The sequence below is a fragment of the Candidatus Gracilibacteria bacterium genome (genome assembly GCA_041661045.1).
GTDB lineage: Bacteria > Patescibacteriota > Gracilibacteria > UBA1369 > 2-02-FULL-48-14 > 2-02-FULL-48-14.
Genome location: JBAZVE010000001.1, coordinates 634388 through 692058, shown reverse-complemented (window position 1 = coordinate 692058; position 57671 = coordinate 634388). Strand labels below are relative to the sequence as shown.

Here is a 57671-nt window from a genome sequence, read left to right as displayed (position 1 = left end):
TATGCAAACGAAAAAGAGGACCCACTCGTCACGCAAGGCAACAGAATATACATTGCTGAAGACGCTACTTACTACTACAACTACAGCCCATCAACTGAAGTAGATGGAATCAATGCAGAAATTCAGGAGATCATTGCCTCCTTTGAGTTACTGAGTAAATGAGTTTCGTCACAATAAAAACTTTTTTGGATCCTTACGAAGCAAACATCTGTAAAAACCACCTCGAATCAGAAGGCATTCCATGCTTCCTCAACAACGAAGGAATAATTGGAACGAACCCATTACTTTCAAATGCATTTGGTGGCTATCAACTGCAATGTAAAGAAGAAGATGCCGAAAAAGCATTAACAATCGTTGAGCAAAATTAATTTTTACCATTTAAGCAAGTTCACCAACACACGAACATCAGCTGACGGTTGCCCCATTTATTACTATCCATAGCATATACACATAATCAAAAAGATAATATCACCCCTGTTGTACGCAGCTTTTCTCATGCCTGTTCTTATCGGCACAATTTTTGTTGTGGCATCATTAGAGTCGACTATCGGTTTATCCAGTATAATACTAGTGGGAACACCCGAAGCGTTTCTCTCGATTGTTGTAATAGGTTCTCTATTATTTTGGCTGGCCAATAAACTGATGGCGGAGCTCGAAAAACTACGCAAGCCAAATAGCCTCGACCACTTTCGTCAATCAAGCTTCTATTATGTGGCATCAATTTACGCCTCAACATATTTAATTCAACATGGATACTATGGGGGTCTCAGCGAGGCTTATATGCTAATAGCATTAGCAATTTCAGTATGGGCGATTATTATTAACACTGTTTTCTTATATAAACGCCATAAGGAATAAAATCCATTATATTTAAAAAGATATGAAAAACGCAGCCTCTTTTTATTTAAGAGGTATGGACCAAATGCTATTTCTGGTTAAACTGTACACAACACCATGGATGAAATCACTTATTACACGGAATTGATAAAGCCGCTCTGGGCGCCACCAAGCTGGCTATTTGGGCCGGTGTGGACCGTTTTATATGTACTCATTTTCATTTCATTTGGATTTGTATTTTACAAAGCCTTTACCCGAAAAATCCCACGATGGGTTGCCCTCCCCTTTTTGCTCAATCTGATCTTCAATCTCAGCTTCACGCCCATTCAGTTTGGGCTGGAAAACAATATTCTGGCCTCCATAGATATTTTGTTGGTTTTGGGGACGCTTATTTGGGCGTTTGTAGCCGTGTGGCCTCGTTTTCGATGGGTTGTGTACGCCAATATCCCCTACCTGCTTTGGGGCAGTTTTGCCACGGTGCTTCAACTCACCATCACCTACCTGAACAGATAAGCTCAATTGACATCAGGAGTCATGAAAAAACTCAAACTAGACAGCACCCATTCAATAATCAAACTCTTGAGTTCGGTAAAGCTCAAGAATAAGGAGCTCGAGACCTTGGGTGTAGACCTACTGGAGCTTTGCGTGTTCAAAGAAAACAAACTGAAAGAAGGAGATTTGGATTTGGCGGCGAAATACAGAAGGATGGAAAAAGATAAAATTGAGGAAATCGTGAAAATACTCAAAACCATGGGGATACTTAAAAAAACTCAATAAATCCTCTTTAAAAAAAGACCAACCTTCGGTAGAATATCTGCAAGTTTCTGACGCCTCTTCCGCATGAATTCTTTTGAGATGAGACCCATCAAGACCTCCAAAGCCAAATCTTGGGTAAAGGAGCATTTGGCTTTAAGTGTGCTGGCCCTGATTTTGGGGGTTTTCACCTTAAAAGGCGTGATCGGAGCGCTGGCCATGGGAAATCCCTTTTCGGTGAAACAAATCCTCATCTCGGCGGTGGGCCGCACTCTGGAAACCGATGCTTATGGGCACAGCAACATCCTGCTGATTGGAGTGGGCGGTGAAGGTCATGACGGAGAAAACTTAACCGACACCATGATCGTGGCTTCCCTGGACCACAACCAAAAACTGGTTTCCATGATCTCGATTCCACGAGATCTCTATATCGAAAATGAAGAAGTGGGCTGGGGAACGCGCATCAACAGTGTGTATGAATATGTTTTGGATGAAACCGAGGACCCTGTTTACGCCATGTCCGAACTGCAAGGAGAGGTTGAAAAACTTTTTGATATCGACATTCATTACTATGCAAAAGTCGACTTTCAGGGCTTCACAGAAATGGTGGATGCACTGGGGGGAGTAACCGTGACGGTTGAGGAAGCCATCGTGGACGAATCCTACCCTGCCCCGGACGGATCCAATGCCATTTATGAGCCCTTTTATTTGGGGGCGGGCGTACAAGAACTGGACGGTGAAACCACGCTCAAATATGTGCGCAGCCGACACAACACCTCCGACTTCGACAGAGCTCGCCGTCAACAAGAGGTGCTCAGCGCCATGAAGGAAAAGGCCCTGAGCTTGGGTGTACTGGCCAACCCCAATCGAATCAAAGATCTTTACTCCAGCATTTCTTCGAATTTTGAGACCGACCTTTCCCTCAGCGAACTGGTCTCCCTGGTGGGCTTTGCGGAAGACCTCACCGGAGACTCCATCAACTCCGCGGTGCTGAGCGACGATGCCACCACCATGGGTGGATTTTTATACACCCCCCCTCGGGAAGAAAATGAACCCTACTACCTCATTCCTTTTGCGGGAGAAATGAATTTTGAAGAGCTCCAACTTTTTGCACAGCTGTTCTTGTACCATCCGGAGGTTTATGCCGAAAAAACACCACTCCAGGTGCTCAACGGGACAAAAGTGGAAAGCCTGGCCGGACTCACTAAAATGTATTTGGTTCGCTATGGATTCACTGTGGTGAATTATGGGAACGGATTGGATCGGGAGGTGAAGGACACTCAAATTTATTCAAGGATGGAGGGCAATGAAAATACGCTGGAGCTCCTCCCCTCACTCACTTTTGGTGAAATCAACAAAACACTTCCCACTCAATATTTGCCTGAAAACTGGCCGAGCAACGGTGAAATCATCATTGAACTGGGCGAAGACTTTGGAAACTTTTACGAAGACAACGACGAACTTTTCTACATCGGGATATACTGATATACTCTGCTCATGTTTCAAAGCCTTATTTCTCTTCTCTTCGCCAGCAGCCTCAGTCTTGGGGGTTCCGGAGTTGCTGTTCAAGACCAATGGGATGACAAAAGTCTCCTTTCTATTTCTTCCATGCCCACTCAGCGAGAAGAGTTCATTGCCCCAGGCTCCCTGAGCGGATCAGCTATTTTGGCGGTGGACCTGGAAACGCAAGCCATACTCTTTGAAGAAAATCCTTTGGCTAGAGTGCCTATCGCCAGCCTCACCAAATTGATGACCGCCACACTTATTTTAGAAGAGAACGATCCCAGCGCCGTGGTGACCGTGAGTGCAAATGCAGCAAGCACCGGGGGGTCACGCATGGGCCTGAGTGCAGGAGAACAAATCACCATTAGAAATTTACTCTACGGACTTTTGATTGAATCCGGAAACGACGCCGCCATGGCCCTGGCCGAATACAATGCCGGAAGCGAGCAGGCCTTCATCGAAAAAATGAACAGTATGGCAAAAAAACTCGGACTGGAAGACACCTATTATAAAAATGCAAACGGATTGGACAGCGCTGGCGCCTATTCCAGTGCAAGGGATCTCACCGCACTCAGCACGCACCTACTAAAGAACGAGAGTATACGGGAAATTGTAAGCCAAAAAGAAGTCTCGGTGAAGGGTGAGGGCGGACAAGAACACAAACTGCTCAACACCAATATTTTGCTTGGAGAAATGGGGATCAAAGGGTTCAAAACGGGAACCACCCCAATGGCCGGAGAATGCTTGATCAGTTTGGCTGAAAGTCCGGAGGGCCACGAAATCCTCACCATCGTGCTGGGAAGTAAAAACCGTTTCGGCGACACAAGAACTTTAGTCGATTGGATTTATAAAGCCTATGTTTGGTAATTATTTTCCCATTACGGAAACCGTGCGACAGCTCATTTTGATTGTGGGTTCCGGATTTCTAGCCTTTCTCATCGCCTTTGTTTTTGCGGAACCTCTCGTCCGACTCCTCACTCGCTTGAAGATGGGGAAGAACATTCGCACCGTGGCGAGTGATGGAGGCAACGCAGACCTTTACCACGCACTCCATCACAAAAAAGCAGGCACTCCAACCATGGGTGGAATTTTAATTTGGGGCAGCGCTCTCGTCACCATTTTACTTTCTCGCGGACTTTCTTATTTGGGTATATTTGAACACTCCCTGCTGAGTCGAAAGGAAACTTATTTGGCCATATTCACCATGGGCACGGTGGCCGTGCTGGGAATTTTGGATGACCTTTTCAACATCAAAGGTTGGGGAAAAAGCAAAGGGCTCAATATAAAACCAAAATTCTTTTGGCTCACCGTTTTGGCCCTTTTGGGCGGCCTTTGGTTTTACTACAAATTGGGCTACAACGAAATCCATATTCCGGGCGTGGGAGACTTTGTCTTGGGACTTTGGTACATTCCACTCTTTGTTTTCATCATCACCGCCACAGCCAATTCCGTGAACTTTACCGATGGTTTGGACGGCCTCGCAGGCGGACTCATCATCATTGCTTTTGGCGCTTACGCCGGGCTTTCTTACGCACACGGCCTCATGATCCTCTCGGCCTTTTGCGCCGTTATTGTAGGCGCTACTCTGGCCTTTTTGTGGTTCAATATTCCACCCGCAAGATTTTACATGGGAGACACCGGTTCTGCTGCGCTGGGGGCAACTTTGGGCGTCATCGCCATGCTCACCAATACGGTTTTAATCCTCCCCTTCATCGGCTTTATTTTTGTGATTGAAACTTTGTCCATTATTCTACAACTCAGCTCCAAAAAGCTGCTCAAAAAAAAGATCTTTCACATCGCGCCTTTGCACCATCACTTCGAACACCTCGGCTGGCCCGAGTCTCAAGTGGTGATGCGATTCTGGATTGTGGGAGGCCTTTTCGCAACCCTTGGATTACTCTTGGGCCTCGTCGGTATGGGGGACTAAAACTTCCTCAGAAGCAGGCTCAGGATCCGAAACCGACTCTTCAATTTCGATCACGGGAGACACCTCCCCATCGATGGAATTTTGAATTTCATTCTCCACCGTCTCAAATTGTTCGGTCAGTTTTTCATCGATTTCCGTGTCATTTTTAAGACGAGCATAAACACTGTATTGAACGCTCAAATCGTAGTCGGTATTTTCAAAGAAATTGGAAAGGTCGGAGAGTTGCTGCTCTTTAAGAGAGAGCACCATCATGCTGAGTTGCTCCACAAGTTGAGTGTCCAAATCCAAAGCTCCGGAAACCTCCGGCATACTCGCGATCACACGAAGCAATTTAATGTCCTCCAGTTTTTGATCCAAAAGTTTAGAGACAATTCCTTGTCGTTCTTCCATTGGAACTTGTTCAAGCTCCGTAAGAATGGAAAGAGAGCTGGTTTGGTACGCCAGGAGTTCATCCAAAGCTTGATCAAACTTTCCATTGGCAATGAGGTCGGGAACTCGCGCCAGTTTTTGAGAAGCCGAGAACATTTTGAGCTCTGTTTTTCCTTCCAAGCTAGAAGAAAGCAATGCGGAGGAAGACAGTAAATGATCCTCCAAAAGGGTGGAGGATGGATCCACTTGAGCCGCCGCGAGAGACTGTTTTTGAGTGAGTTCCACCTTGGCCAACAAAACGGTATTGTCTGAATTTTCCAAAGAATCTTGCACGGTATTGTGGTACTCATTGAGCGCCTCTTCAGCGGCCTCGGGCTCACCCTTGGCCATAAGAATTTGCGCTTCGGTGAGACGGGCCTCCGCCTGTTGAACCAAAAGCTCCTCGCGCGCACCGGAAGTGAGCGCCAAAGAAACTTGAAGATCTTCACGGAAAGTCTTTAAAAAGTAGAGCGGGTGCGTGGGGAGAATGGTGGCATGCAAGGAGGTTTCTTGTTTGTATTGATCATCTAAAACCTGAGCATAAGTTCTTCCGTAGGCGTCATTAAAATCCCACCACAGGTCTTCTTCTCGTTCTGCAGGGATGGACTGCGTCTCCACAAGCCCCTGCGCAAGCAAGATTTCGGCCCCCTGCCCCAAAGTTCCGGCGTAAGACATGCTCTCTCCCTCCACCCTGAGTTCCACGAGATTTCGTGCAATCGAAATGCGAGTATCTTGAGCAAGCTCCAAATCAAAACTGGCACGACTATCCACTTGAACAAAGCCATCCGGGAACGAAACCAAAAAGTAAGAATCCTGAGAAACCAAATTGAGAACTTGAACCCAAGCTCTTCCCTTTTCTTGTTGCACCGAAACCTGAGTGTCTGCACGATTCTCGGGGTTCACATGAGTGTCCACGATGTCCACTACCGTTTCGGGTGCCAAAGTCATACGGCTGTCGTCCACAAAATAGAGATGAGCCACCGCTCCCTCCAAAGTCTCGATGCGGTCTCCTTCTTCAAGAATTTGGCTTTCCATGGCCATCTCCCCATTCACAAGAACCTGCCCTTCCACCACTTCAAGTCGATTGTTGCTGTCGGCGGAAGCCACGGGAGGGCTCTGCAAAATGGGCATAAATAAAAACGAAAAGACCAAAAACAACGATCCAAGTCCCCACACTCGCTTGAACGCGAATCCGGAAGAAGCTCGATCTGGCAAAAGGTTCAACAGGTTTTCTTTACTCTGCACTCTTTTGAGCCGAGAGACCTGAGGAACAGCAATGGAACGAACATCCGAAAGCACCGATTGATAGAGCCCAAGCCCCCGATCAGGAAGTTTGGAGGACATTTGATTCCAAATTCGTTTTTTTGCGTTTTCTATTTGATTGGGATCCATAGGTTTGAGCGATTGTCGCCACATTAGTGCTTTGCATGGGTTTAGAACGGAGGAGAATCTAATTCATTACAAGGATTCTTGCTCCAAGCCCTTTTTATTGAGAATGCCTTTCAATTCCTTAAGGGCACGGAATTGAATCACGCGAATATTTCCCTCCCGTTCATTCATGATTTCGGCGATCTCGGGATTGGAAAGTCCAAGCAAAAACTTAAGTGTCACCACTTGTTTATAAGGCTCCTTAAGTTCATCCACCGCCAAACGAATGGTCTGAGAAAGCATATTCTTTTCGGTCAATTCCTTTGGGGCCGATTTATCGGACTCATCCGCAATTTCTTCCTTCACCTCAAAAAGAGGGCGATGCGAACGGCGATGATCAATCACCGCATTGTGAGCAATCTTGAAAAGCCATGCCGAAAAATTCACATCTCGCTTTTCGTATTTCTCCAAGTTCATCCATGCTTTTATAAAAACGATTTCCACCAAATCATCCACTTCGCTCGCCGCCACTCGAAAATAAACATACCTATAAATAGGCTCAAAGAAGCGGTCATAGAGCTGCGCGAAGGCATCTTTATCGCCCTCTTGAGCAGCAAGTACCGCGGCATCAATGTCAAAATTGGAAGATGCGGACAAGGACATAATGGGAATGGAAAGGCGCTAGGCGAAGTCTACACCACTCACAAAGCATTGGCCAGAGCCATTACGCACTTCTCTACCTCTGTTTGAGTCCCCAAAAAGACCGGGCTTCGCTGATGATAATCCCGAATTTCCGTATCCAGAATGGATCCCTTTCCATCACTGCTCGCCCCACCCGCCTGTTCCACAAGAAATGCCATGGGACCACATTCATAAAGAAGTCGAAGCTTGCCCTCGGGTGCACTGGGCATACCCGGATACATGAATATTCCGCTGCCTTTCTTGAAAATATGATTGAGATCCGGGACCATTCCTCCACTGTACCTAAGGGTGTATTGTTCCTGGATGTAGGTGTTCACCAATTCCAGGTAGTCTTTTCGCTCATGCGCGGCACGCAAATTGCCTGGTGCAAAGTATTTTTTAGTACCGCGGAGTTCCACCTGTTCCGTCGCCAGCTCCCAACCCTCTTCTGTCAGTAAAAATTCGTGCACCCCTTGCCCAACCGTAAGCATCATGGTGGTGCGGGGACCGTAAACCGTGTACAAGGCCGCAACCTGTCCTCTTGGCGTTCGTCCAAGCACCTCGGCTCCTTCATAAATTCCAATAATCGTTCCCACTGAAAAATTGGTGTCGAACAAACTGGACCCATCGAGCGGATCAAAAAACACACTGTAAAGCCCTTCCTCACTCGCCTGTTCGTATCCATCTATTTCCTCGCTGCAGTATCCCACCACAAAAGGATTGGTTTTTACCGTTCGTACCAAAATATCATTCGCCAAAATATCCATGGCAATTTGCTCCTCCCCCGAAGCATTGATGCTCCCCGCTTTTTTTGTGCTGGCATGAATGATGGAAGTGGAGATTTCTTCCGCAGCCCGGCTGAGTTCCACCAGCAACTCCACTAAAGAAGTGTGAAGATTCTTTTGATTGAGAAATTCAAGAAGGAACATAAAAGAGGGGTAAAAATTAAACCGTTTGCTCAAGTTCCAAGGAGTATTTTCCTTGCGCCGCGAGACCATTCATGCGAGCACGATGCAACAAAAGTTTTTGTGCTTCCGCGGTGCCCGCTCTATTTGCAGCCCATGCTTTGAGGGCCGGCTGCTGAATTCCTCTTCCGTAAGAAAAACTCAAGGGCCAAGGCAAAGTTTCCCCCAGCTGATGCATTAGATTGAGATGCACTGTGGATTTTGCATCGCTCTGTCCACCGGACAAAAAGACCACTCCAGCAATGTTCGCGGGCACATTTTCTTTGAGACATTTCACGGTTTGCATCGCCACTTCTTGCTCACTCGATTGCACTGCCGCATCTTTACCGGCGAGCACCATACTCACTTTCAACAGTGTTCCCTCCAACGCCACGCCTTGCTCGGCAAGTTCTTCAAACAAAACTCTTAAAACCTGCGCTGTGACTTCATACGCCCGCTCAATGCTGTGAGATCCCTCCATCATCATTTCGGGCTCCACCATGGGAACAATGTCCGCTTCTTGGCAAAGCGCCGCATAACGAGCCAGTGCATGAGCATTGGCCTTGATGCATGCACGGCTCGGCAAAGAATCACTGATATTGATCACCGCTCGCCACTTGGCAAACTGAGCCCCCAGCGCGTGGTATTCGGCCAACCTTTCCCGTAGGCCATCGAGACCCTCGGTGACTTGTTCGCCACTGTGCAGAGCCAAATCCTTGGCCCCCGTATCCACTTTAATCCCCGGAATCATCCCTTTCTCTTTCAAAACATCCACAAAACGGCGCCCATCCTTGGTGGATTGACGAAGCGTTTCATCATACAAAATCATTCCACTGATGGCCTGTTCAATCTCAGGCGCGGTCACCAAAAGCTCACGGTATTCTCTGCGTGTTTCCTCACTGCACTCCACCCCAAGCGCCTCAAAGCGCTTTTTACAAGTGCCGGTACTTTCATCAATGGCCAAAACTCCTTTACCGGGAGCGACCATGGCTTGAGCGGTTTGTTTGAGCAGTTCTAAATTCATAATGAAGGTTAAAAAGAAGGGTAAAATACACCACGACTATACATAAAACCTCCCATCACTGGAAGGCTTTATGGATTTCCCCTTAACCCCTTTAGGGTTTCATAGTTTATTGCCGAGCAGACCCTTCGGGTCCACCTGTTTGAGCCACGGTATTCATCGGCATGATGTAATCAATAACAGCAGGTTTCACCATATGGGTCACTTGCTCTTCCACGGTATTCATGCTGCGAGCACGAAGCGTGAGCATCTCGGTTATTTCTCCATCCGAAACCAATTCTTGTCGCTCATTCTCAAGTTTGTTGAGCAAATATCCTTTCATGGCTTTATCATTGAGCGAGGTCAAGGAAACGATTCCCATGGCCAGAAGCGAAAGTCCCACCACTCCTCCAAGCGAGATCATGCTGAGCTTTTCGTTGCGGAGGAATAGGCTGTGAAATGAAGAAATGAGTCGAGACATAGTTAAGATTTTTGTGCCGCTCGGAGCAAAGCGCTGCGAGCACGGGAATTAGATTTGACCTCCTCATCGGAAGGTCGGATCGGCTTTTTATTCAGGAGGGAAAGGCTCTTCGACCTTAGGACTCTACGGCCATAGATGTCATTCGGATCGCGGAGGTCTGTGGCGAGTTGCTTGAAGGTCTGCTTAACAAAGCGATCTTCAAGAGAGTGGTAACTGAGCACAACCACGCGTCCGTGAGGAGCTAAAAGCTCAATCGCTTGATTGAGACCAAGCTCCAGGGCCATAAGTTCCTCATTGACGGCAATGCGAAGCGCTTGAAAGATTTGAGTTGCTCGGTGATACCCGGGCTTCCCTCTTCCCAGCACGCGCTCTACAAAGGCCGCGAACTGCGTAGTTGAGTGGAAAGGTTCCTTTTTACGATCGAGGACCACGGCTTTGGCGAGCTTACGGGAGAACCGTTCTTCACCATAATGGTAGAAGATGTCGGCCAGCTCTTCTTCGGTTGAAGAGTTGAGCAGGTCAGCAGCGGTTTTACCGCTTGAAGCATCAAAGCGCATGTCGAGCGGTCCTTCCTTTAAGAAAGAAAAACCGCGGTCGGCGTCGTCCACATGTGGGGACGAGAGTCCAAGATCAAAGAGAATAGCATCTACGAGAGATACCCCTTCCCCCCTGAGCCGATCTTTCAAAGAACTGAACGAATCGTGAAAGATTTTAAAATTCTTTCCGATGGCTGAGAGCCGCTTTTCAGCAAGCTTCAAGTTTCTTTCATCTCGCTCGAAGGCGTAGAGAAATCCTTTTGGCCCAATGGCTTTTAAGATCTCGCTGGCGTGGCCTCCAAGTCCAAGCGTGCAATCCACGGCAACCTGCCCCGGTTTCAAGCTCAGATGCTCCAGCGTCTCTTTGAGGAGGACGGGCTGATGAGCGGTTTCTGTGCCTGAATAAGTTTTTTGCACGAATTAAGAAAGTGAGTCAACGCTAGGCCCCCTCAAAACAATCGTCAAGAATAATGTATAGAATGACAGTTTTGATGCACACAAAACTTATGCACAAGTCCTCGCAATTTACTAAAAAATAACCTGTTAAATGGGGGTCAGAGTTTTCAATAAGTTTTGCTTGCTAAACGGCGAAAGTGATTGCATAACAATTTTATACAGTGGGCCCGCTTTGTAGCCCAAAAAACCGCCAGACACAAGCAGTGGTGGTGAGCCTTTACTCAGCCTACTAGTGGTGCTCCAATTCAGAAATACGCCAGTCATCAACCCACAAAATAAAGAGCCCCAGCCCTATGGAGACGGCGTAACTCAAAAGAGAGTTATTGGGAAACAGGAATGCATCCGTAAGCCCCCAAATTCCCCTCCAAAAAAAGACCACTGCGGTAGCGGTGAGCACAATACTAAAGAAGTATGCAGACGGACTTTTCTTTTTTTTAGTGATCCTAGCCATTTGGTATTTATTTAATCCTAAAAGTATAGCATATTAGGCCCACCTTCGCCAAGCCCCTCATGCCTTTTTCTGAACTCATTCAAGTCATCCCGGACCCCATTATTGTGTTCTTTATGGCCATGCTCCCCATCACAGAGTTGCAAGGAGCTATCATATTTGGCGTAACGGTTTTGGACATGAACCCCTGGGTCGCCTTTGTGGCGGGCACGACCGGCTGCATCACCATGGCCTCGTTCTTGCTGGTGTTTTTAGAATCCATCGCCTTAGTCCTTCGAAAACACTTCAAAATCTTTGACCGTTTCTTCGACTGGCTCTTTAAAAGAACTCAACTTAAATATTCCAAAGGGATCAGTGAGCTTGGCCACCTAGCCCTCTTCACATACATTGCCATCCCCACCCCAGGAAGCGGCGGTTGGACCGGCGCCCTCATCGCCTTCGTCTTTGGCATCCCCCGCAAAAAAGCCGCGCTCATCATGACCGCAGGACTTATTGTAACCGGCCTCCTTGTAATGTTTGGAACGGAAGGAGTGCTGTTGTTGGTGAAAGCTAAATCTTAAGACCTCCCTGCCTCACCACTCGCACCTCATCCCCCATCACTTCCACAATGGTAGAAGGGGGATTTTCACCAATGCGCCCGCTGTCCAAAACAAAATCAGGCACGAGTCCTTGATCCAGCATTTCTTGAACGGAATAGGCCTGGGGCTGCCCATGAATATTGGCACTCGTTGTGGTGAGTGGGCCTCCAAAAGCCTCCAAAAGCTGACGGGTCTTTTTATTGGAACTCACGCGAAAACCCACGGTAGATTGACCGAAATTCACCAGCTTGGGCAAAGCAACCTTGCGCGGCACAATAATAGTGAGGGGTCCGGGCCAATACTTGAGCGCAAGCTCAATCGCCACGGCGGAAAATTCGCCATACCGCTCCGCCTCCTCCAAATCTCGCACCAAAACGCTCACCGGTTTATCCCGCGGCATCTTCTTTAAAGAGTAAAGCTTCTCAAGTGCCACCTTTTGAAAAATATCCGCCGCAAGGCCATAACAAGTTTCGGTGGCATGCGCCACCACCAAGCCTTGATGAAGCGCCTTAACCGCATCCAATAAAGTTTGATCTCTTTCTTTCATAGGCGAATTCTACACCAAAAGTTGCTCCTAGACAGAAAATCTCTTAAGCTAGGCTCACCACCACTCCATGCAAAAACAACTTTTTTCCGCATCCTTGAGCCTTGTCCTCCTAACCGTGCTTTTCTTTGGTACAAGTGTGAAGGGAAGTGGCCAAGAAGAGATTTCACCCTCCTTCCCCGCTTTCAACGAGGCCTTTGTGAGTCTTCTTTCCATAGAAGAGGAACACACCCCCATTCAAACAGAGGATTTGAAAAGCCAAGAATCACTCATTCAAGAACTACTCACCGAAGGCTTTCACATTAAAGTGGATGAAGCATCTTACGCCTTCCCCGCTCAGAGCAAAGACATCATCCTCACAAAAACAGAGCAAGGCACAGGGCTGAACTTTTCCACGGAGTTCATGGACTTTATGATCGATTCGCTCAACGCGCAGGTGGCGGAGCCCGCAGAAAACATGACGCTCCTGAGCGCTGATGAAACAAAGGTCAGCCGTGCGGAATTTGAGGGAAAAATCGTGGATGGACGAGAAGTAGTGCAGAACCTCACGGAACAAATGATTGAGGCCGCTCTCCAAAAAGGAGAAAATGAAAGCACCGCCGTGCTGAGAAAAGTGGAGGGAAAAATCATCAATCAAACGGGCAAAGACCTGGGTCCTCTGGAGCTTTTAGCACAGGGCCGTTCCAAATTCAGTGGCTCGTCACCGGATCGTGCTTTCAATGTTCGCAAAGCGCTGAACGAAAAATTCAACGCCATCCTTATCCCACCGGGAGCCGAATTTTCTTATGTTGAATGGCTCGGGCCCATTGAATATGGAGGATGGAAGCAGGCCTACACCATTTTTAAAGGCACCCAGTTGGAGCGAGCGCCCGCGGGTGGCGTCTGCCAAATCTCCACCACCATTTATCGTGCCGCGTTGGACGCGGGCCTGGAAATCACCGAGCAACGCAACCACAGTCTCTACATTATTTATTATGAGGATTATGGAGACGGGATTGACGCAACCGTGTTCCCCGGCGAACAAGACTTGAAGTTCGTGAACAACACGCCCAACACTATACTGATGGTGGCCCAAGAAGAAGGAGATGAAGACGCCGTTGTACGCTTTTTTGGAGAAGACGATGGACGCAGCACCGAGTTCATAGGCCCTTACACCGCCAGCAATCAAACGGAAGAAAGTCGGGCCGCTGTGGGAGAACTGGGAATCGGACAAATGGCGTGGAAAGTTAAGACCACGCTGCAAGACGGCTCCCAAGAAGAGAAGTGGTTGTTTTCCAACTACATGAGCATCGCTCAACAGCACCGTGAACCCCCGGAAGTTTTACGACTTCCCTAAGCCCTTCTCAGTCATTATACTGGGCGCGATCAACTAACCTCCTTCCCCAATGCGAGTTGCCATAAATGGTTTTGGCCGAATAGGACGCATGGTCTTTCGCGCCAATTTAATGGATCCCAAAATTGATATTGTCGCCGTAAACGATTTGGGCGACCCCGTGCAAACCGCACACTTGCTCAAATATGATTCTAGCTACGGGATTCTCCCCATGGAAGTAAAAGGAGAGCCCGGCAAACTCGTCATCACCCACCCCGATGGCAAAGTGCAAGAAGTAACGCTCGTCCAAAACCGTGACCCTGAACAACTCCCCTGGAAGGACCTCAATATCGATTTGGTGATTGAATGCACCGGAGCCTTCACCACAAAAGAAGGAGCAGGAAAACATTTAAAAGCAGGCGCAAAGCGCGTCATGATTTCCGCTCCGGCAAAAGATGAAATCGACCACACCCTGGTAATGGGCGTGAACCACACCGACTACGACCCTTCAAAAGATTTCATTATTTCCAACGCCAGCTGCACCACCAACTGTCTCGCGCCGGTTGCAAAGGTGCTCAGCAAAACATTTGGAGTGAAACGAGGCCTCATGACCACCATCCATTCGTACACCAACGACCAAAATCTGCTCGACAACGAACACAAAGATTTGCGCCGGGCCCGTTCCGCCAATCTCAGCATGATTCCCACTTCCACCGGAGCCGCAAAAGCCATCGGACTGGTGCTGCCGGAGCTCACGGGCAAATTCCATGGCATCGCGATTCGTGTTCCCACCCCCGTGGTTTCTTTGGTGGACCTCACCGCAGAACTCGACCGTGAAGTGACCGCCGAAGAAGTGAATGCCGCCATGAAAGCCGCATCCGAAGGAGAGATGAAAGGCATCCTAGGTTACTGCGAAGCTCCACTGGTTTCCGCCGACTTCAAAATGGATCCCCGTTCCAGCATCTTCGATTCGCTCGAAACTCAAGTGCTCGGCAAAAAAGGCAATCTCGTAAAAATCCTTGCTTGGTACGACAACGAATGGGGCTATTCCGTCCGCTGCCTAGACCTTGCCTCCTACATGGCGAGCCGAGAAGCTTAAAGATTCTTGTTACCTTTTGATGCGCCCACCGTATAATGCAGTGGAATTCCAAATTGAACATGCAAACATTTAGTGCGCACTACCAAGATCTCTTCCCTAAAATTTATTCGTTTATTTACTATCGAGTAAATGATCGACAAACAGCGGAAGATCTCACCAGTCAAACCTTCTTAAAAGGATTTGAGAACTTTGAGCATTTTGATCCCACAAAAGCCAGCGTTAAAACATGGCTCTACACCATTGCTCGAAACACACTTATCGACCATTTTAGAAAAACGCGAGCCTCGGTAGACTTGGAAGCGGCAGAAGAAGTCCCTTCCGAAGAAATGATTCTTGAAAGCATCATTGCCAACGAAGAAAATAAAGAGTTGAGGGCACTGTTGAGCACTCTACCCAAAGATGCGCGGAGCCTCATTCTTATGCGACTCTGGGACGAGCTCTCTTACCAAGAAATCGCAGAAATTACAGGTAAAAGTGAAGCGAGCCTCAAGATGACCTACTCAAGAGCCTTAACACAATTAAGAAACTATGAATAAAAATCCTCAGGAAAAATTGGAAGCGCTTCTAAAAGCCTCAAAACCAAAAGTGGCTTGGGACAAGTCTTTCCAAAAAAACCTCTATCAACGCATCAAATCCCCTTATTCTTTTTCACAATTATTTTTCATGAAACCCACTGTATTCGCAGGCTTTGCTCTGCTCCTAATACTCACACCCTTTGTTGCCATGCAACTAAGCAAAGAAGAAAATTCTACCGATATCGCCTTCGAGGACTTCGCAGTCAGCCTGGATCCCAATGCTTTTGGCCCTCTTTCATTCCAAATTTCAAATGGTTTTGGAGGCGGCGGTGAAGCCCAAACCATAAACTACAGCTTCAATTACACCGGGGGCGACCTTCCTTCTTTGTCCGAAACCATGCCGGTGTACGCCCCAATAGCCATGACAGCCGAAGAAACCAATACTTACCTTGAAAGCAAAGGCCTTGGAGATTGGAGAAGAAGCGAAGAAACCTTTGGATTTGGGAACATCACTCTAGAGAGCCCAAGCTATGTTCAAGCACTTGAATCCTGCACCGAAGAAAACTGCAGCCTTGCTGATCCGATTTCTGATGAAGAGGTCTTGAGTGAAGATGCTTTGAATATCATTTTGGATGAGTTTTTGAAAGAACACGACTTAGATTTGAATTTATCCGAGCAACGCAAATGGTATTACGAAGAAGGAAAAAAGGTAGTGACCATGAATTGCAACCAGATTGTAAACGAAGCCTTGGATCCTATGCTCTTCTTTGTATCCATAGACATGAGTCAAAAAGAAGTCTTGTCCTTTTGGCTCCATGCACCCGAATATCTAAGTTCAGAATATGCCACCGCACAAAATAACCAAGCCATTTTAGATGCGGCAAGCTTGGGAGGGAGCTTTCCTTTTGATTCCATGGAAGGCATAGAAACTATTGAAGTTTCCATTGGCACTCCAACGCTCGTGTACGGCAGTGTGACAGATTTCCAAAATGGAAAAACTTACTACATGCCTCAGTACATTTTCCCGATCATCGATGGCCCAGAAAGCCTCTTGCAAACCGAAGTGATAGTACCTGTAATTGAAAGCATGCTCACCTTGGATCAAAGGGCCTGACTCAGTTCTTAACGAGCTTTACCCTTAAGAGCGTGAACCATTCGAGCAAGCTGAGGCCCAATACCATCCTGGATTCCAAACCCCATTCTCACAGAAAGGGGTTTTGGAATATGAGCATGGGCACTCTGGAGACCAATACCTCGACTCCCCAAACTCTCCTCCAGATAAGCAAGGAAGGTATGAAAAGCTTTTTCTCTTGATACAGAATTCCCCCCTGTAAGGGCCATATGCAAAACCCCATCATCCTGTTTCAAAGGAGTCATTTCGACTTCATGTTCTATTCGACGGGATGCACGGAGCGCTTCAAACAAATCCAATCCCAAGCCAGCGGAATGCAAAGGATCTTTAAGGTCCACTCTTCCCTTTGCATGCAAGAGCACATGGTTATAAGGCTTCATCGGAAATTGTGGGGCCACCAAAGGACGCAAACGGTCATCAGCAGGATCTCCTTGTTCGTATCCTTCAGAAAAAACCTCAATAGGAAGAGGAAGCCCTGGCACTATTGGCTTAGAAACCCTCACTTCTTCGTCCGCATTCCTAAGAATGGAACTCAAGCGAGTGATTCCGGGCCCCATCACGGCACCATACCCCAATTGAACTCCCGTGCTTGGATCTTTGGGCCCAAAAAAAGACCCGACCACTACTGCTCTTTCATCAACATGAACAAGTGCCGCACGGACAGGAAGCGGAACGCCTGGAGAATCGATCTTCATGGTTCGCAAAGCTTCTACAAGGCCTTTCAACTGATTTTCTTTTTCTTCAGGCAAAAAATACAAGGCTGCATCTCCCGCCACCGGCTGAAGCATTCTCAAATCTCCTAACGCATTAAATCTCAGCGCTTCGCCATAAATGGCTCGCGCCAAGTCCACCTGCTGTTCTGGAGGCAAGGCCTCCAAAGCTTTGGTAAATCCCCGTACATCCCACGCCAACAAAAAACCGGGGGGTAAAGCTCGCAAGGCGTCTCGAGAGCACAAACCATCATCCAAATCCACACGATTACCGGCTCGTGCCAGGGTTTGCGCATGAACGGCAGCCCAGGGACAATCCTGAGCCAAATCATTGGAACTAATGTCTTCTACTGTTGTTTGCATGGTTGAGATATTATAGATCATTTTAAGAAAAGATCAAGAGCCTCACTTGAATCCTCCCCGGCCATGAGCTAAGTTAAAGGCAAGCAGCTCTTCTCACTAAGTTCATTCTAAACTAAGCCCCTATGTCTGAAGATCGAAAAAATCAAATCCTAAGCGCCATCATCGACCATTTTGTGCAAACGGCGGAACCGGTGGGGTCCAAAACCATCATTCTTTCGTACAATTTTAAAGTGAGTCCGGCCACCGTACGCAACGATATGGCCGAGCTTGAGGAACAGGGTCTCATCATGCAGCCCCACACTTCCGCCGGGCGCGTACCCACGGATAAAGGATATCGTTTTTATGTGGATGAACTGGCGGATTTTGACCGTGCCAAGGTTCTTGCCCACCAAACGCTCTCCGGCTTACGAGACCAAGCCAGGGCCGCCACGGCAAAACAACGGGTACACGATGCGGTGGGACTCCTCTCCCAGGCCACTCCCAACATGGTCTTTGCCACCATTCCGGACAGCAGCAAAACTTTCTTCATGGGCTTTTCAAAAATGCTCCGCCAACGGGAATTTTTAGAATCCCCGCTCAAGGCGAGCCAAGTGATGGAAGTGATTGAAGATCGTGATCATTTTCTATTGGGCATAAAAAGCTTAGGGGTGGAGCATGAGCCAAAAATCCTGATTGGTGAAGAAAATATTTTACCGGGAATTGACAGTTGCTCCCTCATTGTTGCAAGCTACGAATACGATGGCTATGTGGGCGCCATTGGGATCATTGGCCCCAAACGGATGCCCTATGCCTACAACACCGCCATCCTTACCGAAGTCCGTAACCTTTTAGAAAGCAATCAACTATGACAGACGACACCACTCAAAACGATCTCCTAAAATTACAGGAAGAACTTGCCAAAGTTCAGGCCGATTTGAACGAAATGACGGAGACCGCCAAACGAGCTTTAGCGGACTTGCAAAACTTCAAACGGCGCACCGAAGAAGAACGCAGTGAGCTCCAAGTCTTCGCCAACGCAAGACTCTTGGAAGCCATTTTTCCAGCTTTAGATAATTTTGCTCGCGCCTTTGAATTGGTGCCGGAAGATCTGGAAGAAGAGGAATGGATAAAAGGCATCCAAGGTATTGAAAGCAACCTCATGAGCGCCCTCGCTTCGCTCGGGCTCCAGGTGATTGACCAAGCCGGAATCCCCGCCAACCCACAAATCCACGAAGTCCTCATGGAAGAGGAAGGCCCCACCGGCACCGTTGTCCAAATCTTCGAAAAAGGCTATTCTTTCAAAGGAAAAACCATCCGCCCCGCCAAAGTAAGCGTGGGGAGAACGACGGAATCCACCACTAATCAATAAACCACAAAAAGATGGCATACAATCCACTTGAAGACCCGAATTTGGTAGATTTTAGAGAGCACTACAACCACGAATTGACTGAGGAAGACAGGAGTCGGCTGCACAGAGAAAATTTCGAAGGCATGGATTGCAGCAGATCGGAAGGTCCAAGGGTGGACTACGGTGAAGGTGGGCGCGTTAACCTTGATCCAGCCTTACGAGAAGTGCCAGGCGCAAGTGATGAAGTGAGAAGAAGCGTTAGAGGAACCCGCATTCTCCCCGAATAAAATTTCGCCCTTGACGCTAGACCATTAGCACACTAATATAGTGAGTGCTAATTTTAACACGCGCGCGGCGCACATTAATTCAAAAACCTATGTCAAAAATCATTGGAATCGACCTTGGAACCACCAACACCTGTTTTGCAGTAATGGAAGGTGGTGAACCCACCGTAATCGCCAATAGCGAGGGCAAGCAAACCACCCCTTCTATTGTGGCGATAAAGGACAAAGAAAGACTCGTGGGTGAACCTGCAAAACGCCAAATGGTGATGAATGAACGAAACACCATTTTCTCCGCAAAACGGCTCATCGGTCGCAAATACGACGAAGTGAAAAAAATCACCGACCGCTTCCCTTTTGAAGTGAAAAAAGGAAAAAATGGGGAGGCTGTGATTGTGCTCGACGGTGAAGAAAAACAACCTCAAGAAATCTCTGCCATGGTCTTGCAAAAAGTGAAGGCCGACGCAGAAAAATATCTGGGCGGAGAGGTCACTCGAGCGGTCATCACCGTGCCCGCTTACTTCAACGACTCTCAACGACAAGCCACAAAAGATGCGGGAGAAATTGCCGGTCTCAAAGTCGAAAGAATCATCAACGAACCCACCGCGGCCGCTCTGGCTTATGGTCTGGACAAACATGTGGGTGAAAAGAAGATTGCCGTATTCGACCTTGGAGGAGGAACTTTTGATATCTCCATTTTGGAATTGGGAGACGGCGTTTTCCAGGTGCTGTCCACCAATGGAGACACCTTTTTGGGAGGAGATGATTTTGATATGGTGCTCATGGATTACCTCGCTGATGAATTCAAAAAACAAGAAGGCATCGACCTCAAAAGCGACAATGTGGCACTGCAACGCCTCAAAGAAGCGGCCGAAAAAGCAAAGATCGAGCTTTCCTCTCAACACGAAACCGACATCAATTTACCCTTCATCACCGCGGACAAGAATGGTCCAAAACACTTGGTGATGAAACTCAGCCGAAGCAAGTTGGAAGACCTCACCGCGGAACTCGTGGAGCGCTGCACCAAACCGTGTAAGCAAGCCATTGAAGACTCAAAAGTTTTTGTGAGCGATATTGCGGAAGTGGTGCTCGTGGGAGGAATGACCCGCATGCCCGCCGTCCAAGCCAAAGCCAAAGAAATTTTTGGAAAAGAACCTCACCGTGGAATCAATCCTGACGAAGTGGTGGCCTTGGGTGCCGCCATTCAAGGGGGAGTTTTGCAGGGCGATGTGAAAGATATTTTGCTCTTGGATGTCATTCCACTTTCTCTCGGAATCGAAACGCTTGGAGGAGTGATGACCAAACTCATCGAAAAAAACACCACCATCCCCACCAGCAAGTCACAAGTGTTTTCCACTGCGGCAGACAGCCAACCATCCGTGGATGTTCGCGTCTTTCAAGGGGAACGCCCCATGGCCGCAGACAACAAATTGCTCGGAAATTTTGGACTGGACGGAATCCCTCCCGCACCCCGCGGAGTGCCTCAAATCGAAGTGTCTTTTGACATCGACGCCAACGGAATCCTGCATGTAAAAGCAGTGGACAAAGCCAGCGGGAAAAGCCAACACATCACCATCACCGGATCCGGCGGACTCTCCAAAGAAGAAATTGAAAAGATGAAAGAAGAGGCGGAAAAATTTGCCGAAGAAGATAAGAAAAAGAAAGACAGTGTGGAAATTCGAGTGAACGCGGAATCTCTGGTTTCCCAAACGGAACGAACACTCAAAGACTTGGGTGAAAAAGTACCCGCCGATGTAAAAACCGGCGTGGACGCCAAGCTCAAAGATCTCAAAGACGCCCTTGCCAACGCCGAAACTTCTCCCGAAGACTTAAAAACCAAGCACGAATCCCTCGCCGAAGAAATCCAAAAAATCGGCGCCAGCATGTACAGCCAACCCGGCGCAGGTGCCCCAGGGGCTGAAGATGCTGAAGGCCCTGCGGGCGAAGGTGCGGCTACAAGCGAAGATCCGGAGGTAAAGGTCTATGAAAAGGGAGAGGAGCCAGAAGACAAGAAGGAGGAATAATTTTTAAATAACTTTTAACAGAATCTCTATGCCCGACGAACCTAAAAAAAGTGTCCGCATCCAACCCATTGAATACGCCGTGTTCTGCGACTACGCCTCCATGTCTATGGATGGAAAAGTCAATTTGGTGGGCATCTTTGACCGCATCATGGCGGAACAAGTGCCGGCCATGCATCCTCAAATGTTCGTGGTGTCCAAAATTCTGATTCCAAAAGGAAAGCACAATATTTCTTTCGCACTGATGCAGGAAGACAAGGTGCTCGCAAAATCCAGCATGGAAAAGGAAGTGGAAAAACCACTCATCTCTCACATGCATTTTTGGGGCATTCAAGGTCTTAAAATAGAGACTTGGGAAAACATTGAACTGCAGATTCTTTTTGAGGGAAAACAAGTTTTGGTGAAACGACTTCCCATAGTTAAGGTTGAAAAGAAAGGCAAATAAGGAGAAAGAACAATAAGTAGCCATTATTTACAGATTAAGTGCTCAGCACAAACAGGTTTGTGGAACCTTTTAAAATATGCTATAATTAAGGGATGCCACACAGCAGTTAATCCCGCATGAATGAGTGATAAAAAGAAACCCACCCATTTGGAGGAAATGGGTAAGCAAGCTCAAGCTCCAGATTCTACAGATTTCACTAAAGTCCAATCTGACCTTGCCTTTAAGGAAGCCTTGGTGAGTGTCACGGCAAAAAAGACCTACCCACCCATTGCCGAACTCCCCATCATAGAACCATCAAATGAAGACCGCGTCTTAGGTGAAGGGTTCGATGCCAATGTCAGAAATTTTAGCGTGGTGTTAAGAGAAGATCACCCGATATTAACCGAGCTTAAATCGATAGTGGATGAACTGAGTGAAGTGGCAGGATACCCAGGTTTGATTCAAAATATAAGAGTTTATGAAGACGAAGATAATGTACCCAATGCATCCATCGTAAAAACCACTCGCACAGTTTACATTTCCTCATCCCTAATCCATTCACTCAACTACGAACATGACAAAATATTGGGGGTATTGGCTCACGAATTGGCACATCTGTTTTTCTCGAACAAAGAACATCTCGAAATAGCAAGCGCAGCTACAGAATTCCTTCTTAACCACATTGATAGCTATGAAGAAGAGTACTGCGTAGATCGACTGTCTGTGTACTTGATGACTAGATTAGGGGTAGACCCACAATGTGTAATCGACGCCCACGAAATACTCGATTCGGAACAAGGAAAAGCTCTTAAAGCAGCCGAAACTATCGTCTTCAGTTCTCTTCTTAGTACCCATCCCATGACCACCCGTCGCCTTCAGCAGCTTAAGCGTTTACGACGAGCGTTTTATTCCAGCACACTCCGCTACGATCCCAAACACACATTATCACCCGCAAAACATTCAGATTTTCATCGGAAACGCGTGGAGTGGGAAATACCTACCCGATGGATGAACTTCCACCTTAGTGGTAATGATTACATCAACCCTAAAGACATCGTTTACGATGACCCCACTCTATCCAGCGGCATTTTCGCTTCAAATGTGAATGTCGAGGGCTTAACTTCCAACCTCAAGGATGAATGGTGGCGTGCCGCAATGCTTTCTGCTTTTGATGAAGTTGAACAGGATGACATAAGAGAACAATTGCAAGCCTTGAGCCCTCAAGACCTATTAGAACTCATGAACCTAGACCCAAAACGGTGCTTGTCCAGAGGTAAAGGCGTAAGCAAAGTGCCTGGAATGGTTTACGGAGTAATGGCCATTCTGGTCGAAGTCTACTTAAGCAAAGAGCCTGATTTTGATCCACTTTTAGATCTCGCTGAAAATTTTTACAGGAATAATGGAGTATTTTTCCCGTACATTGCCCACGATGCGGCGCGCGAACTATTAAAAGCGAAGGATAGACAGTGGTTTGAAGAAAAACTATCGCGTTACGGCTTCATCGCGGAGGAATTTTTTGGCACAATGTACTTGAATAAAGACTGGCAATTGAGTTATACCGGAGGAAAAATTGCTTCTCCTAGGTCAACCGCGCCACGCCCCCTCTATTCTTCAAACTTTTCTGTACGCATACAAGAGGGGAAGAAGTCCTTCTTAGGGAAAATCGTCCTTGTTTCCAACGGAGACTCAATCCAAATTGAAAAAAACAAACACGAATATTTTGTGGTTCGGATCCCAGCTCAGCTCTTAATTGGGAAACCGAAAGACGAAGTCGAAGAGATTTTAAAAGAACAAGGAATAGAGTTTGATGTGGTAGATCTCCACGATTATTGGATCAAAACAATACACGACACCATTCATGCATTATCAAACGAGAGTGAAGCAAGTGCATTTTTTGACGAACAAATGAAAAGGAGGGCTTTTAATGTGGCTGCACGAGCCACACTTGGCGACCATGAAATTTCAGATCTCAATTTTTGGGAAGATCCGAGAATGATGGTGGGTGCTTTGGGTGAAGAAACAGCTCTAGCCTATTTTTCTGGCACAAAACGGCGTGCTGTTCCTTACACTGAATCCTTAAGTTCAGTTGGTTTCGCTGTGGAAGATTTATTTTGGGAGTTTAGTTCCCATTATAAAGACTGGTTAACAAAAACGGGTACAGAAGCGATTGATTATTTGGTGGGATGCTATTCAAGTCAATGTTTGGAGCGAGATCTCTGGCTCATGCGCTCTGTGGGGTGGCCCACCATTCACTATACCCACGAGATTGAAACAGTAGTGACCAAAATTCAAGCCCTTGAAGATCCCAACCTGTTGACACGTTTTGCGCGACATTTTAAGAATCCTATTTTTATACTTGCCGCTTCCTCTCGTTTATGGGAACTAAAGGATCAGTGCATAATCCCATTTGATGAAACTTACTTAAATGAAGTTTTAGCTGAAGTTCCACCTCACTTAAGAGCAAATCGAGCCTTGAAAGAGTTGATCTCTTGCTTCCCATACCCTTGTGCAGAAAGGGATGAAAAGCTTCGCACACTCATTGACCAAGCACAGACAGAGGAGGACACCTTAGCACTGTCCAAGCTCTATCAAACACCCGCACTCTTATCCACAGAAAAGAGAAAAAGACAAACTGTAGTGCGAACTGAAACACTGATGGACACCATCGAAAAAGTCGATAGCCTCGACCGTGAAGAAATATTACTCTATTTGCTCGGCAAGAGACGCTTTTTATTCAAAGCCACCAATTTATACTTGGAAGAAAACATTTATGAGTTCAAGAAGGTAACCCCGTACCGCATACAAGCCTTATATGGCAACTTAAAAGAACAGTCATTAAAGTTTGCAAAAGGGTACGAACTCGATGACTTCCTCCTGAGCAAACCCTCACTCGGAGTGATGATCGAGCTCTCTTTAGGAATAAACTTAGAGGAGGCAATGCGCGCTGGCGTGAGCTTCTCAAAGCAAGATCGCATCAATCTATTAACCGAGCTACTTATTGCTCCAAAAGGAGCAATGAATGGGAAACGAAAAGAGAAGTTTGTTCAAGAAGTTGTACGATTGCTTGTAGACAGAAAAGAAGGAGTTACCAATCAGTTGGATGAGAATGGAAGACAAGCCTGTAAATCCTTACTAAATGTATTTCTTCTGACATGTCCACAAGAAAAACTTCCTGCTATCTTTCACGATATTTGGACATTAATGACCTCAGATAATATCCACTCCGTTCCGGAAGCATTGGCATCCATCATGCAAGCATACGGAGGCATAATGATTAAAGCAGGACAGTACATCGCCACACAAGTCAGAGATTTGCCGGAAGAGTGGAGACACGCTTTTAGAAAATTATCCGATCAAAATCAACACGCTGATAAGGTTTTGGTCTATGAACTCTCCAATCAAGCCTTTGGGGGAAGAAGTCCTTTAAAAGAAATCGGACGGAAAATTGCGGAGGGATCCATGGCAGCCGTATATGAAGCAGAACTACATTCCGGAGAAAGGGTCGCTTATAAAAAAATCCACTCCTGGTTGGATTTGGAACTGGAGGAGGATGCTCAAGTCCTGGCTTCGTTGGTTGAGCACTTTAATACTGCCACTCATTCAGGGAAAAGGCTCTTTCCAATCAGCCTACCTACTAATCTGGCAACCATTGTTAAGCAGCAAATAAAAGAGGAGCTTTCCATGGGGAATGAACGAAACAATTACGAGAGCTTAAACGCGGGTTTGCATATAGAACGGATCGAAGGAATCCGCACACCTCTAGTGAAAAGAGGCCTATTGGATAGTGCTGATCAACCTGTCACTCAGAGCGAAGATGCTTTGATCTTAGAGTTGATTAAAGGCTGTTCAATTGATGACGATGGTGCAATTGGGAAGCTGGGACTGGACCCAAAAGCTTTGAAAAAGGAAGTAGCCTTAGCAAACTTAAGACTCATACTAAGTGGCAAGTCTTACCATGCCGATTTAAATCCAGGGAACATGATCATCCAAAGAAAATCGGGGCCGACCTCCGCGTCCATTGTTTGGATCGACCCAGGGAACCTAGGTCAGCTAAGCACGGAAGCCGTCACCAACTTACGAAATTTATTTAAAAAATTGATTAACCCCTTGGCTTCAAAACCCATGGCTTTAGGTCTTTTTTTGGCATCCATCATAGAGCAAAGTGCTCATCCCGACCTCAAAGATAAAATTAATGTTTGGCTTCAACGCCATGGCAGTGAAAAAGTAAGCCTGGCAAGCCTAAATCAGAATGTAACAGAATTTTTTGACTTCTGCCGTTCAGAACAAATTGAACTCAAAGAAGAATGGGTTCATTGTTTCCGTGCTTTAGGGCTCATGGCTCCCTTTCTTCAGGAACTCGAACTGAAGGATCTAATGAAGCTGGCACCTCTTCTTGTCTAATCCCTCCTTTCGCGCTATCCTCTCAGCACTTTTTAAGTTTGCAAAAAATGCTCGACCCAAAATTCATTGTCCAAAATCCTGAACTCGTCCGTGAAGCGGCTCGCAAAAAACGGATCGATTTTGCCGTGGATCGATTTATTGAAGTCGATGAAAAACGCCGCAGTTTACAGGCTGAACTAGACACACTTCGCGCAGAAAAAAACAAGGCTTCCGACAAAATCCAAAAACTCAGCGGCGAAGAAAAGCAAGCAGCCATTGCCGAAATGCGCGCTCAAGGGGACAGTGAAAAAACCGTGAGCGAAGCTTTGAATGAAGTGGAAACCGAATGGAAAGCCCTCATGCTCCGCGCTCCGGGACTCATTTCTCCCGATGCTCCCGAGGGCAAAGACGACACGGAAAATGTGGAACTTTACACCTGGGGCGAACTTCCAAAATTTGATTTTAAGCCTAAAGATCACATGACCCTGGGCAAAGACCTGGACCTTGTGGACATCGACCGAGGAGTGAAAATCGGCGGAAGTCGAAGCTACTTTTTAAAGAATGACGGCATGCTTTTGGAACTCGCCATTTTGCAATACACCCTCAATAAACTCGTGGCCAAAGGCTTCACCCCCTTCCTTCCCCCGCTCCTGGTGAACCGTGAGGCCATGGAAGGCACCGGATATTTTCCGGGCGGAGAGGAACAAGCCTACACCATGGAACGCGATGAAAAATATTTGATTGGAACCAGCGAAGTGGCCGTGGCTTCTTACCACAGCGACGAAATTTTGAAAGAAGATGAACTACCCAAACTCTACGCGGGCTATTCCAACTGTTTCCGTCGTGAAGCCGGAACTTACGGAAAAGACACACACGGGCTTTACCGCATTCACCAATTCCAAAAAATCGAACAAGTGGTCCTGTGTAAAAATGACATGGAAGAAAGTAAAAAAATGCACGCTTTTCTCCTAAAAAATGCTGAGGAAGTTTTGCAGGACCTCAAGCTCCCCTACCGCGTGGTAGCGGTTTGTGGCGGAGACATGGGACAAGGCCAATACTACAAAAACGACATCGAAACTTGGATGCCCTCTCGCGAAAGTTACGGTGAAACCCATTCTTGTTCCACCTTCCTGGATTACCAGGCTCGCCGCCTCAACACTCGTTACAAAGACAAGGACGGCAAAATGCAATTTGTGCACACTCTCAATAACACCTGCATCGCCTCCCCCCGCATTCTCATTCCCATTTTGGAAATCTACCAAAATGCCAACGGCAGCATCACCATTCCGGAAGTGCTACGGCCTTACATGGGCGGACGAGACAAGATTGGTGTGTAAGTTTTGTAAAGATCCTGCGTCACAATACGCATACCCTTCTTCACAAACAGCCTCATGAAAATCGTTGATCTCAAAAACAATCCCTTCATCGCATATCTTGTGGCGCTCATCGCAGCCATCCTTATTGTTGGCAGTGGAGAATACAATTATCAGTATCCGTTAATCATCAAAATTTTACACACCGTACTAATCTCATTCGTTCTTTTTGGCGTGAGTTGGTTGGTCTACAAAATCACTAACGAAGAAACCAAGCTCAATTCAAAAGTTAAATTCATTCTTGCCTTCGCGACTCTCGTGGGCGGTATGCTGTTCATACAATATCAAAATGAAAAAATTGAGGAGCTGGAAGAAGATGTATTGATCATTGAGCAAGAGATCGACAGCGTATGGGAAACCGTGCAAGAGGAAGAAGAGATTAAAGTGGAAGAGAGTAAAATCAGTGATGAAATCACAGAGACCATCCCCTGTACCGAAGATGGCGCCACAACAGAAATTTTAAACGAAAGCTGGCAATTGGTGACCTTTGAAGAATATGATTTTTCATTTGAGCTCCCCAAAGACTGGGAGATCGATACCGAAGGATGTAGCAACAGCCTAGGAGCAGTTTCAATGGAGCGCAAAAAAGAGGCGGAGCTCCATGACGGAACTGAGTACTGGCGATGGGATTTAAATATTACCGTGAACACCCCCACTTCATATGAATACGAGCAAGAAGGTTTAACATTTGAAGAATGGATCATGAGTGACGACACTCGCTGGGGTTCCAGAGTTAGCCCTGTCAAAGAAATTCAACTGGATGGAGAAACCGCTTACACTTGGTCCAGTAATGCGTTTGGCCTTTTTGACACCATCATGATGGAGCGAGAAAACGGACTCATTTATGATATCGTGCTAGTAGAACCCACCGGCGAGCCTGAGGCTTTCGCTCACTTTCTTGAAAGCTTCTCGTTCACTGATTAAGCCCACTTCACCGCTTCCTTCCCGTGCTGTTGCAAATAGGCGTTGGTTTTGCTGAACGGTTTGCTTCCAAAAAATCCACTGTACGCGGAGAGGGGCGAAGGATGCGCCGCCTTTAAAATCAAATGCCGGCTCGCATCAATGCGCGCGCCTTTTTCTTGCGCGTACCTCCCCCACAAAATAAAAACCAAATTTTCTTTTTCGCGCGAAAGGGCTTCCACCACCGCATCCGTGAAGGGTTCCCAACCTTTTTTTTGATGCGAACCCGCTTGATGCGCTTGCACCGTGAGCGTGGCATTGAGGAGCAAAATCCCCTGCCGCGCCCAGTCATCCAAACAACCCTCCGTGCGGAGAATCCCACCCAAATCCGCCTGAATTTCCTTAAAAATATTTTGGAGCGACGGCGGCATTTGCACACCCGAATTCACAGAAAAACACAGTCCATTCGCCTGCCCCGGTCCGTGGTACGGATCCTGGCCCAAGATCACAACTTTAACTTCTTCAAACGGACACAGTTCAAAGGCACGAAAAATATTCGCAGGTGCCGGAAAAACTTTCTTCACAGCGTACTCCGCACGGACAAATTCCACCAAGTCTTTAAAGTAGGGCTTTTCAAATTCTGCACCCAAGTGCCGTTTCCATGATTCGTGAATTTTGATGTCCATACCCCAATTCTAACGAGTCCCGCTTGCTAATTCAAAGGGTCTTGTTAGACTGGTCTCATTCTTATCCACTCCGTTTATGAATATGAAAAAAATCCTCACCATCCTCGGCAGAGTTTTACTCGTCCTCATTATGCTCATGCCCATTCTGGGAACCCTGGGCGTTTTTCCGGAGCCAACAGCTGACATGTACAGCACCGAAAAGGCCTTCAATTTCATCCAAGCATTAACGGAGGCTCAATACATCCCCTTGCTCATTGCACTGATTTTCGCCGTCGCCATCGGCCTCACCATCGCGAACCGAATGGCACTGGTGGCACTGCTCATTCTCCCCATCACGGTTAACATTGTGGCTTTCCACTGGGTGCTGGACGGAGGCCCTTTCACCGGCGGCGCAGTTATGGGCAATGTGCTTCTCCTCCTCAATCTTACCTTTTTGTGGCAAAACCGAAAAAGCTACGCAGTGCTATTGAAGAAGAGCTAGACGAGTCTAAACATACGACGAACACCTCGCTCTATTCCATCGTACTCACCCCCCTCAGTTACATAGGTAAAGTCACTATGGCCAGGATCCCCATAGGCAAAATTGATGACAAAAGCACAAGAAAGATTCTGGGGCCCAGAGTCCAAAAATGAGGATACACGATGGCCTATCCTCCTGGGTGGTCCTACAAATGGACCTCCAATAAACTCTTCAAATTGTCTAATTTCAGATGATTTTGCTGCCCACTGCAAACCATCGGCACTTGCAAACAAACCTTGAGTTTGACTGTAAAGGAGCCAAACAGAATCGGGAAGTTTCAAGCTCCGACCAGGAGGATTCGCAGGTAGTAATGGGGGAAACATTTGATGCCCATCTCTTACAACGGCGCTTCTTGCCCCAGCATAACTCGTTTCTCGGTTCGTCAGAGCTGGCCTAACGCTTTCGTCTGCGACCAGTGGATTCCCCCGTTTATCAAATCCAAATAAAACAGGTTGTCGTAGTGCATGAGCTATCTGCAAGTTATTTCCGTGTAAAAGTCTAGCTTGCACAACGGACCAAGGTACTTGCCCTTTGCGATCAAGAGACCACCTATCGTACATTTCTTTGTAATCCACCAAACGGGAGTCAACTTCATAACCGTCCGTACTTCCTTCCTTTTCTGCTGACATAAAAACGAGCTTACAAAAATAGAGGGTGAGATTACCATGCCGCCTACGGATTTGGCAATCCCCACTACTCCAAATACCCACCCACCTGCAAATCCCAGAGTTTTTTGTAAATACCGGATTTCTTTTTGATCAAATCTTTGTGAGTGCCTTCCTCCGCGATCTGCCCTTTTTCCAAAACCAAAATGCGGTCCATGTCCACCACAGTGGACAAACGATGGGCAATCACAAAAACCGTTTTTCCCTTCATCAAAACTTTGAGCGCGTCCTTAATCATTTTTTCGGATTCCGAATCCAAGCTCGAAGTGGCTTCATCCAAAACCAAAATCTTGGTCTGAGATAAAATAGCTCTGGCAATGGCCACGCGTTGCCGCTCCCCACCCGAAAGTTTAACGCCTCTCTCCCCAACAAAAGTTTGGTAGCCCTTGGGCAACTTGGAAATAAACTCATGGCAATGCGCCAGTTTCGCCGCCGTAATGACCTCTTTATCGGTCGCCTCAAGCCGCCCGTAACGAATATTTTCCATGAGTGATCGGTGGAACAAAACCGGATCTTGTGGCACCAAAGCAATTTGTTTTCGCAAGCTGTCTTGAGTCACTTGAGCAATGTCCTGCCCATCCAAAAGAATGCGCCCTCCATCCAAATCAAAAAGACGCAAAAGGAGTTTAATGAGCGTGGTTTTCCCTCCACCCGAAAGTCCAATAAGTGCAACCCGCTCGCCCGGTTTCACCGAAAAAGAAAGCTGTTTGATCACACTTTGATCAATATCATCCGTATAGGAAAACGACACGCGATCAAAATCCACCGCTCCTTTTTTCATCACCAAATTTTTAGCCCGTGGCTTGTCCACCACTTCAATTGGAGTTTGCAAAATCTCCGTCATTTCTTCGGCATCCGCCAAGCTTTCATAAAACCGACGGAGCGATCGATCAAAGCCCCAGAGTTGTGAGAACAATTCTAAAAGATAACTTTGCAAAAGTATGAAATGCCCCACGGTCAAAGACCCGGTTTTCCACTCCAAAATGGCGAGGTAAAAAACTAAAAATTCCAAGCTCAACATAAAAAGAAATTGCACCGCCTCCACATGATTATTAAAAAACCATGCCGCCCGAATTTTAGAGGACCAGTCCTGCGTCACCTCCGCAAATCGGCTCCGCTCATATTTAAAGTTAGCAAAAAGTTTGATCGTACTGTTATTGGTGATGCTATCGGCAAGCTGAGCGGTAAGCCGCGTATCTGCCTCCGCTTTAGGAAGGTTATAGCGTTTGAGTTTGTACGAAGAAATCCACAAATGCAGTCCCACAAAAATAGAGACCCAAACCAAAATAGAAAATCCCAGCCAAAAATTAAGCGTGAACAAAACCACCACCGCAATCACAATGCGCAAACTCAAAGTATAAAAATCATAAAAAATTTGATCTAAAATGTCTTCAAAACTCCGCGCCATCCGTCCCACTCGTTTGACCAAAGAACCCACAAACTGATTGTTGAAAAAGTTAGTGGAGTGCTTATGCAGGTGCTCAAAACAAGCGTCTGCAACTTCCTTCATCCCACGACTTTCCACAATGCACATGGAATAAAAAGAAAGCCGCCAAAAAAACCACTCCGCAAGACCAATGCCCACAATACTGAACAAAATAGGCATGAGCCGTTCCGCCTGCCCCTGATTCAATGCATTGATCAAATTCTTAAGGAAAAACGCATTCACCATCGCGCCCGATGCACCCCCCGTCGCCCCAATAAACACAAGCAAAACCAAAAACCATTGCTTCCGCAAATATTTTCCATAAAACTGCAGGGTGAGCCGAGTGTTTTTTCGCATGCCGCAAGTTTAACACCTAAAGTACAAGTTCAACAACGCGATTTGACAAAAGGTAGGAATAGCGTAGAGTTTTAGCACTTAACCAGAGAGCAAATGATAGACCAATACGCAGATCTCACGGGATGTCCTAAAGTTGGGTTAACCCGAGAGAAAATACTTTGCGAAGGCGCTCATGAAACGACAGATGGGCCTGAAATGGTAGAAGTGATAAGAGTTGGAGAAGCAGTTGGAAATAACTGTAGGATGCTTGTCTCTGGCATGTGCTCAAACGGAGAAACTCGACTAGACGATGGGACTCTACTGAGCCACCAGCCCTGCCGCCACCTCAGCCCAATCGAAACTAAATAGTTCACAATATTTTTAAAGACAGCGCAGGTCCACTTGCTCACCAGAAGAGTGAGTTTGGTGTTTTTCCGCATGCATACAGTATAACAAATAAAAAAGCCCCCATGAATGGGGGCTTTTTTGAAAAGGCTAGGTTTCCCCGGCTTCTTTTAGAAAAACTAATATCTATCTAAAGGCAATCGCGTGATAAGCAAAGTTTCAGGATCTAAAGTATAAACGAAGTGTGCGTGCTCTCCAGTTGTATCGGCATTAGCCCCGAGCTGATAGCTCCCATCTTCCATAAGAGTCAAATTGGCACGGATAGCATACTCGACACTTCCAAACTCCTGCGCACACTCAATCTCATAAGTATCTACAGTAGGTTCATGGGTAACTCCCAATTCTGATGAGCTACACATAAGTGAAACATTCATGGGATAGCCCGAATCAACAGGATAGGCATTGGCCTGAATCTGGATAGGACAAATTGAAGGAGCAGTAGCTGAGCTTAAACCATCCAACATAGCAATAAAATCAGCTGAATCATCAGGTACTCCATCGAAAAGATTTTCCTGAACGCAAGATGTAATTGGGCTTAATTTACCCTGGAGCATACCGGGATTTGAAGCCACGGCAACGGCGGAAACAAGCAGAACGCCAAGGGCTCCTGTGAGGTAAACGATTTTCTTCTTCATATTTGTTTTGGTTAAAAAATAGAAAAGAAATCATGTTATTATAACATGTTTAGCAAAAAAAACAAGTCCACTTGTTCGACAGATTCATATCTTATTATAGAATGGCTGTCGACATAGCTCTCGAATTACAGATTGTGTTGCGCAAGAGAGCAAAGATAAGGAGGTCGGCTTCCACTAGCGGAAACCGCCCTGTTTCATTTTTTACATCTTAAACCGATCCAGGACTATGCCTAAAGCCGCATCGAAAAGCGCGTCAAGCGCCGGTAAAAAAAAGCTCCCTGTCCCTGCGGTAAAAGAAGCGTCCAACAAAACACTTTCCACCAAACCTTTGGATCGGAAATATTTTGTCGACCTTCACGGAAAGGCAGAAATGCCAAACCTTATTGAGATTCAAACGGAATCTTATGAGTGGTTCCTTAACGAAGGAATCCGTGAGCTTCTCGAGGAAATCTCCCCCATCACCGATTTCTCGGGGAAGAAACTCGAACTGCACTTTCTTGACCACTCTTTGGGGGAATGTAAGTACAGTCCCGAACAATGCCGTCTTAAGAATCTGTCTTACGAAGCTCCGCTCAAAGTGCATGTGCAGCTCATTAATAAGGAAAGCGGGGAAATCAAGGAGCAGGATGTTTTCCTTGGGCCTATTCCTCTTATGACGCGCGATGGAAGTTTTTTGGTGAATGGAATCGAACGCGTGGTGGTTTCTCAGATTGTTCGTTCCCCCGGGGTGTTCTTTTCCAAAAACCCTGCTGCTTCAGGTATGCACAATGCCAAGATCATTCCAAAACGAGGAGCTTGGCTCGAAATTGAAACCGACAAGAAAGGAGTGATCACTGTAAAAATCGATCGAAAGCGAAAAATCTTCATCACTTCCATGCTCCGTGTGTTCGGTTTCGACACCGACAAAAAGATCATGGATCTCTTTAAAGACGACATCAGGGATCCCATTCATGACTACATTTTGCACACGCTTGAAAAGGACCCTGCAAAAACCATGGATGAAGCGTACAAGGCCATCTACAAAAAGATTCGTCCGGGAGATTTGGCCACACCGGAAAATGCAAAGGCTCTCATCGAGTCTCTGTTCTTCGACTACAAGAAGTACGACATGGGTAGCGTTGCACGATACAAGATCAACCGTCGTTTTGACCTCAAGACTCCAAACGAACGAAAATTCCACACCTTCCAGATTGACGATTTTACCCTCATCTTGAAGCATCTCATTAAGCTCAATAATAAAGAAGCGGCTCCGGATGATATCGATCACCTTTCCAATCGTCGTATTCGACCTGTTGGAGAACTCGTTCAAAACAAGTTCCGCGTGGGTCTCCTTCGAACCGAACGCATCGCAAAAGACCGTATGACGGTAATGGATCTGGACACGGTGACTCCCACTCAATTGGTGAACTCCCGCCCAATCACGGCGGCTCTTCGTGAATTCTATGCGAGTTCACAATTGTCTCAGTTCATGGATCAAACCAATCCTTTGTCCGAACTCGAGCACAAGCGCCGTCTTTCTGCCATGGGTCCCGGAGGTCTCTCCCGTGAACGCGCATCCTTCGATGTTCGTGATGTGCATCCCTCCCACTACGGACGAATCTGTCCTATTGCCACCCCGGAAGGACCAAACATCGGTCTCGTGGTGCACTTGGCTTCTTACGCAAAGATCAACAAATACGGATTCATCGAAACTCCTCTCCGTGAAGTGATGCATGAGGTGAAAAATGACGGAAAAGCCGCCATCGGACACACGCTTGCCGAAGGGGTAGCGGGCATCAAGAAAGGAACGGTCATCGATGAAAAGGCCGCCAAGGCCCTGACAAAAGAAAAAGACATGAAGGAAGTCTCCGTGCAAGCCTTCTTGGGAAGCAAGGTCTCTTACTTTGACGCCGAAGACGAGAATGAAATCGTTTACGCTCAAGCCAACACTCCTCTCACGCATGAAGGAGAGTTTATTGAAGACACCGCCAACGCCCGAAAGATGGGAGAACCCATTACCGTTACCGAAAAAGAAGTGTCTCACATGGACATTTCCCCTCAACAGATTATTTCCGTGTCCACTTCCTTGATCCCATTCTTGGAACACGATGACAACACTCGTGCCTCCATGGGATCCAACATGCAACGACAAGCCGTACCTTTGCTCCGCCCCACCACTCCTGTGGTAGGAACGGGTATGGAAGGCCTCGCCGCCCGCAACACCAATCAGGTTGAAATTGCGGAAGAAGATGGAACCGTGGCCTTTGTGGATGGAAATCGAATCGATGTCATCTACGACTCAGGAAAGAAAGTGTCTTACCATTTGGATGTGTATCGTCGCACCAACCAAGGAAGCTCTTTTCACCAAAGACCCATTTGTAGCACCGGACAAAAAGTGAAAGCCGGAGACATTTTGGCCGATGGAGCTTCTACCGAAAAGGGCGATCTCGCTCTAGGACAAAACATCCTCGTGGCGTACATGCCATGGGAAGGTTACAACTTTGAGGATGCCGTCATTTTGTCCAGCCGAATGCTCAAAGAAGACAAGTTCAGCTCCGTCCACCTTGAAGACTTTACCGTGGATGTCCGTGACACCAAGCTGGGACCGGAGATTGTGACTCGTGATATCCCCAATGTGGGAGAAGCACGGCTCAAAGATCTCGATGACGATGGAATCGTTCGCGTGGGAGCCTCCGTTCGTGAAGGAGACATTCTTGTGGGTAAAATCACACCAAAAGGAGAAACCGAACTCACTCCGGAAGAACGGCTCTTGCGAGCAATCTTCGGAGACAAAGCTCGTGACGTTAAGGACACTTCCCTTCGCCTCCCGGGTGGAGAAGGAGGAAAAGTGGTCAGTGTTCAAATCTTCTCTCGTGAAAACGGAGATGAGCTTGAAAACGGAGTCATTCAACAAATCCGTGTTTCAGTGGCACAAACCCGCCGTATTCAAGTGGGAGACAAAATGGCCGGACGACACGGAAACAAGGGAGTCGTTTCCATTATTGTGCCTCAAGAGGACATGCCTTACATGCCGGATGGAACTCCTGTCGACATTGTGTTGAATCCACTTGGAGTATCCAGCCGTATGAACATTGGACAAATTCTGGAGACCCACTTGGGTTGGGCCGCAGAAAAACTCGGAGTCTATGTCGCCACTCCCACTCTCAATGGAGTGACCAACGAACAGATCAAAGAAATGCTCAAGAAGGCCGACCTTCCTGAAGATGGAAAAATCCAACTTTTTGATGGAAAGACCGGAGAAGCCTTTGACCACAAGAGCACGGTTGGAATCGCCTACATGCTCAAACTGGCTCACTTGGTTGAAGACAAGATTCATGCACGAAGCGTCGGGCCCTACTCTCTGGTTACACAACAGCCTTTGGGAGGAAAAGCTCAACACGGAGGACAGCGATTTGGAGAAATGGAAGTGTGGGCCTTGGAAGCCTACGGAGCAGCTCATGTGCTACAAGAAATGCTCACCATCAAATCCGATGACACTTATGGCCGTGCGAAAGCCTATGAATCCATCATTAAGGCCGAACCTATTCGAAAACCTCGCACACCGGAATCCTTCAATGTGCTCGTGAAGGAACTTCAATCTTTAGGACTCAATGTAGACCTCTTGCAACTGGAAGAAGACGGAACCGTGGATCCCGAAAACGAGTATGTGGAACCCGAACCGGAAGATGAACCTATTCTCGAATCGCCAGGAGCCCTTGTGGCCGAGGCGGGTGAAGCGGGTTTCAGTGAAGAAGGAGACAGTTTTGATGAAGAGGATGACGAAGTCGACGCTCCTAAAGAACCCGACTTAGAGGAAGAGATTTAGCATTCAAAATAGACCTGTCCTGATTCTTACTTACCAATCATGCAAACTTTAATCTGGATCCTCATCCTCATAGCTTCCCTCGCAGTCGCAGCAGCGGCCTCCCAGGTCTTTGCCGCAAAAGCGGAGGAGGCCGCCAAAGCCAGCCGCTTCTCCCCATTTTTCACGGGAGTTATGGTTATGGCACTGGGCGTGAGCCTACCTGAACTCGTCACCTCCGTGGTGGCCAGTCTCAAAAACTATTCTTCCTTTGTGCCTGCCTTGGTGTGGGGATCCAACCTTGTGAATCTTTTGCTCATTCTTGGCGTCTCCGCCATGCGTGCAAAGACTCTGACCATCAGCAAAGAGGATTCCTTAAAGCAAATCCCTCTCTTGCTCTGCACAGTATTCCTGCTCATTGCACTTTCTTTCGATGGAACCGTGACTTCAACCGAAGGTTTGATCCTGCTTGCTGCCCTGGTGGTGTTTCTGTTGGCAAAAGCCCAGGCCGCCAAACAAGGACTGCTGGATCGAATGGGACAACTCTTCAATATGGAATCATGGTCCATTCCCCTAGCCCTTGCGCTTCTGCTTTCCGCGGTGGCACTCGTGGCGGGATCCTATTTCTCCTTTGTTGGAACGGTGGAACTGTCTGAACAAAACAACTGGCTCCCGGGACTTTTAGGGGGCAGCGCGGTGGCACTGGCTTTCTCCATTCCGGAACTGGCCCTCGCCCTGCGTGCCGCCAAAAAAGGGTACGGAGATGAAGTGGTGTCCATTCTAGTCACCTCAACGGTGCTCAATTCCACTCTGGTCATTGCCATCGCTTCCTTTATGGGACCCCTCAATGTTTCCGGCGAGACTTTGGTTTTAGCTCTGCCCTTCCTCCTTATCTCACTTATTCTGTTTTCATTTTCAGCTCTTCAAAAAAGATGGTCCGCTTACGAGGGGGCTTTTCTGGTTCTCCTTTACCTCGTTTTCTTATTTCAATTTCTTAATCCTTTACTCTCATGATGAATAATCAAGATTCAAAGAAGGGACCTGTCCTCTTTGATGCGATTGCCATCTCCGTGGCCTCCCCCGAGCAGATCATGTCCTGGTCTCACGGTGAAGTCAAAAAACCGGAGACCATCAACTACCGGACTCAAAAACCGGAGCGCGATGGACTTTTCTGTGAACGCATTTTCGGTCCTACGAAGAACTGGGAATGTGCCTGTGGAAAATACAAGCGCATCCGCTACAAAGGTGTTATTTGTGAAAAGTGTGGAGTGGAGGTCACCCGTTCCATCGTGCGCCGAAGCCGCATGGGACACATCACTCTCGCCGTACCGGTAACTCACATTTGGTTCCTCAGGTCCACTCCAAGCCGTATTGGGCTTTTGCTCAACCTGCCGGTGAAAATCATGGAACAAATTGTCTACTTTGCCGCGTACATCATCACGGAAGTGGATGAAAAAGCAAAAGAACTGGCCATCGCCCAAATTCAAGATGAATTCCAAAGCCACAAAAAAGACATCATTCGTGAGTACGAAGAACGACTGCGCGTGGGAGGAACCAGTCCTAAAGACATCGAAAAAGAACAAGCCATGAAAGTGGAGGAGTTGACCGAAACCGCGGAACAAGCTCGCACAGACTTGGAATCTCTCGAAAAGAGCAAAGTGCTCACCGAATTGGAATACCGCGACATGTCCATGAAATTCGGACATGTATTCAAGGCCGGAACCGGAGCGGAATCTTTGCACAAAATCATTGGGAACATGAACATGGAAGAAGAGATCAAGCAAATGGAAAAAGAGATGGAAAAGGCCAGCGGACAAAAGCGCACCAAGATCATGAAACGAATCAAGCTCATCGGATCCCTTGTAAAAGCCGGCATCAAATCAGAATGGATGATCATGACCATTCTCCCGGTTATTCCTCCGGATCTTCGTCCGATGGTTCAGCTCGATGGAGGCCGTTACGCCGCTTCCGATCTCAACGATCTTTATCGCCGCGTCATCAACCGTAACAATCGTCTCAAACGCTTGATCGCCATCGGAGCTCCCGAAGTGATCTGCCGAAATGAGAAGCGCATGCTTCAGGAAGCCGTGGACACCCTCATCAACAACAGCGCCCGCCAAGGAAAAACGGTCTTCAATTCCGGTGATAAGCGCAAACTCCGTTCCCTTTCCGACATGCTTAAAGGAAAGCAAGGACGCTTCCGTCAAAATCTTCTTGGAAAGCGCGTGGATTACTCCGGTCGTTCCGTAATTGTCATCGGACCTAAGTTGATGCTCGACCAATGTGGACTTCCAAAAATAATGGCGCTCGAACTCTTCAAACCCTTTGTAATTGGAAAACTCATCGCGGATGGTTACGCACACAACATCAAGAGTGCTGAGAAAATGATCCAAGGCAGCGACAAAGTGATTTGGGATATTTTGGAGGCCGTGACCAAAGATCGATTCGTACTGCTCAACCGCGCGCCTACCCTGCACCGTCTCGGTATCCAAGCGTTCCGCCCCGTACTGATCGAAGGAAAGGCCATTCAAGTTCACCCTCTCGTGTGTAGCGCGTTCAACGCCGACTTCGATGGAGACCAGATGGCTGTGCATGTCCCTCTTTCCAACAAAGCTCAAGAAGAAGCGCGAGACCTCATGTGCAGCGCACGAAATCTTCTCAAGCCTTCTGCCGGAGAACCTATCACCGTTCCCACTCAGGACATGGTGCTTGGTCTTTACTACCTCACGGTCATGCAGCCCAAAAAGAAGGGAGAAGGAAAAGTGTTTGGAAACCTGGAAGAAGCGCTTCTTGCCATGGATTACAAAGAAGTGCATCTCCAAGCAAAAGTGAGAATTCGTTTGAATGGTGAGATCATCGAAACCACCATCGGTCGTGCCATTTACAACACAGTGGTTCCCGAAGGTATGGGATACCAAAATCACACCCTCAAGAAAAAGGAAATTGCAGAAATCGTGGCCCTCGTATTCGAAAAATACGGCCTTGAGGTGACCGCTAAGCTTTGTGATGACCTCAAAGAGCTCGGTTTCAAATACGCCACTCGCTCCGGTATTTCCATTGCCGGTGCCGATCTCCACATTCCAAAGGAAAAGGCAAAGATCATGAAAGATTCCGAAGAATTGGTCGCTCAAGTTCAAGATTACTTCAGCAGAGGTCTCATCACGGAAGACGAACGCTACAACCAAGCCATTAAGATCTGGGGGCGAACCAAAAACGACATCGCCAAAGTGATGATCGAAGCTTTCGATCACGAAAACGATATCTTCTATCAAGTAGATTCCGGTGCTCGTGGTAACTGGGGGCAGATCACTCAGCTCTGTGGAATGAAGGGTCTTGTGGCCAATCCGGCCGGTAAGACCATTGAACTTCCCATTAAGTCCAACTTGATGGAAGGATTCACCATCTTGGAATACTTTATTGCTACTCACGGAGGACGAAAAGGTAAATCCGACACCGCGCTCAAAACCGCCGAAGCCGGATACCTCACCCGTCGTCTGGTGGATGCGGTGCAAGACATCGTGATCAAGGCAGAAGACTGTGGCACCGAGCTCACCCACTTGGTGACTCGTGCAGAATCTGAGAAAATCGGTGAAGCCTTTGAAAACCGTATTTTCGGCCGCACACTCGGAGAAGATGTCCTAGACTCCAAGGGAAAGAAACTTGCTGCTGCAGGAAGTGAAATCGACAAAGCCGCACTCAAGCTCATTAAGGAAGCTCAAGTGCCGGAGGTTCGTGTTCGCTCCGTAATGACTTGTCTCACTCTCAATGGAGTGTGCCAAAAATGTTACGGTCGTGATCTTGGAACAAGCAAGACGGTGGATTTGGGAACCGCAGTGGGAATCATTGCCGCTCAATCCATTGGAGAGCCTGGAACTCAGCTCACCATGCGTACCTTCCACATGGGAGGAATCGCTGACGAAGACGACATCACGCAAGGTTTGACTCGTGTGGAAGAACTCTTTGAAGCCCGCACTCCAAAGAAGCCGGCTATTCTTGCCGAAATCGATGGAAAGGTACAAGTGAGCACAAAGGGAAACCAAACCGTGATCACCATCACTCCCACCACCGTTCCGGAAGCAAAATTTGAAGTGCCAGAAGGATTTGAAGTCACCGTAAAGAAGGATGACAAGATCAACATTAAAGATGTCCTTGCCGAAAAAGGCGCAAAAAAACTCCGCGCAACTCTGGATGGAGTTGTAGTTAAGGCAGGAAAGAAAGAGATCGTTATTCAACCGATTGCCGTAGAAGAAACCTACAAGTTGGATGCCGGAAAGAGCATCAAAGTGAAGAATGGAGACCTTGTGGCCAAGGGAACTGCCCTCACCGGAGGACACTTGAATTTGCGTAAGCTCATGAAGCTCACGGATATTTACACCACGCAAAAGTACATCATGAGTGAGGTGCAAAGCATCTACGCTTCACAAGGACAAACCATCAACGACAAACACATCGAAATCATCACTCGTCAGATGTTCTCCAAGATTCGTATTGCTGAAGCGGGCGCAAGCAACTTCCTCCCCGGTGAAATCGTGGATTTCCAAACCATGGTGGAAGAAAACACTGGCTTCGAAAAAAAGAAGCAGCCTCTCATCGAATACGAGCGCTTGCTCTTGGGTCTTACCCGCATTGCTCTTCACACCGAAAGTTGGCTCTCTGCCGCTTCCTTCCAAGAAACCATTCGCGTACTTGTGGAAGCCGCAACAACCCACCGTGTGGACATGCTCGCCGGTCTCAAAGAAAATGTCATCATCGGTCGCCTCATCCCTGCCGGTGAAACCTTCCGCAAACAATTCCGCGGCGAGGCCATCGACACTCGAGAGGATTAGTCCATCACCATTTAAAAAGCCGCTAAGATCATTCATGGTCCTAGCGGCTTTTTTAGAATCAAACCTTCAAAACATCGCTTTGCACCTTAGCCGTAACACCCTGGATGGTGTGAGGCTGTCCCAACGAATCATATAAATTTGCAACAATAGAGTGCAAAACAGCGTCAAGAAACCTTTTGATGTCGGTTTCGTTTCCAACTTTGCCATAGGCAGCCAATCCCCTGCTTTCAATACACAACGACACCCATTTTTGCCTTAAAAGAAGTGTTTCTTTAGTGCCGCCCCCTTCGAGTATCAAAACCAGTTGTTCTGGTAAAAGCTCGGAGTGGGTTAAATCAAACCTAAGAAACCGTCCATCCGGTGTCTTCAAGGTCCCTTGAAATTCTCTTCCCCCATTCAAAACCAAACCAAGTTGATCCCAGGCTGTTTTAATAAGGGCAAAGGGCACCTCATCACGAATCTCACAATCAGGACTCAGTTCAAACCCTTTATCAGGCTGACCGGAGTTAGGGGACATAATGAAGGGGAAAAATTATTTTTTTATACTACTGTGTTCAGAACCAAAAATCAATTCGCCGACCCCCCTTCATACCCCTGACAAGTATTATCTGATGCTGATACACTTCTCATCCGTTCACGACTTTGACCTTCACCCAAAGCAGTTCTTAAAGCTTGATTCTCCTTAAGAACCCTTTCCAACTCAGTCCTGACTGTAGCCAATTCAGCTTGAAGCCTCTTCAATTCTTCCGATGGATCATTCTCGTCTTCAGACTGACCCAAGTCAACTCCATACTCTACTCCTATCATAGTTAAAGTGTGTTAAAATTTAAGAGAGCAATCTAACACCGAGAAAATGGCGAAACAATAGAAAAAATGAATCCACTAAAATTCCCTTGCACTAAGCCAAAGGATCTACTAAACTGCCTCAGCACTAATCAAAAATGCCAACAATAAACCAACTCATCCGCAAGCCTCGCAAGGCTGTTAAGAAAAAGAGCAAGGCTCCTGCACTTCAAACGATTCTCAATACGCTGAAGTCTCAGAACCGTCCTCTCTCCTGCCCTGCAAAGCGAGGAGTGTGCACAAAAGTGACCACCATGACGCCTAAAAAGCCTAACTCCGCTCTCCGAAAGATTGCGCGCGTTCGTCTTACCAACGGCATGGAAGTGAATGCTTACATCGGAGGTGAAGGACACAATCTGCAGGAACACTCCATTGTGATGGTTCGTGGAGGTCGTGTAAAAGATTTGCCTGGAGTTCGTTACCACATCATTCGTGGATCTCTCGACTGCCAAGGGGTACAAAACCGAAAACAAAGCCGAAGCCGATACGGAGCAAAGAAGCCTAAGAAGTAAGCAATAAAGTTGCCAAGCAACATCATTATCATCTCTCATGAAGACTAAGATCACAACCTACTGCCCACCAGAATCCGATGAACTCAGTGAAAAGTTCATCAACACTATTATGTTGGACGGGAAAAAGAACACTGCTCGCCGAATCTTCAACGACATGCTTGCAGAGATCGAAAAACGAGGACACAAGGCTCCAAAAGAACTGTTCTTCAGAGCTATCGACAACACCAAACCCACCATGGAAGTGCGCCCAAAACGCATCGGAGGGGCTGTTTACCAGGTTCCTTTTGAAGTGAATCCAAAAAGACAACGCATGCTCTCCTTCCGTTGGCTCATCAATGGAGCTCGTGGACGAAAAGGAATCCCCATGTACAAGAGACTCACTCTCGAAATCTTAGAAGCTTCCGATGGAAATGGAGCTGCTGTAAAGAAGAAAGATGATGTAGAAAGAATGGCTCAAGCAAACCGAGCTTTTGCTCACTACGCTCGCTTCACAAAGAAAAAGTAGTCAACGAACCTGTTCAAACTCAAAGCCCCCTGCTAAAATCAGAGGGCTTTTTTTATATCCACCACCTATGAAAAGCCCCATATCCGCCCTCTTATTCTCAAGCGTCTTTCTACTCGGCTGTTCCTTGTTTGGAAAATACAGTGAAGTGGAATACAACAATCTCATTGTAGAAGGAATGAACCAAAGCTCCCTGGCTTTGGAGGAGACCACAGAACTCTACAATCAAACACTCCCCGGTGTCATCACCGAAGAACATGAAATAGATATCAACGAAATGGAAGACAGCTTCAAAAATGCTCAAAAACTTTTTGAAAATAGTGCCGATCTGTTGAACTTGGAGTCTCGCAACATCGAACAACAAAATGCCGTTCGCACCGAGCTGGGGACTTACCGCAGCGCCGCCGAACTCTACTTGGAAACTTACGATGCCATGCTCACCTACTACCGCGATGGCGATTATAAAGAAGACCTCACCAAAGTAGAAACCTTGGACGAAACCCTGCACACGCATTACACCACCTTTATAGAGGCCAACAACGATCTCGTGGATACCTTGGAAAGCTTTGTGACACAGTAACAAAGGCCTTCCCGTTGACTTCTGTATTGGCTTCCCTATAATGCCAGGGCTTTTTTAAATTTAATCGTTTTTATGGCAGAACCTATCCAGACCGATCTAGCTCACCTCCGTAACATTGGAATTTGCGCACACATCGATGCGGGCAAAACAACCACCACCGAACGCATTTTGTTTTACACTGGACGAAGCCACAAAATTGGTGAAGTTCATGAAGGAGAGGCCACCATGGACTGGATGGCACAAGAACAAGAACGCGGAATCACCATCACGGCGGCCGCAACAACTTGTTACTGGAAGGATATCAAAATCAACATCATCGACACCCCCGGCCATGTGGATTTCACTGTAGAAGTGGAACGATCCATGCGTGTGCTCGACGGAGCCGTTGCTGTATTCGATGGATCTCAAGGAGTGGAACCTCAGTCTGAAACCGTGTGGCGCCAGGCGGACAAATACGATGTACCTCGAATCGCATTCATCAACAAGATGGACAAAATCGGAGCGGACTTCTTTATGTCCATCAAATCCATTTGGGATCGTCTTTCCAAGACCGCCTTCGCCATTCAACTTCCCATTGGACAGGATTCTTCCTTCACGGGAATCATCGATCTCGTGGAACGAAAGGCCTACAAGTTCGAAGGAAAACATGGAGAGGTTCAAGTAGAAATCCCTATTCCGGAAGACATGACCGCACAAGTGGAAGAGTACCGTGCAAAGATGGTTGAGGTTGCAGCTGAGCAAGAAGACGACCTCATGAACAAATACCTCGAAGGGCAAGAACTCACTGTTGAAGAGATCAAACGCGGAATCCGAAAAGGAACCGTTGCCGGAAAAATTTACCCGGTATTCTGTGGATCCGCTCTTCGCGACATGGGAGTGCAACTCGTTATTGATGGAGTTCGGGATTATCTCCCCTCTCCTATGGATGTGGGTTCCATCAAAGGAATCAACCCGGACACCGATGCGGAAGAGGTTCGCACCCTGGACGACGATCAACCTTTTGCCGCCCTCGCCTTCAAAATTGCAACCGATCCATTTGTAGGAAAACTCTGTTTCTTCCGTGTTTATTCCGGAAAGCTGGATGCGGGTTCTTATGTACTCAACACCGCAACCGGAGAAAAAGAACGCATCGGACGACTTGTTCGTATGCATGCCAACACTCGTGAAGAAATCAAAACGGTTCATGCCGGAGACATTGCTGCTGCAATTGGTCTCAAAAATACTTTCACCGGAAACACCCTCACCGATCCCGATCACCCAATCACGCTCGAATCCATGAGCTTCCCTGAACCGGTGATTCAAATTGCCATCGAACCAAAGACCAAAGCCGATCAAGAAAAAATGGGTATGGCGCTTCAAAAACTCTCCGAAGAAGATCCTACTTTCCGTGTTTCAACCGCGGAAGAAACCGGACAAACCTTGATCGCCGGAATGGGAGAATTGCACTTGGACATCATCGTGGATCGTATGAAACGCGAATTCAAAGTGGAGGCCAATGTCGGAGCTCCTCAAGTTGCCTACCGTGAAACCATCAAGAAGGAAGTGGAATGTGAAGAGAAATACTCCAAACAAACCGGAGGTCGTGGACAATACGGCCATGTGATCATGACCGTGGGTCCAAACGAACCCGGAAAAGGATATGAATTCATCAACTCCGTTGTTGGAGGAAGGATTCCAAGAGAGTTCATCCCTGCCGTTGATAAGGGGGTTAAAGAAGCTCTCACTCGTGGAGTGGTGGCCGGTTACCCTGTGGTGGATGTTAAGGTGGAACTCACCGATGGTTCTTACCACGATGTGGACTCCTCCGAAATGGCGTTCAAGCTCGCGGGTTCTATGGCTTTCAAGAAAGGATGTAATGCCGCTAGCCCGGTTCTCCTTGAACCCATCATGAAAGTGGAAGTGACCGTAGCTGAAGATTACTTTGGAGACGTTATGGGAAACATTTCTTCTCGTCGTGGACAAATTATTGAAAGCACCAACCGTGGTATGGCCAAAGTGATTCGTTGCACCGTTCCTCTCTCCGAGATGTTCGGATACGCAACCGACCTTCGCTCCATGACTCAAGGTCGCGGAAGCTACGCGATGGAATTCAGTCACTACAATGAAGTGCCTTCCAATGTAGCCGCCAAGATCAAGGCAGACCGTGGAGTGAAAGCCTGAGAAAATCGCTTGCGTTAGCCTGAGGCTTCAACTACAATGCCCTCGCTTCAAATAGCCATTTATTTTTTTATCACCATAACGATATGGCAGGAACCTTCGACCGTTCAAAGCCGCACCTGAATGTGGGGACCATTGGTCACGTAGACCACGGGAAAACCACACTTACGGCTGCCCTCACCGCAGTAGCAGCGGCTCGTTTCGGTGGCGCTGAGAACAAAGTCGTAGCTTACGACCAAATCGACAACGCTCCGGAAGAAAAAGCTCGTGGAATCACGATCGCTACCTCTCACCAAGAGTACAATACCGATAAACGGCACTATGCTCACGTAGATTGTCCTGGTCACGCCGACTATGTAAAGAACATGATTACTGGAGCCGCTCAAATGGACGGTGCCATTCTCGTGGTTTCTGCCGCAGACGGACCTATGCCTCAAACTCGTGAACACATCCTCTTGGCTCGCCAGGTGAATGTGCCTTACATCGTAGTATTCATGAACAAAATGGATATTGCTGATCCAGAAATCGCAGAACTTTCCGAAATGGAAATCCGCGATCTTCTCACCAAGTACGAATATCCTGGAGACACCACTCCAATCATCAAGGGTTCCGCACTCAAGGCCTTCGAAGATCCTAAGGGAGCTGCCGGAGACTGTGTTGCTGAACTTTTGAAGACTCTCGACGAATACATTCCTCAACCTCAACGCGAACTCGACAAGCCTTTCCTCATGTCTATCGAAGATGTGTTCTCTATTAAGGGTCGTGGAACGGTAGCTACGGGTCGTATTGAACAAGGAGTAGTGAATGTGAACGACGAAGTTGAACTCATTGGTATCAAAGACACCCGCAAGGTGGTTGTTACCGGAGTTGAAATGTTCCGAAAAACTCTCGATCGTGGAGAGGCTGGAGACAATGTAGGTCTTCTCATGCGAGGTATCGAACGAGAAGAAATCGAACGAGGACAAGTGGCTGCTAAGCCCGGTTCTATCAAACCTCACACCAAGTTTGAATCTGAAGTATACATCCTAAGTAAGGAAGAAGGAGGACGACACACTCCATTCTTCAAAGGATACAAGCCTCAATTCTACATCCGTACTACAGATGTAACGGGTACCATCGAACTCCCTGCCGGAGTAGAGATGATCATGCCTGGAGACAATGTAAACATGATCGTTGAACTCGGAGCTCCAGTAGCTCTTGAGCAAGGAACTCGCTTCGCTATCCGCGAAGGAGGCCGCACCGTTGGTGCCGGAGTGGTCGCCAAGATCATGGCCTAGCACTCACCGAACAAGTTAAAACTTCAAAAAGCCCTGCAGCAATGTGGGGCTTTTTAGTTCCCACCCCAAAGGTGAACGGCCCTCAGAGCTATTGCTAGTTTGGCGTTTTTATTGTATAATTAAGAGAATCTTAAAAAAATACTATGTCCAAATGGAAACTGGCTCTCGTGCTCTCGTTGTTAGGCTTAACGCTCAGCATCTCCGCACTAAACCAAAAATTTGAGTTCTTCCAGCGCGCCAGTGAAATCATCTTAAGTGAAGAAACCCCTATCTCTGAAACCACAGAAGACGAGAGTCCAACCCTCCTCCTCCTTCGAAAAATCTTCAGCTCCGCAATGAAGTTTTAAAAACTAATCCCAAAGAATCCCGTGCCAGATAAAAAAGAACTCCTCTCCCATTTAAACCAAGCTGCTCAAAAAGTGGGTCAGCACATTAGTAATGCAAACGATATACATGCAAAAGATAAGCCCTCCATTCAAAGCATCGTCAACACTCTAAAAAGATACATAGAGAACGCAATCGGAAATCCTTCGGAGTCCTTAACACCAAGCGAACATCGTGAATTATGCAAAAAAGTACAACGAGCAGTAACTGAAGCAACTCAACAAATAGAAAGAACAGCTGGACACCGGTCAAGAGGGAAAAATCAAGTTAGAACAGCGCTCAAGGACTCACTCCAAGAAGCTCAACGCACATTTAAGCCTGAGCCCTCTCCTCAAAAAAAAGAGCCTATTCTTCCTGTAGAGGCTGATGGAAAAATCAAGAAATTGCGCGAATCCATCGAGAAAATTAAAGCAGAGGGTTGGGAAGAAAAATATGGAGACCTAAAAGATGAAGAGCTTTCAAGACTTTCCACAACAGTCCAAGAACTGGAAGCACGGACTAAAGAGGTAAAACATGCCCTGAACGCAACGCTTTCAAGCCTTAAGGAGCTGAGGAATATCAATAAATGGAGTAATGAGCTCTATAGCAAATCCGTACAACTGAATAAAGACCTCACTGAGATGGGCTCTTTATTAAAAGAGGCCAAAGCGGTTTTAGCCAATAAAACACAAGAACATACGCAGATACACTCAAAGATAGCGGAACTTTTGGAACTTGAAGCGGAACTGGGAGATCTAGAAGTGGCAAGCGACTCACTCTTGTAAGCAATTTAACATTGACACAAAGCCCCACTTTCCGTTAAAAGGTCACTACAAAATGTGTGATTCTGGTTTTAGAGTCACCCTCGTCCTCGGACGGGACACCTCGTTTCAACTTTCAACACCAGATGGTGTTTAGAACCGAGCTGTAAAAAGTTCGGTATTTTTTTATCCCCTCCTCGGCGAAGCCGAGTTAATTCTCTCCTCTATGGCTAAGCAAAAAATTCGTATCAAAATCAAGTCCTTTGACCACAAGGTCATCGACGATGCCGCTCGCATGATCATCGAAACCGCGGAAAAAACGGGTGCTATCGTTATGGGACCCATCCCTCTACCCACTAACATCGACCGTTTCACGGTAAATAAGTCCACTTTCGTCCACAAAAATTCTCGTGAACAGTACGAAATGCGCACACACAAACGCTTGGTGGACCTCACCGAGACCACTTCTGCCACCATCGAAGAATTGTCCAACTTGTCTCTTCCCTCCGGAGTGGACATCGAAATCAAGATGATTATGGAGAAAGAAAGCGGATCCGGAGAAGAGGATGATAAGAAAAAATCCAAGAAGTCTTCTGCTAAGAAAGCTAAAAAGGATTAATCGAAAAAAATGCCTTGACTCTGCGTTAAAGCATCATTAGTATCTTCGGGCACTTAAGTCAGAATATATCTTGGAACAGCGCGAAAGGCTCCCTAGTGGACTCAAAGACCAATCGCCCTCCAGCACTGAGCATTCGCTCAGCAGCCACTAAGCTCTAAACTATGTCAGGAATTCTAGGAAAAAAAATCGGTATGACTCGTCTCATTCAAGACGACGGTCGCGTGATCCCTCTCACGGTAATCGAGTGCCAGCCCAACACGGTGGTACAAGTGAAAACCGTAGAAAAAGATGGATATCCGGCGGTAGTGCTTGGGTTCGATGCGTTGAAGAAACCGACTAAGAACCGAAAATTCAAAACGGTAAGAGAATTCCGTATCGAAGAGACCGATCCTTTAAAAATTGGGGATGAAGTGAACTTGGAAGGATTCGAGATCGGAGCGATGACCAAGGTCACCGGTACTTCCAAAGGTAAGGGTTTCCAAGGAGTGGTTAAACGACATCACTTCCGAGGAGGTCGCCGAACTCACGGTTCTCACTTCAAGCGAGAACCTGGATCCATTGGTGCCCGTGCCCGTCCCGGTAAAGTACATAAAGGGAAGAGAATGGCCGGACACATGGGAAGCGACCGAATCACTGAGATGAAAGAAATTGTATTCGTAGACATTGCAAAGAATTTGATCGGCCTTAAGGGTCAAGTTGCCGGATCAAATGGCTCACTTGTAATCATCAGACGATAGTACTCATAAAATATGAAAGCACCATTATACAATCAAGCCGGTGAAAAGAAGGGAGAAGTCTCCCTCCCAAAGAACATCTTCGAAGTAGAAGGTGGAGAAGGGATTGTGCACAACTATCTTGTCTATCAACAGAAGAGTGCTCGAAAGCCTATCGCTCATGTGCTCAACAAGTCCGATGTGTCCGGAGGGGGTAAAAAGCCCTTCGCACAAAAGCACACGGGACGGGCTCGACAAGGTTCTACCAGAAACCCTCATATGAAGGGTGGAGGTCGTGCCTTCGGACCTAAGAAATGGCAAAACTTTGCCATCATGATGCCAAAGAAGCAGAGAAACCGAGCTTTATTCCAAATCCTCAGCATGAAGGCAAAGGATGGAAAAATCTTCGCACTGGATAAGTTCGAACTCGAAGCTCCAAAGACAAAGGTATTCGCAAACTTCCTTGAAAAGCTGGACCTCAAACGCGACATTCTCGTGGTTGGGAACCGAGAAGAAAAAGTCCTCAAAAGTTCTTCTCAGAATGTGGATAAAGCTAAAGTGATCATGAGCAATTATCTCAATCCGCAGGATCTCCTCACCTACGATGCAGTCCTCTTCACAGAAGCTGCGCTCAAGGATATCGAAGGAACTTACAAAGCCTAGTCTAAAACCTTATGAATCTCTCTCAAACTCTCATCAGACCCGTTCTCACTGAAAAAAGTACTCATCAGGAGACTGCCGGAAAGTACACCTTCATGGTTCACGATGACGCCACCAAAGTGGACATCAAGAACGCCCTTCGCACCCTCTACGGTGTCCAAGTGGAAAAGGTGAACATCCTCCACGGTCTCCCAAAGTACCGAATGGGAAAGAGTCGCAAGCCTATGGAGAAACGAGCGTCCGTAAAAAGGGCGATCATCACTCTCAAGGCAGGAGAAAAGCTGGAGATCAGCAAGCACAGTACAACTTCAACTAAAAAATCTACTAAGAAGGTGGCCGCGGCTGCTTAAGCCCCACCCTCAACCAAACTTTTATGCCAATCCGAAAGATTAAAAACACGACGAACGGACAACGAAACATGAGCGTACTCACTTATGAGGAGTTGACCACCAGTACCCCTTTCAAGGGATTGCTCGTGAGCCGAAAAGAAAATGCTGGGCGAAATAGCCGAGGAGTGATCACCGTGCGACACCGTGGAGCCGGAAATAAGACTCACTTGCGTATTGTAGATTTCAAGCAAACCGACAAGATGAATATTGAAGCTACGGTAAAAACCGTGGAGTACGATCCCAATCGTAGTGCTTTCATCATGCTGGCTCTTTATAGAGATGGTGAGTACCGCTACCACTTGGCTCCCGAGGGAATCAAGGTGGGAGACCACTTTATGACTGCAAAGAAGACCAAGGCTCGTGCCGGAAATCGAATGGAACTTCAAAACATCCCTGTTGGATTCGAAATCCACAATGTTCAGATCGAACTCAGTGGAAAGGGACAATTGGCCAAAACGGCCGGGTCCGCTGCAAAACTTGTTTCCCTGGATGGTGAGTATGCCCAAGTGCAGCTCCCCTCTGGAGAAGTGCGTTTTGTCCACAAGGAATGTTTCGCCAGCATCGGTCGCGTTTCCAACGCCGATCACTCCAATGTCACCATTGGTAAAGCTGGACGAAATCGTCACAAGGGACAAAGGCCTGAAGTTCGTGGTAAAGCCATGAACCCAAATGATCACCCACATGGAGGAGGAGAAGGAAACTGTCCTATTGGACTTAAGTATCCTAAGACTCCTTGGGGTCTACATGCCCTTGGTGTAAAAACCCGTCGTCGTAAGAATCCTTCAAACCGCTGGATTGTTAAGACTCGAAGGGGCAAAATGCTCGCTGAACTTAATAATAAATAGTATTATGGCTCGAAGTAGTTACAAAGGTCCATTCGTTGATGAGAAACTTCTAAAGAAGGTACTCAACATGGATCCAAACAGCAAGAAAGTGATCAAGACTTGGTCTCGTCGCAGCCAAATTGCTCCTGAATTCGTAGGTTTCACCTTCGCGGTTCACAATGGTAAAGATCATGTCCCCGTCTTCGTTACGGAAGCCATGGTTGGCCACCATCTCGGAGAATTTGCCTTCACTCGTAAGTTCCGTGGACACCCCGTTAAATCTAAAGAAACAACCGCAACCGCTTAATTATGAAAGCTTTACTCAAAAACACTCGGATCTCCCCTAAGAAAGCGAACCTCGTTGCAGGAATCGTGAGAGGAGCAGCGGTTGAAGATGCACTCAATCAATTGCGATTCACTCCAAAGAAAGCGGCTAAACTGCTTTACAAGGCTATCGAATCTGCAGCTTCAAACGCAGAACACAACCTTAAGCAGAACCGATCCACTCTGTACATCAAAGAGATCGTGGTTACCAAAGGACCAACCTACAAACGAGGAGTACCTGTGTCTCGTGGACGACAACACCCTATTCTCAAAAGAACCGCACAAATCCGAGTAACAGTAGACACACGAGTCGCAAAACCCGCAAAGAAAACAAAGGCAAAACCTTCTAACCCCACTCCGGACAACGGAGCTAATCAATAACAGCATGGGAAGTAAAGTAAATCCAGTTGGGCTTCGAACAGGAATCATCCGCACTTGGGATTCTAGCTGGTATTCCAGCCCCAAGAACTATGGAAAAATCCTTGGAGAAGAGTTGAAAATTCGAGAATTTGTTCGAAAGAAGTTAACAGATTCCGGAGTATCAAGAATCGAATTGGCTCGAAATGCCAAGGACATCACTCTGAGCGTTCACTCCGCTAAACCGGGAGTGATCATCGGAAGACAAGGGGCAAGCGTGGAAGGATTGAAGGCAGACCTTGAAAAAGCGTTTGGACACAAGTTCACCATCAACATTAAAGAGATTAAAAAACCTGAGCTTGACGCCTTCTTGGTGGGAGAAAACATCGCAATGCAAATTGAACGCCGTGTTTCTTACCGCCGTGCAGCCAAAATGTCGATCAAAAAGGCAATGGATGCGGGTGCTAAAGGAATTAAGATTCGTATGAGTGGCCGTCTCAACGGAGTAGAAATCGCTCGAACAGAGTTCTACGCCGAAGGACAAATCCCTTTGCACACCTTCCGAGCTGATATTGACTTCGCCATTGTTGAGGCCCAAACAACCTATGGAAAAATAGGCGTAAAGGTTTGGATCAACAAAGGAATGGTTTTCAACCCCTCTCCCTCTTCAAAATAAACTATGCTACTCCCTAAACGAGCAAAATATCGAAAATGGCAACGCCTTCGCGGAAGCTTCAGTGGAACCGCCAAGGGCGGATGCACTCTTGCCTTCGGGAGCTACGGCTTGAAGAGTCTTGAGATCAGCGAAGTGTCTTCCCGACAAATCGAAGCCGCTCGTCGTGTCTTGGCTCACCATGTACAACGAACCGGAAAGATTTGGATCCGCGTATTCCCCCACAAGCCAATCACCCTGAAAGCAGCAGAGACTCCAATGGGATCCGGAAAGGGGTCCGTGGACCGATACACCACACTGGTGAAGCCGGGAACAATGCTGTTTGAGATGGATGGAGTGGATGAAAAAGTAGCTCGAGAGGCCCTCATCATGGCCGGTCACAAACTTCCCGTTAAAACACGATTTGTTTCAATCAATCAATAATATGAGCGACACTAAAATTTACAGCCTCGAAGAACTTCGCAAAATGAGCTCCGCTGATCGCAGCAAACTCATGGTCGCAAGTGATAAAGAATTGGCGCAGCTCAACCTGAACATTCGTACAGGTAAAGAGAAGCAAAGTCATCTCGTTAAACAATGGGCCAAACAGCGCTCACAGATTCAAACTCTCAACAATCAGCCTAACTAAATTTCTATGCGAACTAAAGAAGGAATCGTCAGCTCCAAGTCAGGTGCCAAAAGCATCGTTGTAAAAGTGGAAACCTCCAAACAGGATCCCAAGTACAAAAAACGGTACAGCGTGGCCGAAAAGTTCCATGTGCACGACGAAAAAGAAGAATTCAATGTTGAGGACAAAGTCACCATCTATGAAACTCGTCCCCTCTCTCGTCTAAAACGATGGACGGTAGAAAAGCCTTCAACTGAAAAACCATCTAAGAAATAATATGATTCAGCAACAAACCATTCTACAAGTCGCGGACAACAGTGGAGCCAAAGAGGTGATGTGCATCAAGGTGCTCGGAAGCTCAAAACGCCGCTATGCCCACATTGGAGATGAGATCATTGTCTCCGTAAAGAAGGCTGCCCCAAAGGGAGCGGTGAAGCAAAAAACCGTGCAACGAGCTGTAATCGTCCGAGTAACCAAAAATCACAAACGAAAAGATGGAACTTGCATACGATTCGATGAAAACGCAGTAGTGATCATCGGCAAGGATGGAGTCCCCAAAGGTACTCGTGTCTTTGGACCCGTAGCTCGTGAACTCCGTGATCGCGGATTCCAAAAAATCATTTCTTTAGCACCTGAAGTATTATGAAAATCAAAAAAGGAGACACTGTCGTTGTAATCGCAGGAAAAGAACGGAATAAAACCGGCACTGTGATTCGAATCCTGAATAAGTCTGAACGCGTTGTGGTGGAGGGTCTAAATAAGGTTGTCCGTCACATGCGTAAGACCAAGACTCAAGCTGGACAAAAGGTTCAATTCGAAGCTCCCCTTCATGTCTCAAATGTGATGCTCCTGGACCCAAAGACAAAGAAAGGGACTCGCGTTGGTCATCAAATCTCCAAAGACGGTAAAAAAGAACGCATTGCAAAAAAAAGTAAATCCGTAATCTAATCCTCGGCACAGCCGAATCTGCCCCCATCACTATGTCAACCCTACAAGAAAAATACATCAAGGAAGTCGTCCCCATGCTCCAAAAAGAGTTGGGACGAAAAAACATCAATTCCTTACCTAAACTCAGACAAGTGAGCATCAGTGTTGGAATTGGAAGCATGGTAACCGGAGGAATGAAAGATTTCAGTCATATTGAAACCAGCATTGCGGAAATAACCGGCCAGAAGCCAGTGCTCCGAAAAGCTCGTAAAGCGATTTCCAACTTCAAGTTGCGTGCCGGACTCCCGGTAGGACTCAACAGCACCCTCCGTGGAGACCGTGCTTACGACTTCATTTCCCGATTGGTGAACATTGCACTTCCCCGCGTACGAGATTTCCGTGGAATTTCCAGCCGAGGTATGGATGGACAAGGCAATTTCAGCCTTGGGCTCGAAGACTGCACCATTTTCCCAGAAGTGAATCAAGAAAAGCTCCAAAGACCCCATGGCCTTCAAGTGAATGTATCTACAACGGCTAAAAACAACCGTGAAACTTACCTTCTTTTGAAAGCACTGGGATTCCCATTCAGGGATGAGCCCAAAGATGTTAAACCTTCTAAAAAGTAATTCTTACACCACCTGAAAAATGGCAAAACTCTCGATGATCAATAAGGCGGCAAAAGCAAGAGATGCGGTTAAACACCGTTTGTCTCTCGGACTTGCTCCAAAGCCTGGACAAGCCGTACGGACCTACAACCGTTGTGGAAAATGTGGCCGTTCACACGGATACATGCGTCGTTTTGATCTCTGCCGTATTTGCTTCCGTGAACTTGCACGAAAAGGTGCCCTCATGGGAATTAAAAAATCTTCCTGGTAACACTGCGCGAAGCGCAGACTCCCTGTCTGTTCGCTCCTGCCCCCTCACTCAACTAATTAATAAGCTCAAAATGACAGTAACAGACCCCATCGCAGATCTTCTCACTCGCCTTCGAAACGCAGCTCGTGCTCGAAAAACCATCGTGCGAGTACCCTACTCCAAGCTCAAATTCGCAATCTGTGAAGTGCTTAAGGAGAAAGGATTCATCCTCGAGGTAAAAGCAAGCGGAGAAGGAATTGCTAAAGAACTTATGGTTGAACTTCCAGAAGATCGTCAGGATATTCACCTCAAATCCGTGAGCAAACCAGGGCAACGCATCTATGTAAAGTCTCAAGAAATCCCACGAGTGCTCAGCGGCCTCGGTCTTGCAATCATTTCAACTCCAAAAGGAGTCATGAGCGGAGACAAGGCTCGCAAACAAAAACTTGGAGGAGAATACCTTTGTGAGATATATTAAACCGCCTACTCTAAACTAAACACCTTATGTCACGAATCGGAAAAAAACCTGTCGTCATCCCAACCGGAGTCACCGTAACAGAACAAAGTGACGGAACACTCGTGGTGAAGGGGCCAAAGGGAGAACTCAGCTTTAAGCCAAATCCTCTCATCAAGGTGGAGGTGAAAGAGAACGAACTCATTGTGGTTGCAGACCAATCCGATAAGATCCAACACTCTTTGCACGGACTCACTCGAACGCTGCTTGCAAACATGGTGGAAGGAGTGACAAAAGCCTTCATGAAAACGATGGAGATCAATGGAGTGGGTTACCGCGTAGCCGTTCAGGGAAGTAAATTGGTCTTGAACCTCGGATACTCTCACCCCATCGAATACCCTACTCCGGCAGGAATTACATTCAAGGTGGATGATGAGAAAAAGAACATCCTGTACATCTCTGGAATCGACAAACAATTGGTAGGACAAGTGGCCGCCGAAATCCGTGAATTCCGAAAACCTGAGCCCTACAAAGGAAAAGGAATCAAATACTCCGATGAACATATTCGTCGAAAAGCCGGTAAAGCTGCCTCAAAAGCTTCCGCGTAACCCTTAAATTCTATGAATCGTCCAAAAACCAAATCGGAGCACCGCACTCGCAGACACATCCGCATTCGATCTCGTGTCTCCGGAGTTGCCGAAAAGCCACGATTGATCGTGTTCCGAAGCTTGAAGTACACTTACGCTCAGCTGATTGATGATAAGACCGGAAAAACACTTGCAGCCGCTCACGACATGGCCGCGAAATCCAAGAAAACCAAGTTGGAACGAGCAGCAGAAGTAGGAAAAGAGCTTGCAGAAAAAGCAGAGAAAGCTGGAATTAAGACTTGTGTATTCGATCGAAATGGATATAAGTATCATGGCCGAGTAAAAGCCGTTGCAGACGGTGCTCGAGAAGGTGGCCTCAATTTCTAATCTATAAATTTTTTATGGCAAGACCCGGAAAAAAACCATTCGTCAAAGAAGTCAAAGAGTTCGAAGAAGAAGTCATTCAAGTTGACCGCGTGACTCGTGTGGTTAAAGGAGGTCGCCGTCTTCGCTTCCGAGCAACAGTGGTGATTGGAAACAAGAAAGGAACCGTTGGATATGGAATCGGAAAGGCAACAGAAGTACAACAAGCCATTCAAAAAGCGGTTGCAAAAGCCAAAAAACGACTCATCAAAGTTCCAGTCTACAACGGAACCATTCCCCACATGATTCAAGTGAAGTTCAAAGCTTCTCAGGTGCTTATGAAGCCCGCGAGCATTGGAACGGGAATCATCGCAGGAGGAGCCGTTCGACAAATCCTTGAGCTTGCAGGAGTCAGTAATGTATTATCCAAGTCTTTGGGATCCACAAACAAGATCAATACGGCAAAAGCAACTTACAAAGCGCTCACAAAACTCCGTGAAAAACCAAACACCGAGACCGACCGACAAAAAGAAAGCAAAGCAGAGTTCGGTGAAGACCGTGCAGCGCCCGAGGTAAAGAAAATATCAAAGTCTGAAGCAAAGATAATGGTCAATGCAGACAAAAGAATGAACACTCCGGCAAAGAAACCGGCTCCAAGTAAAGAAAAGACTAACTAAAAAGATTTCCCATGAAGCAAAATACTCTAAAATCAGCCCCAGGCAGCCGCAAAGATAAGATCCGTC

64 protein-coding genes and 2 pseudogenes (2 of these 66 running past the window's edge) are annotated in these 57671 nt (G+C 47.1%); 51 read left to right on the top strand and 15 right to left on the bottom strand.

From position 1 onward, the window contains the following. The 7 genes from WC777_03335 to mraY form a co-directional block, all read left to right on the top strand. A protein-coding gene (locus tag WC777_03335; GenBank protein MFA6024222.1) for a hypothetical protein crosses the window boundary here: on the top strand, positions 1-177 show its end. 408 nt of this gene lie to the left of the window's left edge; 177 of the gene's 585 nt are visible here — the last part of the coding sequence; its start codon lies beyond the left edge, outside the window; it ends in the stop codon at positions 175-177. Positions 178-185: 8 nt separating this feature from the next. Then, a complete protein-coding gene (locus tag WC777_03330) occupies positions 186-368 on the top strand; it encodes a DUF2007 domain-containing protein (protein ID MFA6024221.1) in 183 nt (60 codons plus the stop codon). A 127-nt stretch (positions 369-495) separates the two neighbouring features. Then, positions 496-858, top strand: a complete 363-nt coding sequence (locus tag WC777_03325; GenBank protein ID MFA6024220.1) for a hypothetical protein — start codon at positions 496-498, stop codon at positions 856-858. 96 nt (positions 859-954) lie between these two features. Then, a complete protein-coding gene (locus WC777_03320) occupies positions 955-1350 on the top strand; it encodes a TspO/MBR family protein (protein MFA6024219.1) in 396 nt (131 codons plus the stop codon). Between the two features lie 21 nt (positions 1351-1371). After that, positions 1372-1614 carry a hypothetical protein gene (locus WC777_03315; GenBank protein ID MFA6024218.1) on the top strand — a complete coding sequence of 81 codons (243 nt, stop codon included), beginning with the start codon at positions 1372-1374 and terminating at the stop codon, positions 1612-1614. 63 nt (positions 1615-1677) lie between these two features. Beyond that, a complete protein-coding gene (locus tag WC777_03310) occupies positions 1678-3960 on the top strand; it encodes an LCP family protein (GenBank protein MFA6024217.1) in 2283 nt (760 codons plus the stop codon). Further along, a complete protein-coding gene (gene mraY, locus WC777_03305) occupies positions 3950-5020 on the top strand; it encodes a phospho-N-acetylmuramoyl-pentapeptide-transferase (GenBank protein MFA6024216.1) in 1071 nt (356 codons plus the stop codon). Before WC777_03310 ends, mraY begins: the two co-directional genes overlap by 11 nt. Here the strand turns inward: mraY and WC777_03300 are convergent. The 7 genes from WC777_03300 to WC777_03270 form a co-directional block, all read right to left on the bottom strand. After that, positions 4988-6820: a DUF5667 domain-containing protein gene (locus WC777_03300; protein MFA6024215.1), complete on the bottom strand. Its 1833-nt coding sequence runs from the start codon at positions 6818-6820 to the stop codon at positions 4988-4990. The genes mraY and WC777_03300 overlap by 33 nt on opposite strands. A gap of 66 nt (positions 6821-6886) precedes the next feature. After that, positions 6887-7459, bottom strand: coding sequence for a sigma-70 family RNA polymerase sigma factor (locus tag WC777_03295; protein MFA6024214.1), 573 nt, complete (start codon positions 7457-7459; stop codon positions 6887-6889). Between the two features lie 29 nt (positions 7460-7488). Further along, entirely contained in the window at positions 7489-8406 is a 918-nt protein-coding gene (locus WC777_03290; GenBank protein MFA6024213.1) for a class 1 fructose-bisphosphatase, read from the bottom strand. Positions 8407-8422: 16 nt separating this feature from the next. Then, entirely contained in the window at positions 8423-9445 is a 1023-nt protein-coding gene (locus WC777_03285) for a class I fructose-bisphosphate aldolase (GenBank protein ID MFA6024212.1), read from the bottom strand. Between the two features lie 106 nt (positions 9446-9551). Further along, positions 9552-9902 carry a hypothetical protein gene (locus WC777_03280; GenBank protein MFA6024211.1) on the bottom strand — a complete coding sequence of 117 codons (351 nt, stop codon included), beginning with the start codon at positions 9900-9902 and terminating at the stop codon, positions 9552-9554. 2 nt (positions 9903-9904) lie between these two features. Beyond that, on the bottom strand, positions 9905-10855 hold the full coding sequence (rsmH, locus tag WC777_03275; protein MFA6024210.1) for a 16S rRNA (cytosine(1402)-N(4))-methyltransferase RsmH: 951 nt from the start codon (positions 10853-10855) through the stop codon (positions 9905-9907). Between the two features lie 268 nt (positions 10856-11123). Next, positions 11124-11345 carry a hypothetical protein gene (locus WC777_03270; protein ID MFA6024209.1) on the bottom strand — a complete coding sequence of 74 codons (222 nt, stop codon included), beginning with the start codon at positions 11343-11345 and terminating at the stop codon, positions 11124-11126. A 59-nt stretch (positions 11346-11404) separates the two neighbouring features. Here WC777_03270 and WC777_03265 point away from each other — a divergent pair, with 59 nt between their 5' ends. Further along, positions 11405-11902 carry a small multi-drug export protein gene (locus WC777_03265; GenBank protein MFA6024208.1) on the top strand — a complete coding sequence of 166 codons (498 nt, stop codon included), beginning with the start codon at positions 11405-11407 and terminating at the stop codon, positions 11900-11902. Here WC777_03265 and WC777_03260 read toward each other — a convergent pair. Further along, positions 11892-12467 carry an L-threonylcarbamoyladenylate synthase gene (locus WC777_03260; GenBank protein ID MFA6024207.1) on the bottom strand — a complete coding sequence of 192 codons (576 nt, stop codon included), beginning with the start codon at positions 12465-12467 and terminating at the stop codon, positions 11892-11894. The two genes, WC777_03265 and WC777_03260, sit on opposite strands and share 11 nt — an antisense overlap. A gap of 67 nt (positions 12468-12534) precedes the next feature. On the opposite strand from WC777_03260, the gene WC777_03255 reads away from it, so the two are divergent. The 4 genes from WC777_03255 to WC777_03240 are packed head-to-tail and all read left to right on the top strand — an operon-like array spanning position 12535 to position 16516. Continuing rightward, positions 12535-13800, top strand: coding sequence for a VanW family protein (locus WC777_03255; GenBank protein MFA6024206.1), 1266 nt, complete (start codon positions 12535-12537; stop codon positions 13798-13800). Positions 13801-13849: 49 nt separating this feature from the next. Beyond that, the gene (gap, locus tag WC777_03250) at positions 13850-14875 is read left to right on the top strand and encodes a type I glyceraldehyde-3-phosphate dehydrogenase (GenBank protein MFA6024205.1); all 1026 of its coding nucleotides are present in this window, start codon (positions 13850-13852) and stop codon (positions 14873-14875) included. Between the two features lie 59 nt (positions 14876-14934). After that, positions 14935-15411, top strand: coding sequence for an RNA polymerase sigma factor (locus tag WC777_03245; protein MFA6024204.1), 477 nt, complete (start codon positions 14935-14937; stop codon positions 15409-15411). Then, a complete protein-coding gene (locus WC777_03240; GenBank protein MFA6024203.1) occupies positions 15404-16516 on the top strand; it encodes a hypothetical protein in 1113 nt (370 codons plus the stop codon). The genes WC777_03245 and WC777_03240 overlap by 8 nt, the downstream gene beginning before the upstream one ends. On the opposite strand, the gene WC777_03235 is transcribed toward WC777_03240, so the two are convergent. Then, the gene (locus WC777_03235; GenBank protein ID MFA6024202.1) at positions 16513-17595 is read right to left on the bottom strand and encodes a hypothetical protein; all 1083 of its coding nucleotides are present in this window, start codon (positions 17593-17595) and stop codon (positions 16513-16515) included. The genes WC777_03240 and WC777_03235 overlap by 4 nt on opposite strands. A 122-nt stretch (positions 17596-17717) precedes the next feature. Between WC777_03235 and WC777_03230 the strand changes: the two genes are divergently transcribed. The 8 genes from WC777_03230 (at position 17718) to WC777_03195 (ending at position 28325) form a co-directional block, all read left to right on the top strand. After that, positions 17718-18473, top strand: coding sequence for a DeoR family transcriptional regulator (locus WC777_03230; GenBank protein MFA6024201.1), 756 nt, complete (start codon positions 17718-17720; stop codon positions 18471-18473). Beyond that, entirely contained in the window at positions 18440-18943 is a 504-nt protein-coding gene (locus WC777_03225; GenBank protein ID MFA6024200.1) for a nucleotide exchange factor GrpE, read from the top strand. Before WC777_03230 ends, WC777_03225 begins: the two co-directional genes overlap by 34 nt. A gap of 11 nt (positions 18944-18954) precedes the next feature. Further along, positions 18955-19209, top strand: a complete 255-nt coding sequence (locus WC777_03220) for a hypothetical protein (protein MFA6024199.1) — start codon at positions 18955-18957, stop codon at positions 19207-19209. 89 nt (positions 19210-19298) lie between these two features. Then, positions 19299-21227, top strand: coding sequence for a molecular chaperone DnaK (dnaK, locus tag WC777_03215; GenBank protein ID MFA6024198.1), 1929 nt, complete (start codon positions 19299-19301; stop codon positions 21225-21227). A gap of 28 nt (positions 21228-21255) precedes the next feature. Next, positions 21256-21669, top strand: a complete 414-nt coding sequence (locus WC777_03210; protein ID MFA6024197.1) for a hypothetical protein — start codon at positions 21256-21258, stop codon at positions 21667-21669. A gap of 120 nt (positions 21670-21789) precedes the next feature. After that, positions 21790-26049, top strand: coding sequence for an AarF/UbiB family protein (locus WC777_03205; protein MFA6024196.1), 4260 nt, complete (start codon positions 21790-21792; stop codon positions 26047-26049). Positions 26050-26096: 47 nt separating this feature from the next. Next, a complete protein-coding gene (gene serS, locus WC777_03200) occupies positions 26097-27365 on the top strand; it encodes a serine--tRNA ligase (GenBank protein MFA6024195.1) in 1269 nt (422 codons plus the stop codon). Between the two features lie 54 nt (positions 27366-27419). Further along, positions 27420-28325: a hypothetical protein gene (locus WC777_03195; protein MFA6024194.1), complete on the top strand. Its 906-nt coding sequence runs from the start codon at positions 27420-27422 to the stop codon at positions 28323-28325. Here WC777_03195 and WC777_03190 read toward each other — a convergent pair. After that, positions 28322-28987, bottom strand: a complete 666-nt coding sequence (locus WC777_03190) for a uracil-DNA glycosylase (protein ID MFA6024193.1) — start codon at positions 28985-28987, stop codon at positions 28322-28324. The two genes, WC777_03195 and WC777_03190, sit on opposite strands and share 4 nt — an antisense overlap. 76 nt (positions 28988-29063) lie before the next feature. Between WC777_03190 and WC777_03185 the strand changes: the two genes are divergently transcribed. Further along, positions 29064-29468, top strand: a complete 405-nt coding sequence (locus tag WC777_03185; protein MFA6024192.1) for a hypothetical protein — start codon at positions 29064-29066, stop codon at positions 29466-29468. Here WC777_03185 and WC777_03180 read toward each other — a convergent pair. The 3 genes from WC777_03180 to WC777_03170 form a co-directional block, all read right to left on the bottom strand. Further along, positions 29465-30136, bottom strand: coding sequence for a hypothetical protein (locus WC777_03180; GenBank protein MFA6024191.1), 672 nt, complete (start codon positions 30134-30136; stop codon positions 29465-29467). The two genes, WC777_03185 and WC777_03180, sit on opposite strands and share 4 nt — an antisense overlap. Positions 30137-30200: 64 nt before the next feature. After that, positions 30201-31955, bottom strand: a complete 1755-nt coding sequence (locus WC777_03175; GenBank protein ID MFA6024190.1) for an ABC transporter ATP-binding protein — start codon at positions 31953-31955, stop codon at positions 30201-30203. Between the two features lie 503 nt (positions 31956-32458). Further along, complete coding sequence (locus WC777_03170; protein MFA6024189.1) at positions 32459-32974, bottom strand: hypothetical protein; 516 nt, start codon at positions 32972-32974, stop codon at positions 32459-32461. A gap of 226 nt (positions 32975-33200) precedes the next feature. Between WC777_03170 and WC777_03165 the strand changes: the two genes are divergently transcribed. The 3 genes and pseudogenes from WC777_03165 to rpoC all read left to right on the top strand — a co-directional run bounded on the left by WC777_03165 (position 33201) and on the right by rpoC (position 41581). Further along, positions 33201-36779, top strand: coding sequence for a DNA-directed RNA polymerase subunit beta (locus tag WC777_03165; protein MFA6024188.1), 3579 nt, complete (start codon positions 33201-33203; stop codon positions 36777-36779). 39 nt (positions 36780-36818) lie between these two features. Beyond that, a pseudogene (locus tag WC777_03160) lies at positions 36819-37733 on the top strand (hypothetical protein). Between the two features lie 32 nt (positions 37734-37765). Then, positions 37766-41581 carry a DNA-directed RNA polymerase subunit beta' gene (rpoC, locus tag WC777_03155; protein ID MFA6024187.1) on the top strand — a complete coding sequence of 1272 codons (3816 nt, stop codon included), beginning with the start codon at positions 37766-37768 and terminating at the stop codon, positions 41579-41581. 52 nt (positions 41582-41633) lie between these two features. Here rpoC and WC777_03150 read toward each other — a convergent pair whose 3' ends face one another. Further along, a complete protein-coding gene (locus tag WC777_03150; GenBank protein ID MFA6024186.1) occupies positions 41634-42098 on the bottom strand; it encodes a hypothetical protein in 465 nt (154 codons plus the stop codon). Positions 42099-42121: 23 nt separating this feature from the next. Then, positions 42122-42388, bottom strand: coding sequence for a hypothetical protein (locus WC777_03145; GenBank protein ID MFA6024185.1), 267 nt, complete (start codon positions 42386-42388; stop codon positions 42122-42124). A gap of 134 nt (positions 42389-42522) precedes the next feature. Between WC777_03145 and rpsL the strand changes: the two genes are divergently transcribed. The 27 genes and pseudogenes from rpsL to rplO form a co-directional block, all read left to right on the top strand. Next, positions 42523-42936, top strand: coding sequence for a 30S ribosomal protein S12 (gene rpsL, locus WC777_03140; GenBank protein ID MFA6024184.1), 414 nt, complete (start codon positions 42523-42525; stop codon positions 42934-42936). A 37-nt stretch (positions 42937-42973) separates the two neighbouring features. Next, entirely contained in the window at positions 42974-43441 is a 468-nt protein-coding gene (rpsG, locus tag WC777_03135; protein ID MFA6024183.1) for a 30S ribosomal protein S7, read from the top strand. Positions 43442-43508: 67 nt separating this feature from the next. Next, positions 43509-44018, top strand: coding sequence for a hypothetical protein (locus WC777_03130; GenBank protein MFA6024182.1), 510 nt, complete (start codon positions 43509-43511; stop codon positions 44016-44018). A gap of 72 nt (positions 44019-44090) precedes the next feature. Further along, positions 44091-46196 carry an elongation factor G gene (fusA, locus tag WC777_03125; protein MFA6024181.1) on the top strand — a complete coding sequence of 702 codons (2106 nt, stop codon included), beginning with the start codon at positions 44091-44093 and terminating at the stop codon, positions 46194-46196. Positions 46197-46261: 65 nt separating this feature from the next. Then, entirely contained in the window at positions 46262-47452 is a 1191-nt protein-coding gene (gene tuf, locus WC777_03120; GenBank protein ID MFA6024180.1) for an elongation factor Tu, read from the top strand. Positions 47453-47595: 143 nt separating this feature from the next. After that, positions 47596-47799 carry a hypothetical protein gene (locus WC777_03115; GenBank protein MFA6024179.1) on the top strand — a complete coding sequence of 68 codons (204 nt, stop codon included), beginning with the start codon at positions 47596-47598 and terminating at the stop codon, positions 47797-47799. Positions 47800-47820: 21 nt separating this feature from the next. Beyond that, entirely contained in the window at positions 47821-48600 is a 780-nt protein-coding gene (locus WC777_03110; protein MFA6024178.1) for a hypothetical protein, read from the top strand. Positions 48601-48802: 202 nt separating this feature from the next. Then, positions 48803-49108: pseudogene (gene rpsJ / locus WC777_03105) on the top strand (30S ribosomal protein S10). Positions 49109-49356: 248 nt separating this feature from the next. Next, a complete protein-coding gene (gene rplC / locus WC777_03100; protein MFA6024177.1) occupies positions 49357-49932 on the top strand; it encodes a 50S ribosomal protein L3 in 576 nt (191 codons plus the stop codon). 12 nt (positions 49933-49944) lie between these two features. Then, positions 49945-50571, top strand: coding sequence for a 50S ribosomal protein L4 (rplD, locus tag WC777_03095; GenBank protein ID MFA6024176.1), 627 nt, complete (start codon positions 49945-49947; stop codon positions 50569-50571). A gap of 11 nt (positions 50572-50582) precedes the next feature. Beyond that, on the top strand, positions 50583-50918 hold the full coding sequence (gene rplW, locus WC777_03090; protein MFA6024175.1) for a 50S ribosomal protein L23: 336 nt from the start codon (positions 50583-50585) through the stop codon (positions 50916-50918). 23 nt (positions 50919-50941) lie between these two features. Next, the gene (rplB, locus tag WC777_03085; protein ID MFA6024174.1) at positions 50942-51802 is read left to right on the top strand and encodes a 50S ribosomal protein L2; all 861 of its coding nucleotides are present in this window, start codon (positions 50942-50944) and stop codon (positions 51800-51802) included. A gap of 4 nt (positions 51803-51806) precedes the next feature. Beyond that, a complete protein-coding gene (rpsS, locus tag WC777_03080; GenBank protein MFA6024173.1) occupies positions 51807-52088 on the top strand; it encodes a 30S ribosomal protein S19 in 282 nt (93 codons plus the stop codon). 2 nt (positions 52089-52090) lie between these two features. Further along, the gene (gene rplV, locus WC777_03075) at positions 52091-52486 is read left to right on the top strand and encodes a 50S ribosomal protein L22 (protein ID MFA6024172.1); all 396 of its coding nucleotides are present in this window, start codon (positions 52091-52093) and stop codon (positions 52484-52486) included. A 4-nt stretch (positions 52487-52490) separates the two neighbouring features. Next, positions 52491-53138, top strand: coding sequence for a 30S ribosomal protein S3 (gene rpsC / locus WC777_03070; protein ID MFA6024171.1), 648 nt, complete (start codon positions 52491-52493; stop codon positions 53136-53138). Positions 53139-53141: 3 nt separating this feature from the next. Beyond that, positions 53142-53558, top strand: a complete 417-nt coding sequence (gene rplP / locus WC777_03065; protein MFA6024170.1) for a 50S ribosomal protein L16 — start codon at positions 53142-53144, stop codon at positions 53556-53558. A gap of 1 nt (position 53559) precedes the next feature. After that, positions 53560-53763, top strand: coding sequence for a 50S ribosomal protein L29 (gene rpmC / locus WC777_03060; protein ID MFA6024169.1), 204 nt, complete (start codon positions 53560-53562; stop codon positions 53761-53763). Positions 53764-53769: 6 nt separating this feature from the next. Next, positions 53770-54018, top strand: a complete 249-nt coding sequence (gene rpsQ, locus WC777_03055) for a 30S ribosomal protein S17 (GenBank protein MFA6024168.1) — start codon at positions 53770-53772, stop codon at positions 54016-54018. A 1-nt stretch (position 54019) separates the two neighbouring features. Next, positions 54020-54418, top strand: a complete 399-nt coding sequence (rplN, locus tag WC777_03050) for a 50S ribosomal protein L14 (GenBank protein ID MFA6024167.1) — start codon at positions 54020-54022, stop codon at positions 54416-54418. Next, positions 54385-54690: a 50S ribosomal protein L24 gene (rplX, locus tag WC777_03045; GenBank protein MFA6024166.1), complete on the top strand. Its 306-nt coding sequence runs from the start codon at positions 54385-54387 to the stop codon at positions 54688-54690. The genes rplN and rplX overlap by 34 nt, the downstream gene beginning before the upstream one ends. A gap of 32 nt (positions 54691-54722) precedes the next feature. After that, positions 54723-55295 (top strand): 50S ribosomal protein L5, encoded by a 573-nt coding sequence (gene rplE / locus WC777_03040; protein ID MFA6024165.1) that lies wholly within the window; start codon positions 54723-54725, stop codon positions 55293-55295. Between the two features lie 19 nt (positions 55296-55314). After that, entirely contained in the window at positions 55315-55545 is a 231-nt protein-coding gene (locus WC777_03035; GenBank protein ID MFA6024164.1) for a type Z 30S ribosomal protein S14, read from the top strand. Positions 55546-55615: 70 nt separating this feature from the next. Next, on the top strand, positions 55616-56002 hold the full coding sequence (gene rpsH / locus WC777_03030) for a 30S ribosomal protein S8 (protein ID MFA6024163.1): 387 nt from the start codon (positions 55616-55618) through the stop codon (positions 56000-56002). Positions 56003-56028: 26 nt separating this feature from the next. Continuing rightward, positions 56029-56586 (top strand): 50S ribosomal protein L6, encoded by a 558-nt coding sequence (gene rplF, locus WC777_03025; GenBank protein MFA6024162.1) that lies wholly within the window; start codon positions 56029-56031, stop codon positions 56584-56586. A 12-nt stretch (positions 56587-56598) separates the two neighbouring features. Beyond that, the gene (gene rplR, locus WC777_03020; protein ID MFA6024161.1) at positions 56599-56952 is read left to right on the top strand and encodes a 50S ribosomal protein L18; all 354 of its coding nucleotides are present in this window, start codon (positions 56599-56601) and stop codon (positions 56950-56952) included. Positions 56953-56966: 14 nt separating this feature from the next. Beyond that, positions 56967-57605 carry a 30S ribosomal protein S5 gene (rpsE, locus tag WC777_03015; GenBank protein MFA6024160.1) on the top strand — a complete coding sequence of 213 codons (639 nt, stop codon included), beginning with the start codon at positions 56967-56969 and terminating at the stop codon, positions 57603-57605. An 11-nt stretch (positions 57606-57616) separates the two neighbouring features. Further along, positions 57617-57671: the beginning of a 50S ribosomal protein L15 gene (gene rplO / locus WC777_03010; GenBank protein MFA6024159.1), read on the top strand. 383 nt of this gene lie beyond the right edge of the window; the window shows 55 of its 438 coding nt (coding positions 1-55); it begins with the start codon at positions 57617-57619; its stop codon lies beyond the right edge, outside the window.